The organism is Sporomusa sp. GT1, from assembly GCF_014634905.1.
Taxonomy (GTDB): domain Bacteria; phylum Bacillota; class Negativicutes; order Sporomusales; family Sporomusaceae; genus Sporomusa; species Sporomusa sphaeroides.
Map to the genome: position 1 here is coordinate 1 of NZ_BMBX01000011.1, position 57,671 is coordinate 57,671.

Sequence of the window (57,671 nt, forward strand, 5' to 3'; positions counted from 1 at the left end):
CCAGTGGGACCGGTCGCACCGTCAGCGCCAGTAGCCCCAGTCGGTCCGGTTGCTCCGTCGGCTCCAGTGGGACCAGTGGGACCGGTCGCACCGTCAGCGCCAGTAGCCCCAGTCGGTCCGGTTGCTCCGTCGGCTCCAGTGGGACCAGTCGGACCGGTTACTCCATCAGCGCCAGTAGCCCCAGTCGGTCCGGTTTCACCGTCAGCACCTGTCAGGCCGGTTACTCCCGTTGCTCCTGTAGCGCCTGTCGGGCCAGTTGGTCCTGTTGCTCCCGCGGGGCCGGTGGGACCTGTCGACAAGTTGGAACCCAAACAGTTGTTAATTATAACCGTAGGTTCACAACAGCATTCTTTCTCGTGAGGATAATGGCAGCATTCCTTTTGGGGAGGCTTGTGGCAGTACTCTTCTTCATGTTGACCGCAACTACCATGTGGCAAGGGACCTGGCGTTTCAAATTGCACGCAATGGTGATGGTGGTGCTGATAAACTTTTCTTACCATTCGATGGCTGAGATCTTCTGCTTTATCTCTATGATACTTTCTGTCCATACGCTAACCTCCAATATAGGTACTACATACAAAAAATCACTTTATGCCATTATATGCGGTATTACATAAATATGCTTTGGTAGTGAACGATAAAAACAAAAAGGGGGTGTCGTAAAACGCTTTATGAAAAAGCGTAAAGCGACCCCTCTTTTTTGTGGTGTCCCCATCTTTCCAGTCCTGCAAAACCGCTTGCTTATACCGTGTAATTTTAGCAAGCTCTTTTTCTTTCTGCTCTAAGGCACTTTGCAATTTTGCAGATTGGCTTTTGATAAAAGGAGCTTTATTGATAAAGGAAATTGTATTAGAGTAATGAACGGCCATATATACCTGTTGTTGAACCGCATAGAGTATAGTCGCCTCCAGTCGGTTATGCTTGATAGCGTGCTTTGTACAAGCTGTTTTTGACTGGTCTTTATAGGTACGGCAGAAATAGTACACTGTACTCTTGACTTTTTGCAAACCCCGAAGCGGTAATATCATCGATTCGGGGTTTAATAACTGTTCAACATCTTAAAAGAAAGCTGCTGTTATCTTGCTTTGGGTCCGTCAAGTAAAATAAGCACTTTGTTGGAATCCAACCGTTCCAATACACGGTAGCCTTGCGAGCTGGCAGTGGCGATTCCCTCAGCGTTGGGCCTACAGAATCCGTTGGGCCTACAGGTGCCGTCGTCACGGACACGCAGCTTGCCCATCATGCCGATCGCAGCCCATTCGCTTCGCGCTGTACGAGGCGTGTAGCCCAGGCTTGGATTGTAAGCGGGATTCAGCTTTGGTTGTTTTACTCGTACAGTCTTGGTTTGTACCTGCTTTTGGTGAGTTGCAGGGTCGACGACGATGAACTCTCTCTGCTCATCGACCCATTCGTAGATGACTTCGCCCCATTCGTCCTTCAAATATATGCCCTGCCAGACCATGCTCTGGGAATCCCCCGACATAGACGGCGTGGAAGAGACTGCCCCCAGGATATATTGATCTGCTGCGGTCGCCTTGCGGATATATTTGCCATCCAGCGTGACAAAGTAACCCCTGCGGTCCTCATTTTGGGGGTTACCGTCCTGCCATTCAAACATCTCCGCATAGTCTGCACCACTGACATAAATGCCGGAAGCGCTGTGGACATCACCATTAAACTGCACGCGGAAAGCGTTGCTTCTGGCCAAAATCGTACCGTTGCCGATGATAAAGGCGTCGTCCATCTCATCAGAACTGTGTGGAGTCCCCGATGCGATGTTATTTCTACCGATTGCTGTCTGGTCTAGACCTTGTGCGATCGTTTCATCTCCCCCGGCATGTGAATTAATTCCGCTGGCTAATGTTCTGCTTCCCTCGGCATGGGCAGCGAATTCGCTGGCTATTGTGAGGAATCCCTCGGCATGGGAGACAACACCGGTAGCGGTAGTTGAGAAGCCTTCAGCATGGGAGACATCGCCTTCTGCCGTACTTTCGGCGCCTTCCACATGCGAGCAAGTCCCGGAAGCAGTAGTCAAGCAGCCTTCTGCATGAGAGCCGTCGCCTTCCGCCGTGGTTTCGCTGCCTTCTGCGTGCGAGTTGTCTCCGGCGGCAGTTGTAGAGAATCCCTCGGCATGGGATACAGTCCCAGAAGCGGTAGTAAGACTTCCTTCGGCGTGAGAGCCATCGCCTGACGCCAATGTTTCGCTTCCCTCGGCATGAGAGACGAGGCCTGATGCCAATGTTTCACTGCCCTCCGCATGAGAGGCAAACTCGGAGGCCTCAGTTAAGATGCCTTCGGCATGAGAGCCTTCACCTCCTGCCGTGCTTTCTCTACCTTCCGCATGAGAATTGTCTCCTGATGCTATCGTATTGTAGCCTTCCGCCACAGCATTTGCTCCGCTGGCTATAGTACACTCTCCTTGAGAAAATGCAGCAGTACCGCTGGCAATGGTTCCTATCCCGATAGCAAGCGAAGAATTCCCACTGGCAACTGTGTTTGTGTTTAAGGCGACAGCATCAGTCCCCAGAGCGGAACCCGCTGTGCCATCGCATCCACCACCTGTGTGGATTCCCTTCACCGATCCATTGGCCTCTCCATCAACTAAGTTGAGCAGATTGCTTGGACCGGTTGCTCCTGTTGGACCCGTCTCGCCAGTAGTCCCCGGCTCACCAGTAGCTCCAGTCTCGCCAGTTGGTCCAGTTGCGCCATCAGCCCCGGTGGGCCCAGTCGAACCAGTTGTACCGTCAGCTCCGGTTGCACCAGTTGGTCCAGTTGCGCCATCAGCCCCGGTGGGCCCAGTCGGACCAGTTGCACCGTCAGCTCCGGTTGCACCAGTTGGTCCAGTTGCGCCGTCGGCCCCGGTGGGCCCAGTCGGACCAGTTGCACCGTCAGCTCCGGTTGCACCAGTTGGTCCAGTTGCACCGTCAGTTCCGGTGGGCCCAGTCGGACCGGTTGCACCGTCAGCTCCGGTTGCACCAGTTGGTCCAGTTGCGCCGTCGGCCCCAGTGAGCCCGGTGGGCCCAGTCGGACCGGTTGCACCGTCAGCTCCGGTTGCACCTGTTGCCCCAGTATCTCCGGTGGCTCCCGTAGCACCTGTTGGACCGGTAGGAGTAATATCTTCAATTGTCACAATTGCAGAGCCTTCAGTCACAGTAATATCCAGTGTCGTGGATTGGAAGATTAAATTCTCGCCAAACCCTACAGTGGCTATCCCTACAGGGCCAATTACGTTAAAGAGAGTTTCTCCTGTATCAAAGATTCCTGTAGGTCCAGTCGGACCGGTTACTCCGTCAGCGCCAGTGGGACCAGTCGGCCCGGTCGCACCGTCGGCTCCGGTGGGCCCAGTCGGACCGGTTGCTCCGTCAGCACCTGTAGCACCAGGCGGGCCAGTTGGTCCTGTTGCTCCCGTGGGGCCGGTAGGACCTGTCGACAAGTTGGAACCCAAACAGTTGTTAATTATAACCGTAGGTTCGCAACAGCATTCTTTCTCGTGGGGATAATGGCCACATTCCTTTTGGGGAGGCATGTGGCAGTACTCTTCTTCATGTTGACCGCAGCTACCATGTGGCAAGAGACCTGGCGTTTCAAATTGCACGCAATGGTGATGGTGGTGCTGATAAACTTTTCTTACCATTCGGTGGCTGAGATCTTCTGCTTTATCTCTATGATACTTTCTGTCCATACGCTAACCTCCAATATAATACTACATACAAAAAAAACACTGTATGCCATTATATGCGGTCTGACCTTACCGCGATTTTATGGACACACGGAACGTGTGATAAAATAAATCATGGAGGTGTTCTAAATGAAGATGTTTGATAAAGAAAAGATGATGGCGGTTAATCGCATAAAAGAAAGCGGTAAGCCTGTTGCAAAAGTGGCACGGGAGCTCGATATAAGCCCTAATACACTCCACGGGTGGATGAACAAATTTGGTAAGCACGGCGATAAAGCATTTTCTGGTAGCGGGCACTTACACGAAACTGATGATGAAGTATGCAGACTGCGCAGGGAAATAGGGAAATCATGAATTTGAAAGAGGAAAACGCTATCCTAAAAAAAGGCGGCAGCTTACTTCGCGAAAAACCAGAAATAGAGCATTTTCGATTTATGGAGACGCACCGATCCCAATTTCCGGTTGCGAAGATGGCGGAAGTCCTTACTGTTTCAAGGAGCGGGTTATAAGCGTTACCCGGGGGAAAAGGAAAATACCGCCTTTAGGCGGTATATCGTCATTTTTCTCTATTTTCCTTCGGTAACTGAGGTTTATTGATCGAATTTACTTCTTTGGCACTTTCCTTGTTGGAAACATATTTAGGATCACCAAGGGTAACGCGGGGAGAATTTCCGGTTTGCTTGCTTTGATATAGATCGCTCATATTGCACCTCTTTGGAGTAATGGTTGATATTAGCGTTTCCCTGGATAAGGCAAGCCATACTCTCAGTAATAATTGATTGGGAGAGTAGGCGATGAGAAGCGTTTTCAAAGCAAATGAGAACGAAGTTAGAATAAGATGCGGTTATTCATCGGGATTGTCATCACGGAGTGACTTCGCCGCTGCTGGTTGTAATTTTGTTCTGTAGATGTTTTTTTCAGACCTAACCAATATTCCCTCTTGCCACATTTGATAACCGTATATTAATACACCATCAAGCGTAGTAATTACAGCGTTTACAAAAGGGGTAATGCCTATTTCCTGAAACAGTCCTCTACTGCCAAGAAAATAAACATGAAATAAATAGATAAATCCAAAATTTAGTATTATATCGATTGCCAGATAGAACCAGAATCTACCATAGGCAAAGTGGAATAGCCATATAGTAGTCACAATATTTAATCCAAAAATAACATACGAATGTGTTCTTAGTGGCAAAGCGACTTCTGCATAAGTAAACCAACCTAGATTTTCTCCTGCCTCTACAACCAGTATACTTGTAAGTGCAGAGAATAGAGCGACAGGCATAAAATATTTGATATTTTCTTTAGGTATGAAGAATAGTGTTAACCAAGGAACGATCAGCATTGACCATAATATAGCTTGATTACTCATCGGGCTCACTCCTTATTTAATGTATTGCTTAGTATCTGTCTTTTCAGATTTTTAATGCCCGCATAACTATATTTGAGTAAAGACAAAGGCCGGATGCTGCCAGCATCCGGTCAAAATCTTAAGGGACAAGGGGAAAGGTTTATTTCTCATATCTAAAGTAAGAAATTATCGTTTTACTTTATAGTAAACCCGTTGTATAGTACAATAGGTAAATGACAAGGTACAGGTGACAGGGGGTCATTGTATGCAATATGGATATTCCGGCAAGTGAAAGTTGCGCTAGCTGACTTTATTGGGTATTTTTAACAAGTCCGAACTACTACTTCATGAAAAAGGGGATTATGTCGTTGAATACACGCACCAGGAACAATGCTACTTTTATTGGATTGATTGCTATTATACTTTGGAGCACAATGGTTGGTTTAATTCACAGTGTAAGTGAACTGCTTGGCCCGATTGGAGGTATTGCTATGATCTATACCTCCGCGTCTGTGATTCTTATTATTACGTTTGGAGTACCCAAAATAAAAACTTTTCCTTGGAAATATTTGTTACTGGGAGGTTTTTTATTTGTGGCTTATGAAATATCTTTTGCTATGGCGATTGGCTTTGCCAACAATGGGAATCAGGCAATTGAAATCAATATTATAAACTATCTGTGGCCTTGTCTTACCATTGTATTTGCTATTATTTTTAATAAACAAAAATCCACACTCCTGATAATTCCGGGGCTTATCCTTTGCCTTCTTGGTGTTTGCTGGGTATTAGGCGGCGAGAAAGGTCTGGATATGAGTGGGATGATTAGCAATATAAAAAGCAATACATTTAGTTATGCGTTAGCATTTGCAGGCGCTTTCATTTGGGCTGCATACTGCACTATCACAAATAGGTTAGCGGCAGGGAAAAACGGAATTACCCTATTCTTTATCCTCACGGCTATAGTTCTTTGGGTTAAGTTTTTCATTAGCGGAGCTGCTGTGCCCAATCTTAGTGTGCGGGCCATAATGTATGTATTGGTGGCAGGCTGTGCGATAGGGTTTGGGTATGCTTCCTGGAATTATGGTATTTTGCATGGCAATGTTTCAGTACTTGCCAGTGCCTCCTATTTCACGCCGATATTATCATCGTTGTTAGGCTCGTTGCTTTTAAATGCCCCGCTTTCAGTTCCCTTCTGGCAGGGTGTATGTATGGTATGTTTGGGATCAATATTGTGTTGGCAGGCAACTAAGAACCAGTCAGAGAAAAATAAGGTTTGCGCTTCATAATTATTTTTTTGAGCACTTTCTGTACCTGTGCGGGCAGTTCAAACTGTCTGACACAGGTATAATAATATTGTGATATCATCTTTGAGCCGCTAACATTGTTAGCGGCTTTAGGTATTGGGAGAACACTTAGTGTCCGGCTATTGCGCTTGCAGGAATTTAATGGAATTTGTCGAATAATTTATTTGTATAAGCTACAGAGCTTATTACTTCAGCTCCATGGATTTTTTTTGCTGAAGCAGTTTTACAGATAATTAGTGATTGACAAGTTTTAATTTATTGAATAAAATAAAAATATAATCATTACAAACTTATAATGATTATTGTTAACGAGAGAGAAATGCAGGGATTATGATGCAGAGAAACAATCCGTTTGTACAGGAACTGCTAAAAAGAAATATTACTCCATCACATCAGCGTGTCATGATTTTACAGTATCTGGTTGAAAACCGATGCCACCCTACGGTGGAGCAGATTTTCAGCGCGCTGCGCAGTTCGATCCCTACTTTGTCCAAAGCTACCGTATACAACACATTGAATATCTTCCTTGAGGCCCACTTAGTTCGCATTTTGTCGGTTGAGGAGAATGAAACGAGATATGACATCGTGATGGAAAACCATGGGCATTTCAAATGCTCTTCCTGTGGCAGCATCTATAATTTTGCAGTGAATATCGACCAGTTTGTGACAGAAGAACTGCGTGGTTTTCAAATTGCGGAAAAGAATGTCTATTTCCATGGTATATGCCCCAATTGCATTGTCAAAATAGAAAAATAAAAAAGGAGTTGGTCACATGAGTAATGAAAGCAAGTGCCCGGTAACAGGCATGACCAGAAAAGCCGTTGCCGGTGGTGGCACCTCAAACCGGGATTGGTGGCCTAATCAATTGAACCTGAATATTCTGCATCAGCACCCTGCCAAATCCAATCCGATGGGCGAGGATTTCGACTATGCAGAAGAGTTCAAAAGTCTGGACCTTGACGCTGTGAAAAAGGACCTATATGCGCTGATGACCGATTCCCAGGATTGGTGGCCTGCAGATTACGGTCATTATGGACCGCTTTTTATCCGGATGGCGTGGCATAGTGCCGGTACCTATCGTCTGGGGGATGGTCGTGGCGGCGCGGGTTCCGGCTCACAGCGCTTTGCCCCCCTCAACAGTTGGCCTGACAATGTAAATCTCGATAAAGCCCGCCGGCTGCTTTGGCCGATTAAACAGAAATATGGCAGGAAGATTTCCTGGGCAGACCTGATGATTCTTGCCGGAAACTGCGCTCTGGAATCTATGGGGCTCAAAACCTTCGGTTTTGCCGGTGGACGCGTTGATATTTGGGAACCGGAAGAGGATATTTATTGGGGCTCTGAAGGCGAATGGCTGGGCGATAAGCGTTATTCCGGCCAGCGGGATCTTGAAAATCCGCTTGCCGCCGTGCAGATGGGCCTGATTTACGTGAATCCGGAAGGTCCGAATGGACAGCCAAGTGTACTTGCTTCCGGCCGTGATGTTCGCGATACTTTCGCCCGTATGGCTATGAATGATGAAGAAACAGTCGCACTTGTTGCCGGCGGTCATACGTTTGGCAAATGCCATGGCGCCGGCCCCGCGACCCATGTAGGGCCTGAACCTGAAGCCGCCGGCCTTGAAGAGCAGGGCCTCGGCTGGAAAAACAGCTTTGGGAGCGGCAAAGGCGGTTATACCATCGGCAGCGGTATTGAGGGCGCCTGGAAGCCAAACCCGACAACCTGGGATATGGGCTATTTAGAGACCTTATTCAAATATGACTGGGATTTGGTTAAAAGTCCTGCCGGCGCCTGGCAGTGGATACCGACCGACCCGGCTGCGGCAACTACGGTGGAGGATGCGCACGACCCGTCCAAACGTCATGCGCCGATGATGACCACTGCGGATCTGTCCCTAAGAATGGATCCCATCTATGGTCCGATTGCCAAGCGGTACCGTGATAACCCTGAGGAGTTCGCAGATGCTTTTGCCCGGGCCTGGTTCAAGCTGACACATCGTGATATGGGACCCCGTTGCCGTTATCTCGGACCGGAAGTTCCGGCAGAGGAGCTAATCTGGCAGGACCCGGTGCCGGCGGTCGATCACGAATTGATTGACGAACAGGATATTGCAGAACTCAAGGCTAAGCTGCTTGCTTCCGGCCTGTCGATTCCCGAACTGGTTTCAACAGCATGGGCATCGGCCTCCACCTTCCGCGGCTCTGACAAGCGCGGTGGGGCCAATGGGGCGCGCATTCGTCTCGCTCCGCAAAAAGACTGGGAGGTTAACCAGCCGGAACAGCTTGCGAAGGTGCTTGCAGCTCTGGAAAAAATTCAGGCAGAGTTCAACGAGGCACAACAAGGCTCTAAGAAGGTTTCCCTGGCCGATCTGATTGTTCTGGGCGGTTGCGCGGCTGTCGAGAAAGCGGCAAAGAATGCCGGTTATGAAGTGACTGTTCCCTTTACGCCGGGTCGCACGGATGCCACCCAGGAACAAACTGAAATTTATTCTTTTGCCGTGATGGAACCAAAGGCGGACGGCTTCCGCAATTATATGAAGGCCAAATATGCCGTATCAGCCGAGGAAATGCTGGTAGACCGGGCACAGTTACTGACTTTGTCCGCTCCGGAGATGACCGTTTTGGTTGGCGGTATGCGTGCCTTGAATGCCAACTTCGGGCAGTCTCAGCACGGCGTGTTCACCAAGCGCCCGGAAGCGCTTACCAATGATTTCTTTGTGAATTTGCTGGATATGGGCACGGTGTGGAAGGCCGTTTCCGAGGAAGCCGAGGTTTTTGAAGGCCGCGACCGCGCCACCGGTGAACTTAAGTGGACCGGCACCCGTATTGATCTCATTTTCGGCTCCAATTCACAGCTCCGGGCAGTTGCGGAAGTCTATGGCTGCCAGGATTCTCAGGAGAAATTCCTGCAAGATTTTGTAGCGGTGTGGACTAAGGTTATGAACCTTGACCGTTTCGAGCTTGCCTAAGTCTGGTTAGGTGCTAAACAGCCGGACAACGGAGCTTCCCATTACCAGCGGCTGCTGCCGGGGAAGCAGGCGACAGAAAATAATTTAGCAGGAAACAGCCTGGGATGATCCGCTTTGGATTGCCTCAGGCTGTTTTAGTTTTAGTTGCTTACCTCATTAATGAACTTCACCTTTAGGGTTTAGCAATTTACAAGATTTTCTTGCAAAACTCGGGGGATTGTGGTACAAAAAAAGTAAGGAAGGCGTGTCCAAACACAGCAGAAGGCGAATCAGGGATGAACGTCCGGGTACAAAGGAGTGAGCAGCGTGTTTAGGAGCGGTTCTGTTGCTAACCAATATACCTCGTGGGGACGATATGGCATTTATGCGTCAATGCTGCACAGGCAGGATTTTGCCAATAACGGTCAGACAGGCCGCACAGGCAGCCTTTTGTCCGGCGGGTCTGATGTGCTTTATGATTATGCGTCAGACAGCAGGAATCAATTGGCCGGTATCCTGGCTGACCGGCAGAAAAAACTTGCTATGGCCACAGAGATTGTCGAGAATTACAATAGCCTGGCGTCAAGCTTTTACAACGGCTTTGATTCGTCGATGAAAGCATTGAAGGATGCAGCTTATGATCTGAAAAATACCAGCCTGAACAGTGCCGTCAACCAAATAGGCTATGGCAGTGATAACAGCAAGGTCGTCACGGTGACATCCAAGTTTGCACCAGGCCGTGATAGTTTTAATGTCGAGGTAAGCCAGCTTGCCGGCGGACAGAAAACGACCTATGCCGCTCTGGCTACGGAAAGTGCGGGGGCTTTTGCCGGTAAGAGCAGTCTTACCTTAAACAGCGGTGATAAAACCTATAAGTTTGACTTTAATTTTACTGCCGGCACGACCAACAAGCAGGCCTTGCACTCAATTGCAGAGAAGGTCAATGAATCAGGCGGCAGCCTGAAAGCCAGCGTCACGGAAAAGGACGGCAAAAGTCAGTTGCAGCTTTACACCGGCGGAACGGGAACCGCAGCCGCCTTTAGCGTGACCATGACCGGAGTGCTGGAGCAGCAGTTGCAGACAGAGCGCCAGGAGGCGGCGCAGGATGCTGTTTACCGGGTGAACGGTGTCAGCCATACTTCCGGGAAAAACGAGATTGAACTGGCCGAGGGCGTTTCCGCCACCCTGACCGGAACCGGCGAGGCTAAGGTAAGTCCGAATCAGATGGATGCCGGTAAACTGGTGAACGCGGTTAAACAATTTGCCAGCGCCTATAATGCTGTGGTGGAACATCTGAAAGCCAATGCCGGTTCGTCAAAAGCCATTTCCAATCTGGCCGGTTCGTTTGCGAACATTCGCTTTTCCGCTGGTTCATTGTCCCAGCTGGGTATTGACGTGGGTGCCGGCGGCAAGCTCAGCGTCAACGAAAATCGGCTGACAGAAGCGGCAACGAACAATCAGGATTCCTTGCAGCGGCTGGTAGGCAGTTCGGACGGCATTGCCGGTGTAACTTATAACAAAGCTTTCAGCGCGCTTATCCATAAGGATAACCTGCTGCCGCTGCCCAGTCTTACCAATGGTTACTACGGCGTTGCTAAGGGATTGTTTTTTGATATAATGGCATGACATTGTTAAAGAAGCCGCCAGCTGCGAGCTCCACTCGCGTCTGGCGGCTTTTGTTACAGAGTATATGAGTCAGGGGACAGTCCCCTGACTCACAGCAAAAAAAGGTTACTTTTTGGGGCTATTGTGCGTTACTTTTTCTGTGTATAGTTGTTGTAATAAGGGAAGTTTCACTAAGACTTCCGCCTCTGGCTTTTATTGTTGAAGAGTGGGGGAAATCATGAAAAGGGAGAGGATGGAATTTGAAGAAAAGCAGTGGTTGGTTATTAGCCTGCTTCGGGTTGTTTGTCGTTTTGGCGTGCTTGCTGCCGGCTCAGGCTGAAGCTGCGGATTTGGAGTGGTATACTCACAATATGTATTATGAAGAAACTGAGGATGGCACGCCGGAGAATATACTGATCATTGAAGGCCATTTCCAAAACAACACTGGAAGATATATCAATTATATTTATGAATTCAATCTCACTGCAACCATTACCGCCGCCACAGGCTATGGTTATACCAACACCGTAAAGGGTACCTTCCGGAACTTCGAAAAAATGATTGAGCCTTATGACACATCTTATCACAAATTCAGAATCAGAAACGCCAAAATCATCTGGCCTGTTGCCGATTATGAGGTAAAAGCCGGTTATATGAGATGGAAGCATAGCGGCGCCGCAGGCTAAGCGTTTTACCTTGCGTATATACGATTTTTTCTTAAAACACCGTTACCTTTGTCAGGTAACGGTGTTTTAATTTTCTTAACAGGTTACGGCAGGAAGCGGCGCGGATATATAACGCTTAAGGCATGGGGGAATCCGTTGTCTCGCCGACAGACTGGGCTTTATACAAAACTGCTTTAATTCCATGCCGGCGGAGGTGATAATGCAAATTTTGCCTGGTAATTCCCAGTTGAATAGCGCACTGGCTTACGTTCCCATTATTTAGTATCAGCGCGTTTTCAATGGTTTCTTTCTCGTATTGACGCAGCAGTTCGGCCAGCGGCTTATTGGCACCTGCTTCATCAGTACTTGAGCCGGCCTTTGTTTGATCACTCATCAGTCGCTTCTTTAAAAGCCTGGGCAGATGGTCCCTGGATAATATGGTTTCTGTATTTTCGGCCAGGCTCATCGCGCTTTCAATGATATGCTCCAGCTCGCGAACATTTCCCGGCCAACGGTAATATAAGAATAGCTGCATCAAATCCTGTGATATAAGCCGGATATTTACCGATAGTGCATCATTGAAGCGGTCTACAAATTCTCTTGCCAGCAGCGGTATGTCCTCTAACCGCTCACGTAAGGGCGGAATATCCACAATAACGGGAGTCAAACGGTATAACAGATCTTCACGGAAAAGGCCGCCCCGGGCAAGCGCAAATAAGTCCTGATTGGTTGCACTGATTATCCGGCACGAAATCTTGCGTTCTTTATTATCGCCCAGACGTCGTATTTTTTTATCCTGCAGCAATCTTAGCAGTTTTGCTTGCAAGGAAATAGACAGCGAGTTTATTTCATCTAAGAATAAAGTTCCATTTTCGGCCTGCTCAAAAAAACCAGGCGTATCTATTGCTCCGGAAAATGCGCCCTTTACAGTTCCCATCATCAGGCTTTCCATCAGTGTTTCCGGGATTGCAGCACAGTTTACGGCAATAAAGGGGCGGGATTTGTAAGGACTGGCGTTATGTATGCCTTGGGCAAACAACTCTTTACCTGTGCCTGTTTCCCCTACGAGCATGATGGTAGACTGGCTTTGCGCCATTTTGCGGGCTTGTTTCAGGGTTTGCCGGATGGCGGTGCTGCTGCCGATAATATCTTCGAACGTGTAGATGGTGCCGTTGGTGACTCTGTTAGATTTTTTACTGTTAAATGAATTTAGTACCATGGTAACTAATTCGTTTATGGAGGGCTTGTCTCTGCCAATGGAAATAACGGCAGATAATTTTCCATCTTGAAAAAACGGGTAGGAATTATATACAATATCGACTTTTTTGCCGCTTATCGACATATAGGTCATATGCTGATCCCGCAATGGTTCGGGATTTTTGCATACAACATGCCGCTGGAAGTTTTCAAATCCCGGATATACGTCAAAATCTTTTTTTCCCACCATCTGGCTGCGGGTTGTCCCCTCCATTTTTTCAAAAGCCTTGTTGTAGAAGAGAACAGTGCCATCCACGCTTACCGCATAGGCCCCGTCGGATACTACATCAAACATGGCATGCAATAAGCGATTTTCAGACTCCAGCTCTTCATACGTTTTCTTTACCATTAAGCGGCCTCCCTGTCAATAAAAAGATCGGCACATGTTCTTATCAACTGAAGGGATTTTTTCAGTTATTATAACATCTTTTGCGATAATTAGTAAACTGCATTTGTTTTAATATTCGAAAAGGTAAAGAAGGTGTTGCATACAGTTTTGCAAGGTCAGGGGGACGGTGGTATTGTCTTGGCTTGAACTAATAAGACAATACCACCGTCCCCCTGACCTGCTGTTTTCTTAAAAAATATTATGTTATTTTTGCCACATAATCAATAAGTGGCACGAATTGTGCAATAGTTATGGCAGTGGCACAAAGCACGTTTTTACCGGTGTCATCATGCGGATAATCAATACCAAATGTTTAGGAGGTCGGTACTGTATGAGCAATTTTGAAAAGCTGGCAGAAGCGGTGTATCAGGGTGATGATTTAGAGGTAAAGACAATTACCCAGGGTATGGTAGCAGCCGGGGTGAGTCCGATGGAGATTGTCAGCAAGGGCTTGCTGGCCGGCATGGACATCGTAGCGCCCAAGTTCAAGGCAGGAGAGATGTTTATTCCGGAAGTTATGATGTCGGCTAAAGCCTTGTCCGAAGGACTGAGCATTGTCAAGCCGCTGTTGTCTGCGGAGGATTCGGCCAATGTATCCACTTTTGTCATGGGCACGGTAAAGGGCGATTTACATGATATCGGCAAAAATCTGGTAGTTATGTTGCTCGAAAGCGGCGGCTTCAATGTAGTGGACCTGGGTGTGGACGTTACGCCTGAGGCTTTTGTTGCGGCCATTAAGGAGCATAAGCCCCGGATTGTCGGTATGTGCGCACTGCTCACCACTACCATGATGGCTATGCAGGATACCCTTGATGCCATCACCGAAGCCGGCCTGAGAGATAAGGTGAAGGTACTGGTTGGCGGCGCTCCCTTATATCCGGAATTTGCCGACAAAATCGGGGCTGACGGCTATTGTGTCGATGCTGTGGCCTGCAAGGAAATGGCTGCTAAGATAGTGGTCGGTAACTAACAGAACAGGGATAAGAATAGGGGGATGGACATGAGTGTAGCGACTATGACGGAAGACTTAAAGCAGATACATGTGGCAACAATGAAAATTCTTGAAAAAACCGGCATGAAGTTTCTTCATCCGGACGTAATTGAGCTTTTACAGAAAAACGGAATCAAGGTTAACGGGCAAACGGCTTATTTTACCGAAGAACAACTGCTGGAGTGGATTGGCAAGGCTCCGTCATCCTTTATGATGTATGCGCGTAACCCCAGGTATGATATTGCCGTTGGCGGCGATAATGTCGAGTGTTTTCCCGCCTATGGTCCGCCGCTCGTACTGGAGCTTGACGGCAGCAAGCGGCCGGCGCAAATGGAGGATTATGTTCGATTTTTGAAGCTTTATCAGCAATGCAGCCACTTTAATGCCAATGGGGGTATGATTGTCCAACCTGCTGACCATGGTATCGGTGCCTTGTTATACGCTACGCTGCTGCATTCGGATAAATGCATTGTTACCGGATCAGGCAAGGCCGATGAGGTAGAGGCGCTTATGGACATGTTAGGCATTGTTTTTGGTAAAGACGACTTGGCAAATAAGCCCAGAGCGACGACCATTGTCAATACTAATACACCGTTGCAGTTAGACCGTACGATGTTAGAGACCTTATTAGTGTTTACTAAGTATTCTCAGCCGGCAGTTATTGCGGCCTGCGCTATGGCGGGGACGACTGCGCCTATAACCCTGGCAGGCACGATGGCCTTGCATAATGCAGAAGTTTTGGCCGGTATTGCCGTCGCTCAGATGATGAATCCAGGCACACCTGTGGTATACGGAACCCAAACCACCACCTCTGACATGAAGAGCGGCAGTATTGCCAGTGGTTCGCCGGAAGGAGCGTTATGTTATCAGTACGGGGCGCGTCTGGCAAAGGCCTATGGACTTCCTTGCCGGGGCGGCGGCGCTGTAACCGATGCAAAGTCGCTATCAATACAGGCTGGTTATGAGAGTATGCTCACACTATTGGCCGCACATGGGGCAAAAACCAATATCATTATCCATGCTGCCGGTATTGTTGACAGTTATGGCTGCATAAGTTATGAAAAGCTGATTGCAGATTTTGAGATCATCGGTATGGTCAGACGTTTCTTAAAAGGAATAGAGGTTAACGAGGAGACTCTTGCCATTGATGTAATTAATAACGTAGGTATTGCCGGTCATTTCTTAACTCAGACTCATACTATGCGGCACTGCCGTAAAGAATCTTTCTTACCGGAAATAAGCCTTAAAGGGGCTGTTACTGGTGATCCAAACCAGGAAATACTGCAGAATATCCATAAAAAGATGGATAAAATGCTGGCAGCGTACACAAGACCGGAGCTGCCTGAGGCTATTGCCCAGGAACTTAAAAAATATCTCGCAGATAAAGGGATTGACCAGGCAGAGCTTGATAAACTGGGCTAGATAGACCAAAAGGCCGCGTTGGACTGACGTTTAACGCGGCTTTTTTTGCTGATTAACAGGATGTAAGGTTGTGTGTGTTTAAAAGGGCAACATCGGCTTCTACCGTCGCCAAAGGTTCGGTGCAAGCCGCATTTTCTTTACCGCCTGCAAATATTCCTATCAACTGAAAGGAAAACTTTCACTGCCTTGCACTACTTTTCACAATAGTCAGCAAGGCGCTATTTTGTTGAAATATTCTAAAAATAATGACAGTATTAGCTGTGATTTTTCTGTGTTTGAGTGAAAGGAATCCTTTCGGTAGTGAAGGAAGCCGGCGCTTGTTACGTGGTTTTCAGGGAAAGCGGTTAACCCAGGAACCCGTATTTGCCGGCTAAAGTGCTCCAAAATGCTTTTATTGCGGATAGTTTATTGAATAAAATGAGTAATTTAAAAAATATTTTTATTCTTTACACTGTTTTTATCGCCTGCAAAAAAGGTGGCACGAATTGTGCAATAGTTAGAAGCGACGGCACAATAACGCTGAGGGAAAGAAGAAATCAAATTTTAGGAGGCAGATATTGTATGAGCAATTTCGAAAAGTTAGCAGAAGCGGTATATCAGGGTGACGATTTAGAGGTAAAGACGATTACCCAGGGGATGATAGCAGCCGGTGTGAAGCCGATGGAGATCGTCAGCAAGGGCTTGCTGGCCGGTATGGACATAGTCGCGCCCAAGTTCAAGGCAGGAGAAATGTTTATTCCTGAAGTTATGATGTCGGCCAAAGCTTTGTCTGAAGGGCTGAGCATTGTCAAGCCGCTGTTGTCGGCGGAGGATTCGGCCAATGTATCCACCTTTGTCATGGGCACGGTAAAAGGCGATTTACATGATATCGGTAAAAATCTGGTGGTTATGCTGCTGGAAAGCGGTGGCTTCAATGTAGTGGATCTGGGTGTGGATGTTACGCCAGAGGCCTTTGTTGAGGCTATCAAGGAGCATAAGCCCCGGATTGTCGGCATGTGTGCATTGCTCACCACTACCATGATGGCCATGCAGGATACCATTGATGCCATTACCGAAGCCGGCCTGAGAGATAAGGTGAAGGTGCTGGTCGGCGGCGCTCCCTTATATCCGGAATTTGCCGAAAAAATCGGGGCTGACGGCTATTGCGTCGATGCGGTTAGCTGCAAGGAAATGTCTGCTAAGATAGTGGCTAATAACTAAAATGGAGGTTACGTTGTGCTAATTGTAGGAGAACTGATTAATACCAGCCGGAAGGCCGTCAGCGAAGCCGTTGAGGGGAAAGATGCCCAATATATTCAGCAAGTGGCCCGGGAACAGTTAGAGGCAGGCGCTAACTATATTGACGTCAACTGCGGCAATAAGGTGTTTAATGAAGTGGAGTATATGCAGTGGCTGGTAACTACCATTCAGGAAGCCGTGCAGGCGCCGCTTTGTATCGACAGTCCCAACCCGCAGGCACTGGAAGCCGGACTGGCTCTGGCCAAATACGGTACACCGATGATTAATTCCATTACCGACGAGGGGCCAAGATTTGAGGCAATCCTGCCCTTGGTACTGAAGTATAAAGCCAAGGTAGTTGCCCTGTGCATGGACGATCATGGGATGCCGGAGACGGCGGCAGACCGCATGCGGGTGGTAGACAGCCTGTATCGCAAATTGACTGCGGCAGGGGTTAAGGATGACGATATCTATTTTGACCCGTTGGTAAAACCTGTAAGCAGTGTGCAGACAGCAGGGGTCGAAGTGCTGGAGACCATCAAGCTGATAAAGCAGAACTATCCTGACGTTCATTTTATGTGCGGCCTGAGTAATGTGTCCTACGGGCTGCCTAACAGGAAGGTGCTGAACCGGTTGTTTGTGGCTCAGACCATGACGCTGGGGATGGACGGCTATATCTTGAATCCTACCGATAAGAGCATGATGGGAGTCATTTATGCCGGCGCGACGCTGTTAGGTAAAGATGATTACTGCATGGGCTATTTAAAAGCTCATCGTAAAGGACTTTACGAAGAATAAACAAGTTATAGCTTCTGGTTTCAAGGGGAGCTAGTAATAAGGAGGAAATAAAACACATGCAGAGATATCAGACAGTTCGCACGGAGGATATCGAAAGAATCCATCAAACCTCGCTTAAAATCATGGAGGAAGTCGGTGTCATCTTTAGTTATGCGCCGGCCCGGGAGATTTTGGCCAAAGGCGGCGCTAAAGTTGAGGGAGAAACAGTCTATTTCCCTAAAGGTATGATAGAACGGGAACTGAAGCATGTTCCCTCCTCGTTTACCCTGCATGGCCGCAACCCGGAAAAGAACGTTGAGTTTAATACGGAAGAGACGAGATTTGTGGGTCCTTATGGTGCGCCGTTCGTCATGGATCTGGACAATGGCCGGCGGCCAGGCACCTTGGATGATTTTATCAAGCTGGTAAAATTATGCCATATGATGAACAATATCGACGTTCAAAGTCATATTTCCTGCGAACCTGGTGATACGGATGCCGATACCCGCCATCTGGACATGGTTTACAACACCCTTAAATACAGTGACAAACCGCTTATGGGCAGTGTTTTGGGCTATGAAGCCGCAAAAGAAAACATTGAAATGGCAGCAATTGCTCATGGCGGGCTGGATGCCATCAAAGATAAGCCTGTAATTATTTCTATTCCTTGCACCTTGACGCCACTTAGCTATGACGACAAAATGGCCGGCGCCATCATCGCTTATGCCGAATACCGCCAGCCGCAGCTGGTTAACTCGCTCTGCCTTGCCGGAGCCACCTCGCCGGCAACTATTGCCGGAAGCATCGCCGTGCAAAATGCGGAAATTTTGGCAGGGATTGTTTTGGCTCAGTTAGTAAGTCCCGGCACTCCTATTGTCTATTCTGCTTCCGGTTCCAGTACCGATATGCGTTATGGCAACCTGTCCATCGGCGCCCCCGAAAGCGCTCTCTTCTCGCTGGTCAATGGACACCTGGCAAAATATTATAAGATTCCCTGCCGGATAAGCGGTACTCTCTCCGACAGTAAACAGGTCGACGCCCAGGCAGGCTATGAGTCCATGATGACCCTGCTGATGGCGCAAATGGCCGGCGGCAACTTCATTCTCCACTCTGCCGGTATTTTGGATACTTATAATTGTGTATCTTTCGAGAAATTAATGATCGACGATGAAATTATCGGGATGGTAAAACGGATTGGCCGGGGCGTTACCGTAAACGACGAGACTTTGGCATTCGATGTTGCTAAACAGGTCGGTCCCCGCGGCGAATATATCACCAACAAACATACCTTCGCTCATTTCCGTAAAGAGTTTTATCAGGCTCAGTTGAGTGACAGAGCCAGAGTTAACCAAGACGGTCTGACGATAGAAGAGCGGGCTAATGCACGCTGGAAAAAGATGCTGGAGGAATACGTACAACCAGCATTGCCTGAGGATGTAGACGCTGAGCTGCAGCGCTATATCGCCAGCAAAAGATAATTAAAAACAAGTCAGCAGCCAGATAATAAAACCCCATTTCCTTCTGTGAAGGGGTGTCCGGAGGGCGGGGTGGTTTCCACTTGCCGAAAAGACCACGCCGTCTAAAGCGACACCTCTCCACTGGGGGAGATGGGGATATTTTTTATGGGTTTGAGGCATTGAAATATAGGGGGAATGGCGCATGAAAAAAGATAGTGGTGCAATTGATAAACTGTTGTTTTGGCCGCCCTTAGTATTGGTTGGGATTATTAGTGCAGCAATTATCGCTAATCCCGAGGCGAGCTCAGCCACCGCAAATAAAGTGTTTGCGTTTTTAAGCGGCCCGCTGGGATGGACATATCAGCTCTTTGTTTTGATTAATTTTGCCGTGGTGCTTTATTTTGTGTTTGGCAAGTTTGCCAATAAACGTTTTGGCGGCGATAAACCCGAATTCAGCACTTTGAGCTGGCTGGGGATGCTGTTTTCCGCAGGCACGACGGCAGCCATTGTGTATTGGGCTCCCATTGAGTTCTACATGTATCTGTCAGAACCGCCTTTTGGCCTGGAACCGTTCTCACCTCAGGCCGCGGCAATGGCTTCTGCGTATCCGTTGCTTAACTGGGGGCCGAGCAGCTATGCTCTCTATGTGGGGATTGGCGTAGTATTTGGCTACATATTCTTTGTGCAGGGTACAGATGTATTCAGGCCCAGTGCGGCTTGCCAGGAATTCATGGGCGAGTACGGCGGCAGATATGTCGGTAAGGCCATTGATGTTTTTTATATGGTTGGTATTATCGCCGGCATTGGTACCTCCATCGGTCTGGGGACACCGCTTTTAAGCGAGGTTATTACCAGGATCACGGGTATACCGCACACGCTGGGCATGGATGCGGCGCTGCTGGTTAGCTGGACAATTCTTGTGGCCATTTGCGTCTATGGCGGACTGGATAAGGGGATTAGATTCCTGAGTGATTTCAGGAACTATCTGGGCTTTGGTTTGCTGGCCTTTGTGTTGGTGGCTGGACCGACTTCGTTTATCTTTAACAATTTCTTTGACAGCCTGGGCGTAATGCTTACGAATTTTTTCCGTATCAGCTTATATACTGATCCGATTCAGCAATCGGGAATTCCGCAGAACTGGACGATCTTCTACTTTGCCTGGTTCCTTTCCTTTGCGATCAGCACAGGGATGTATCTTGCCAGAATATCCCGAGGCAGAACAGTGCGGGAGTTTACGCTGGGTGCGACACTTTCGGGTGTAACCTGTGTATACACCTATTTTGCGATATTTGGCAACTACACGCTTGACTTACAAACCAGGGGAGTAATCAATCTGGGGGAAATTATTAAAACCCAGGGTGTACCGGGAGCCATTGTCGAGATATTTTCCACCTTGCCTATTAGCTTTATTATCTTACCCATAGTTTTGGTACTGCTGTTTATCTCCAATGCAACCGTTATTAACGGTATCGCCTATACACTTGCTATGGTAACAACAGCAAAGCTGGGGGCTGGCGAAGAACCGGCAAAATGGAATCGCGTATTTTGGGCGGTGGTTTTAGGCGGTTTTTCGCTCACGCTGATATTCCTGGGAGGTATGAAGCCGCTGCAGACCTCAGTAGTTGCCAGTTCCTTCCCGGCCATGTTTATCATTGGGATTATAGTATATGGCTTTATCAAGAAGGCCGGTAAGGACTGGAATGACACACAGCCGGAACCCTGTGAAACGCCCCAAAATTTTACCTCAGGTACAGGTACTGAAGTACCGGTTGAGCCGCGCAAGGGTAATGAGTCCTGCTGATATTGAATGTAATTAATCAGTTGCTTGACTGACCGGAATTATTGTGCCGGTTGCAAACACTATGAGAGAAAAATACAAGGTTACTACGGAAGCTAATTTCGGCATACCTTGTATTTTTCACTCTATGGCTAAGCTTTAGCCGGTGTATTTATATCAGGAAAAGAGGGCTAACCCATGACGAATATTTTTGGCAAGATTGATAGAGCGATGTTTTGGACAGCCATTATTATTTCCGGTATTTTTGTTGGCTGGGCTGTTATCACGCCGCAAGGTATGACTGAGGATCTGGGGAAGATTTTAAAGTTTTTCACAGAATATTTTGGTTGGCTCTTTATCAGCGGGGTAACCATATTTTTGGCGTTTTGTCTTATTCTCGCCTTCAGTAAATATGGAGATATCAAACTTGGAAAAGATGAGGATGAACCGGAATACAGTACCTATGTGTGGATTGCCATGCTATTTAGTGCCGGTATGGGGATCGGGCTTGTTTTCTGGGGGATTGCCGAACCAATGACGTATTTTGGCAACCCGCCTTTTGGGGAGGCTAATAGCCCGGAAGCAGCAGCTATAGCTATGCGTTATTCCTTTTTTCACTGGGGTCTGCACCCATGGTGCATGTACGCAGTAGTTGCAATGTCTTTAGGCTATTTCCAATACCGGAAAGGATTGCCGGGTTTGGTCAGTTCCTGCCTGTATCCTATTTTGGGTGAAAAAGGTATCAAGGGTCCTATTGGCAGAGGCATTGATTCTTTTGTTGTAGTAACTACTCTGTTCGGTCTTGCCAATATTTTGGGAATGGGCAGCATGCAGATTAACAGCGGTTTGAACTTTGTTTATGGTCTGCCTAATAATACGGCAGTAACCTTGGGGATTATCGCAGTTCTTACTGCGATGTTTTGTGTTTCCTCGGCTGTTGGCATTGAAAAAGGCATGAAATTTTTGAGCAAATCTAATATGGTGCTTTTCTTTTCGATGATGGCGTTTATGCTGGTTTTTGGTCCTACAAGATATATTATTAACATGTTTTTTGAAACGCTGGGACAATATTTTCATAATATTGTATGGATGAGTCTCTACCTGGATGCCACCGGAACTGTTGCCAAAAAAGTGGGATATAACTGGGTTGGCAGCTGGACCATATTTTACTGGACATGGTGGATCGGCTGGGCGCCATTTGTAGGCGGATTTATTGCCAAAATATCCAAGGGCCGCACCATTAGGGAATTTGTCCTGGCGGTTTTATTTGCTCCTTCTTTGCTTAGCTTTGTTTGGTTTGCAATTACCGGAGGATTAGGTATGGATATCGACTTAAACGGAGCCGGGGGAATAGCGGCAGCCGTGGCTAAAGATGTTACCAGTGCATTGTTTGTGGCTTTGAGTCATCTGCCTATACCGGCAATAACCAGCACAATTTGTATAGGGCTGATTTTAACTTTCTTTCTTACTTCTGCTGATTCGGCAACCTCTGTATTGGGGCAAATGACCTCCGGCGGAGATTTGAATCCCTCCAAGGCTTCAAAAGTGCTTTGGGGAGTTATCGAAGGAGCTGTTGGGGCAATTATTGTAGTAACCGGAGGAGTTAATGCCGTAAAATCTGTTTCTGTTGCTTTTGGCTTTCCCATAATGATTATCATGTTGGTTATGTTATATCCATTTGTTAAGGCAATGAATGAGGATTTGATAAAAAATCAATCTGACAAGAAATCTCAGTAGGAATCCTCATCAATAGAAGAAGTTCTTATAGAACAATGGATACGTCCGGTTCGGGATTACAAGCGTGATTGCGGAAGGGAGATGCGGCAAATGGCGTTTAGACTTGGCATAGACACTGGTGGCACCTATACTGACGGAGTAATATGGGATGATTCCGAACAAAAAATAGTTACCAAAGCCAAAGCACTAACCACACCTGGCAATTTGGTGGAAGGAATAACTAACTGTCTGCAGGCATTGCAGTTTGATGATTTGACCAGAATTCAAGGGGTGGCATTGTCAACGACCCTGGCGACCAACGCCATTGTTGAAGGGCGGGGGTGTGAGGCTGGCCTTCTGTTAATCGGTCATCAGCCGATAGCTGCAATACCGACTCCCTATGTTGAGGTTGTTACCGGCGGACATGATGTGCGGGGCAATCCATTAGCTGAGCTTGATACTAATGGCATTCATTTAGCTCTGGACAGGTTTAACGGCAAAGTGGACGCGGTGGCAATTTCCGGTTATTTCAGTGTCCGCAATCCCGAGCATGAAGCGATCGCCCGCGAGCTTGTCAGCAGTAAGCTGGGAATTCCGGTGGTATGCGGCCATCAATTGACAACAGCACTGGGGTTCCATGAACGGACAGTAACGGCGGTATTAAACGCAAAACTCATTCCGGTTATCGCGGAGCTAATCACTTCTGTAAAAGCGGTCATAAGCAGCATGGGTATTACGGCACCCTTAATGCTGGTAAAAGGCAATGGCACCCTGATGAACGAGGAAACCGCCAGGAAAAAGCCTATTGACACCATTCTTTCCGGACCGGCTGCCAGTGTTATTGGCAGCACTACGCTTGCCGGCTGTCCGGAAGCTATTGTCCTGGATATGGGTGGAACAACTACTGATATTGCGATATTAAAAAATCATAAGCCGCGCATCAGTCCGGAAGGAGCCATGATTGGCAACTGGCTGACACGGGTTGAAGCCGCCGAAATCTATACATATGGCCTAGGCGGTGACAGCTATATTTATCTGAATAATAAAGAACTGATGGTTGGTCCCCAAAAAGTGTGGCCGTTGTCCCTGGTAGTTAGGCAATACCCGTATCTGCAGGCAGAAATACAAGAGCAGGCGCAAACGAAAAGCTGCTGGATGGATTTTCAGCCTACAGATGCTTTCATTCTGGTAAAAGACAAATATGCAAAATGCACGGCGGCGGAGGCAAGCATCATAACATTGCTGGCAGACGGCCCGCATACCTTTACCTATTTGGCAATGCGGCTGCAGGAGGATGGGCTGGAAGAATTTCAACTGTTAGCCAACCTGAGGCGCCTGACAGGCAATGGTGTTGTGGCTAAAACCTCCTTGACACCAACCGATTTGCTGCATGTCATGGGGCAATATACTTCCTGGGATACCAGTGCCGCGAAACTGGGTGTTGCCATTATGGCTAAAGAATTGGGCGTGGATACTGAGCAATTCTTAACAAGGGCATGGGCTGCCATTATGGAGAATCTCTATTTTGCGGTTATTCAAAGCTTGCTCAACTATGAAGGCAGTTCGATTTTGCTGCATAAGAATAAAGACATTAAATACTTATTCCAACAGGCGCTCTATGCAGGCGGAGAAACTTTGGGCTTAAGCGCTCACGTTACTTATCCCATCATCGCCATCGGCGCACCGGCTCATGCCTATTTGCCGCAAATCGCCAAGCAGTTGAATTGCGAATTGATTACACCTGAGAATGCGGATGTTGCCAATGCTATTGGTGCGGTAGCCGGACAGGTGGTCGAGAAGCTGAAGATACTTGTTAAAGCCCTGCCGGGATATGGAGCAGTCGTACATTTGCCCTGGGAAAGAAAAACGGTTTCCGACTATCCGGCGGCTAAGCAGTTGGGAATCGAACAGGGACAATTGCAGGCCAAAGCAATGGCTGAACAGTCAGGCGCAGCCGATATTGAGATTGTAATGGAAGTGGAAGAGGTCTATGGCGACTCAAATAGAAGCTTAGGTGACAAAACCCTGCTGGAAACGAGAATTACGATAATAGTACTTGGTCGTCCAAAATGGTGAGTCTAGAGTCAGGGAACAGTCCCTTGACTTGCGCAGCTAAAATTGCCGGGGAGTGGTAGTATGGTAATCAGGCCTTTATTAAACGCTATCGTATGTGTAGGGATTAATATACTGTGCTATTTCTCGTTAAACTTCTACGAAAAAATTAGCGTTTGGTCATTTCTGGCTATGCAAGTAATTGTTGTACTTTTCATCTTTATTTTTGACAAGGTTTCTATGGCAATAGACAATAAGGATAATGTTGCTCATCAGATTGCGGAGGATTTAATAGCCGGTAATTATTACACCATCGACTATAGCGACGAGGAAACCATGCTGCAGGCGGTGGAACAAGCGATTAAGAATAACGAATGGGTGATTATGACCGGCTGGCAGCCTCATTATAAATTTTTGGTATATGACTTGAAATTCTTAGAAGACCCTAAAGGGTGTTTGGCAAGGAAGAGCATCTTACAACACTGGTTAGAAAAGACCTGAGAGCGGAGAATAAAGAGCTGTATGAGATCATCAGGAATTTCAGACTAAACATGGTTAATTCAGTTTCCCGAACTATTCCAAAGGCATGAAGGCAGCCGGCAAATTGCAGCAGCGGTAAAAGAAGTGGCAAGTCAAACAAGATATCAGGTGGTGGAATGAGTGTCACAATTACAAAACATTCAGGATAGCAGGCAAAGAACTTGTAACCATGAAATTATAGAAGAAGATACAGCGGAAACTATTACTAAAATTGTGGACATTGCAAAAGAAGTTCTATTAATAACTGAACGTGGATTGCCCATGGACGGCAATAAAAAGGAAGAACAGGATACAACACAATAAACCTGTTAAAAAAAGGCAAAAATATCTGGCACATATTGAATATCATAGGTAATTGAGCTATAGTAAACTTAACTATTATAGGGTGAGTTGAGGGTTCCCTGCTCATTACGTTAGGCACCTTAAAAATACGGACGAGTCAGGACCTGGTCTCTGACTCGCGGAAGGGTAGTGATATTATGATTACCAAGCTTGTATATGAAGGTGATTCCATTACTATCGATATGGAGCAGCTATGTAAGGTTCTGCGTGTGAAGCCCGAAAGCCCGCATTTTGCGGGGATTCAGGAATTAGCTCTTGCAGCCCGGAAAATTGCAACCGTCAAAGCTGTATATAAAGTTGCTTTTGTAGAAGCAAAAAGTGAGAGTTCTGTTACTATCGACGGCATAACATTTACCAGCCGGGTGCTGAGCGTGAATCTTGCCGATACTTACCGGGTATTCCCTTATGTAATAACCTGCGGGGAAGAGCTCGCCGCCTGGGCTAAAAATCAGCCGGATATGCTTGAAAACTACTATGCTGACACGATCACCGAGATGATACTGAAAAATACACGCCAGACTTTCTTTGAGCAGCTTGATGAACATTGGGGTCTGGAGAGTACTGCCAATATGAATCCGGGTTCATTGGCTGACTGGCCCATTACCGAACAGAGACCTCTCTTTAACTTAATCGGGGATGTAGAAGCTCTGATTGGGGTTAAGCTTACCGAAAGCTGTCTCATGGTGCCCATAAAAAGTGTTTCCGGTATTCATTTTCCCAAGCAGGGCTCCTGGGAAAACTGCCAGCTATGCCCGCGGGAAAACTGTCCGGGGCGAAAGGCACCCTATGATGAGCATCTTTTTGAAGAAAAATTCAAACTGTGATGCAGTACCGGACGCTACGCTTCACTTCTGCCGGCAGATAGGCTGGCTCCAGTTCACATGAGAATAACCGCTCCTAAAAAAAACGTGAGTCAAGGAATAGTTCCTTGACTCACAATTATTTGTAGTTTGCTTCCGGGAGGTGCAAGTATAATCAGGGGTTATTTCACTTGATTGATATCAATGAACGGGGTGGCTCCCCCTGTTACCGAAGGCATTTTGCCATCCCATTTTTCAATGGCCCTCATTTGCGCTTCAATGCGTCTTAAGTCAATCAATTCCTGCGTGACCTCTTGCTTTTGCAGGCGCAGGGATTCAGCTTCCGCTTTGGCCCGCTCAACTTTTTGCTGGGCTTCAACGGCGATACGCTGGAGGTCAAGCTTGGCTTTTAAGGCATTTTGTTCAGCAATTTGTTTTTGTTCAATGGCATTATTGTATTCTGTGCTGAATTTGAATTCAGTAATATTGATTTCATCAAGTGCCATATGGTAGGTTGACAGTTTGGCGGCCAGGGTTTCTTTGACTTTGGCACTAACCTCTGACCGTTTGGATATCAGTTCTTCCGCCGTGTACTGAGCAGTAACGGCTTTAACGGCTTCGCCTATAGCCGGGGCCACAATGCGGTCTTCATAGGCTAACCCGACATTCTGGTAAAGCGTATTGACCTCGTCAGGTACCAGGTGAAAGTTTACTGCAATCGTAGTGGTCACAATTTGCAGGTCCCTGGAAGCGGCAGTTTGATCTGACTGGGCTTTGCCAACCCGCACATCAACGGGGATGACTTGTTGGACGAACGGAATTTTAAAATGGAGTCCTTCATTCAAGACCAAAGGTTGCACTGCCCCCAGCTGAAGTACGATTCCACGGGTACCGGCTTGTACAATAACAATCGAGTTGAAAGCCAGGAGCAAGAGAATAACTCCTGCTAACACAAACGGAAGTAACACTTTAGTAAATTTTTCACCATTTTTGAGATTCATTTTTATTACATTGTCTTTTTCCATATTAGCCCCCTTAAAAAAATTGTTTCTCCAAGTATAACAGCACTATGCAGAATATGCAAAAAATTCTGCTTGATTTATGCAAAAAAAATGTCAAAAAAGACATTAATAACCCAAACTGGATCATCACTAACCACTTCAGCCAGTGAGGAAGGTATCAGATTGATTGATTCTGTCTATGTAATTAGTGATGTATTACAATGCAAAATTTACCTAATTATGGAATGTTTATAAAAAAGGGTAAGCAGTCTTAGGTCGATGGCGGTTCGAACCAGGACTGCTTATCCTTTTTTGCGGACTCGTCATACCTGCCCTTGTTTCCCGGCCGATATGGCTTGCCGGATGGCTGTTGTAATAGCAGCTTTAAAAGCGGCCAATCCTCCTTGCTCCACTTCAATGGGAATCCGGGTATGTTCAAAAAAATCCAGCAGTTGTTCATCGGTAATTTCGCCTACGCCGGTATCTGTAAACAATATCCTGTCATAACAGGCAAAACTCTGGCGCATGGCAACCTCATCCACACCCCAGCCGGGGTCGAAAATTTCCCGCCATTTGAGCATCCAGCCGGAAGTCAGGCAAAAGGTCCGGGAATCCTGGATATGTTCGCCCAGGATCAACTCAACACAGTTAGCCGGCTCGAACCGGATTACCGGATAATTTTGCAAAAATTCATCAAACCCGGGGTGACATTTGGAACCATAGAGCAGGATGATGCGGTCAGCAACTACTGCATCCAGCGCCTGAAGGACAGCCGTTTTTAATTTTTTTAAATCCACATGCAATTTTGCCGGCAGATAGGTTAGCTCCAGTTTGCATGAGAACAACTTTTCCTGCTTAATTTGCGCTAAAACCTGCTCTAATTCAGGCTGATAAATTTCGCAGGCCAGGAAACATATTTTCATCATTGGCTGGCTCCCTGTTTATATTACGTTCTAAGCTAATCCTATTGGACAGCTCTTGAGACAGTTGAAGCACATATACTGGTTGCCTAAATGCGCCGCCTGCCGCAACCGGGCATATTGTTCATCCATAAGCATCTGCTTTTGTTCCTCCGGCGAGCGCCCTAGTTGTTGTAACTGAAATGTAATATCCGCCATCAGGCCGTAGGGCTGGGAATGCCCCAAACATTTCCTGATATCGGTTTTTCCCGCCTCGTCTAAGGCGCGGGCAGGGCAATTTTCAACACAAAGATTGCATTGGGTGCAAAAATCTTCACATTTGGGTGAAGGCTGCAAAGTGAGGTTGGTAATAATACTGGTGAAAATAACCCGGGTGCCAAACTGGGGATGAATCACCAGATTATGGCGGCCAAACGACCCCAAGCCGGCGGCCACGGCTGCATGCCGCTGGGAAAAATCGGCGAGGGCCTTACGGTCGTTATGAATTTCAAACGGATAAGCAATAGGCATGGTAGCAATTTTGGCCTTGTAGTTACGCTCCAGGAAGCGGGAAATCCGGTAACTGGCAGACCGCGCAAATGAGCCTAAGTCCAGATAGCCGTTCTGAGCCGCGCTCATACTGGGACTTTCACAGCTTGAAAGCGGTTTGAACGCCAGCACAATGATGGACTTGGCCTCAGGCAGGAGTTTGGTGATTTCGTAGGACTTGGGGCTGTGATAGTCCTGAGCGCAGGCAAAGCCAACGTCATCCACACCCAGATCCAAAATATAATTGCGAATTTGTTCTTCCAATCTGAACACTCCTTGTAACTTTATTTATGTGTATATACACTTGTTATAAGAAAAAAATTAGGGCACCAGCGCTTCCAGCTTGGCAACCAGACGGTTAAATTGCGCTGTCTCTGTTTCACCCAGATATTCCTGCAAGGATGCCTGGGCCTGGTCCCATAGCGCCAAAGCACTGCCCAGCGCCGACTTGCCGGCCGCAGTAAGCTCAACCTGCCGGGACCGGGGATCTTCGCCCGCACGAACGGCAATAAGTCCGGCACTCAGCAGCGGCTTCATATTCCGGTTCAAGGTAGTCCGGTCAATCCGCATGATGTGCGCCAGCCTGGTAATGGTAACCGGCTCGGTTTGTTCGAGGTGCCGCAGCAGGGAATATTGGGCAATTTTAAGTCCGCTGGGTTCCAGCATCTTTTCATAAAACGCGCTCACTGCCCGGGAGGCACGGCGGATATTGAGACACAGACAGGGGCTGGACCGCTTCGGGAAATAACCGGCATCAGATTGCATCATGTTGATCACCTTTTCTGTAGTTAGCTGTATTAATGTGCATATACACGTATGTGATGTCTTTATATTATATCCTAAAACTCGTCATGTCAAGCAAAAATTCCACTACTGTGGCTGCCGTCTGATTGTCTTTTAAACGGTCGGTCCACACCTTGACAGCATCCCTTTTTAGTGACATAATAAGACAAAATAAAAGGCACCTTTAAAGGCAGTCCAGAGAGGCTGATAAGGTGAGCGGATTGCGATTAGCTACGCAATGTATTAGCTATCGTGGAAGGCTCTCTGTCAGCAATGGCAGAGAGCCTTTCCGTGTCTACAGGGTGCCTGACCTGAGGAGGAAAAATATGAAAGAAAATGTTCAGCTTGTTGATCGCGATTTTTCATTATCCGAGGTGCCGCAAACGGAAAGACGCGGGTTTTGGTCCATGTTTGTGCTGATGGTTGGTTTTACCTTTTTTAGTGCCAGCATGTGGGCCGGTGGCACACTGGGTGCCGGCTTGACTGCCTGGGAATTTATTTTTGCAGTCCTGGGCGGCAATATTCTTTTAGGTATTTATACCGGGGCCTTGAGTTATATTGCGGCCAGTACCGGGTTGTCGACCCATCTGCTGGCAAGATACGCATTTGGCGAGAAGGGCTCGCAGCTCGCATCACTGATGCTGTCAGTGACGCAAGTCGGCTGGTTTGGCGTTGGGGTAGTTATGTTTGCCCTGCCGGTGCAAAAGGTTACCGGTCTGAACCTGTATCTATTGATTGTCATCGGCGGACTGCTCATGTCGACAACCGCCTACTGGGGAATTAAGGCCTTAACTATCCTGAGTGTGATTGCTGTGCCCTCCATTGCCCTGCTGGGAGCTTATTCTGTGGGTAATGCCGTGGAATCCATCGGTGGCTTGCAAGCGTTAATGCTCCTGGAGCCGGCCGAAAAGCTATCCTTTGCTACGGCGCTGACAATCTGTATCGGTTCTTTCATCAGCGGCGGCACGCTGTCGCCTGATTTTACCCGGTTTGCCAAAACCAAGACCATCGGTGTGTCCACAACGGTCATCGCTTTCTTTCTTGGTAATTCGCTGATGTTTTTGTTTGGTGCGATGGGGGCTGCTGCTACCGGTCAGGCTGATATCTCTGAGGTCATGTTTCTGCAAGGGCTGATTGTTCCGGCAATTATTATTCTTGGCCTGAATATCTGGACAACCAATGACAATGCCTTATATGCTTCCGGTCTCGGGTTTTCGAATATTACCGGCATACCGAAACAGAAGCTTGTCCTGTTCAACGGCTTCATCGGGACACTGCTTGCTTTTTGGTTATATACTAATTTTATCGGTTTTCTGACCTTCCTGGGGTCAACACTGCCCCCCATCGGCGGCATCATTATTGCCGACTACTTCCTGGTACAGCGCAGATGTTATCCGCCCATTGCCGACATGCAGTTTGAAGCCGTAAGATGGCATGCGCTTGCCGCCTGGGCCGGCGGTGTAGCATTAGCCCACTTCGCGCCGGGAATTCCGCCGGTTAACGCCATTCTTGGCTCCGGGGTCGTATATGTAACGCTGTCAGCTTTACGGGGGACAGCGAAAGAGTCTGCAATGCAGCCGCGAAAGGCAGGGTAAGCCAATGTATATCCGGAATGCGCGTTTATGCGGAAAAGCAGGTTTGTGGGAAATTGCTATTAAGGCCGGTCAGATCGTGAGTATTACCGCACAAGCAGACGGTCTTGCCGAAAACCGGGAAGACATGATCGATGCTGAGGGGGGGCTTGTGCTGCCGCCGTTCGTTGAACCGCATGTGCATCTTGACGCGGTGTTAACCGCCGGCGAACCAAGATGGAATGCCAGTGGCACACTGTTTGAAGGCATAGCCTGCTGGTCGGAAAGAAAGCAGCTGCTGTCGCGTGCCGACATCAAGGCCCGGGCGACGGAGGCGTTAAAATGGCAGCTGGCCCAGGGTATCCAGCATGTAAGAACCCATGTTGACGTAACTGACCCGCAACTGGTTGCTTTGCAGGCCATGCTGGAAGTAAAAGCCGAAATGGCGCCCTGGATGGATTTGCAGATTGTAGCTTTCCCTCAGGAGGGTATCTGCTCCTTTCCGCGGGGCTTTGAATTGCTGGAAGAGTCGCTGGTTATGGGCGCCGATGTTGTCGGTGCCATTCCACACTTCGAATTTACCCGGGAATATGGTGTACAATCGGTCAAACAAGCCTTTGACCTGGCGGAAAAGTATAACCGCCTGGTTGATATTCACTGTGATGAAATTGACGATGAGCAATCTCGCTTTATCGAAGTTGTAGCAACCGAGGCGTACGAGAGAGGCATGGGCGAACGAGTGACGGCCAGCCATACAACGGCCATGCATTCCTATAACAATGCTTATGCCTACAAGTTGTTCCGCCTGCTGAAACTGGCTGATATTAATTTTGTCGCCAACCCGTTAGTCAATATCCATTTGCAGGGGCGGTTTGACACCTATCCTAAACGCCGCGGTATTACCCGGGTGAAAGAACTGCTTGAAGCCGGCCTGAATGTTTGTTTTGGCCATGATGACATTGTCGATCCCTGGTATCCGCTCGGGACCGGCAATATGCTGCAGGTGCTGCATATGGGGCTGCATGTATGCCAGTTGATGGGGTATGACCAAATTGCTGCCGCCTTGCAACTGATAACCCATAATAGTGCCAGAACCCTGCATATTCTTGACAACTACGGCATTGAGGCCGGGAAACCGGCCAATCTGATTATCTTGCCGGCCACCGACGGCTATGATGCCATCCGCCGTCAGGTTCCTGTGCGTTACTCGCTGCGGCAGGGCCGGGTAGTCGCCCAAACCCAGCCGGCCCAATCACAACTGTTTTTGCAGGCAGAACCGGAAACGGTGACTTTTGCCAGAAAATAATTGCAGTACATCCTTTGCAACAGCTCCAGCTCTCGGCCAGTGGCCGGAAGCGGGGGCTGTTTATATTTTGGCGTATACGCAAAAAAAAGAACCCACCCGGTAGGCAGGTTCATTTTGACTCACTTTCCAAGAATGGAAAGGGCTAATATATAAAAAACCAATGCTGCAATCGCAAAACAAATTCCTAGAATGAATGGAGCGGCGCGATAGAAGAAGTGCAAAGTATCTAGTGATTTTTCAACAGAACTGAGAAAAGATGCTCTCATTTCAATCCCTCCCTAGATATAATGCTTGTACCTATATTTTATCAAATTTTTGTTGGCATGGATAGTCTTTTCCTATTTATCTTTTCCCATCCGGCTTGCTAATTTTTTGCCGGCCCAGTAACAAAACTCCCCCCTGGTTCATAGCATGTAATATCTCCCCTATCACACAAAAAGGAGGTTTATACTTATGGGATTCGGTTTTGGCGGTGGCTGCGGCAATGGCAGTAATAGCTGGATTATAATCATCATTATAATCATTCTCTTATTCTGCTCGTTCAATAATGATTGCAATTCAACCTGCTAACATTATCCTGTGACTAAACTGCTCCGCACTTGCAATTCAAGCAGGAGTTAAAGACAGCTAAGTCCCTGGATGAGGGCGGCTGACGTTCAGCTGGGTTATATCCAACTGGAGCTGAGTTTGCTTTATCCTGTCATTATTATGCACAACGAATCTATGAGTATCGCCCGCTTAGATTACCGGTTTGTGCCATAGCCCCAAAATACAAGCCGTCTGCCTTCGGGTCGGCGGCCTGTTTATTTTTGTCTGGAATGCATAAGTTTGGCGCCTCAATAATGTCAGCAGTTGTCAGGACCGGCGTCAGCGGGTTTTAGCGGAGGGCATATGGGCCTGTATTGCGCTGTCTGCATAGTTAGCTTAGTCCATACACATTATGTTATAATGTAGAAAAGTAGATAAGCCAGGTGATGTAAATGGGGAAAATTGCCTTCATAGCACCCTCGCCCGAGATGCTGGTGGTAGGCCGGGAAGTAATTGCAGAATTAGGAATGGGGGAGAAGGTTGAGTCTTTTCTGGGGGGCTTGCAAGAGGGAGTTGAGATAGCCAGACAGGCAGAGGCCGCTGGCTTTGACGTTATTGTTACCCGGGGCGGTACGGCCAAGCTCATCCTTGATTCGGAGATAAAGATACCGCTTATCGAAATACCCATCACTATTCAGGATTTAGCGGAAGCCTTGCTTGCCGCACAGGTTATTACCGGGAAAAGCAACCCCAAAATCGGGGTATTGGCTTTTAGTAATATGATTTACAGTATTGAGGTCTTTAGTAAAGTAACAGATATTGATTTAACGATTTATCCTGTGTGCTCGGCCCTGGATTTTGCCAAAGAGGTTCACCGCGCGCTTAGCGTGCAAACAGATGTTATCATTGGCGGAATCGAGATCAACAGACTGGCGGCCAGCCTGGGGTCTAAAACCGTTCTGCTGGTTTCCGGCAAAGATTCCTTCCGGACAGCCTTTCTTCAGGCCAATAGCGTGTCCTATGCCCGGAAGCTTGAAAAAGAGCGGCTGCAAAAATTCCGGGTTTTGATTGATTATTCCGTTCAGGGGATCATTGGCATTGATTGTGAAAAAAGTGTTGAGGTATTTAATAATGCCGCCGAGCGGCTGTTGGGGTGTAAGGCAGTCGCTGCCGTCGGCAGGAATATCGAGGCAATATGTCCGTCTTTGCCTGTGGACAGGACTTTGCAGAGCGGCCAGGCCGGGCTTGGCGAGCTTATTGAGTTCAACGGACGCAAGCTGGTGGCCAACATTATCCCGATCACGATTGACGCCCATGTCACCGGTGTCATGATTACGATTGAAGATGTAGGACAAATTGTGGCAATGGAAGCTACGATCCGCAAAGAAATTTATAGCAAAGGACTCACCGCTCAATACCGTCTGAGCGACATTCTGGGGTCATCGGCCAAGATGACGGAAGTAAAACGAATTGCCGAGGAGTACGCTGCTACAGACGCCACTGTATTAATTATGGGCGCGTCAGGAACAGGCAAGGAAATGTTTGCGCAAAGTATTCATAATGCCAGCAGCCGGCGGCAGCGGCCTTTTGTTGCGGTAAATTGCGGGGCCATTCCCTCCAGCATATTGGAAAGTGAATTATTTGGCCATGTGGAGGGCGCGTTTACCGGAGCCAACAGGAAGGGCAAAGCCGGATTTTTTGAACTGGCCCATGGAGGCACCCTTTTTTTAGATGAAATTGGCGAGATGGGGAAATTAGCGCAGACAAGCCTGCTGCGCGTGATTCAGGAGCGGCGGGTAATGCGGCTGGGGGATGATAAATATCTGCCGGTTGATGTCAGGATTATTGCGGCTACCAATAAGAATCTGGCGCAATTGGTGAAAGACGGCCAGTTCAGAGAAGATCTGTATTACCGGATCAATGTATTGCCCTTGGAGCTGCCGGTCTTAAAAGAGCGTGCCGGCGATGCCGTCAGTATTGCCGAATATTTCATTACTACCTATAACCGCAGATTCTTCCGGTCGGTAACTTTGAGCCCGGAAGCTAAGGAATATATTCGTGTTTATGATTGGCCGGGCAATATCCGGCAGCTTCGCAATGTTATGGAACGCATCGTAGTTGTGGCCAAGGAGAATGTTATCTCCGGTGAACTGATGCGCAGCATGCTGGATATACCGGAAGAAGTTATCATCCCCCGCACCGAAACCGTGCTTGAGGATATTTCGGAAAAGGCCCGGATTCTGCGGGTGCTTGCCGAAAATGGATATAACCAGAAGGAAACGGCTAAATGCCTTGGCATTGACAGAAGTACGCTGTACCGGAAATTAAAGGCCCTGCGTATCGAGGTGAAAAAAATCTGCAACACGTGATGTGGTGTTTGCAACACGTGAGGAAGTCTGCAACAAATGTTGCGGGCTTTTTTTTATATTTCAGAAATTACCGTTTCGATTGAAAAAACTAACAATTGAGACTTTATCGGTGTTGTTCCCTATGATTCGACAAAATAATGAAACATACACGGCTTTGGCATGCTACTTGCATTATCATAGAAACATACAGAGCAATTCTGAAAATCGCATAACTGAATGGAGTGAAATTATGGACTGCCAAAAAAAGCCGGCCGGTACACCGGTTATTACCGAGATGCTGGTTATCCCTGTTGCCGGTCATGATAGCATGCTGCTTAATCTTAGTGGTGCCCATGGGCCCTACTTTACCCGGAATATAGTCATCCTCAAGGACAATGCCGGTCATTCTGGGGTTGGCGAAGTGCCGGGCGGCGAAGGGATCCGCAAGACCCTGGAAGACGCAAAAGCCTTGGTAGTGGGACAATCTGTCGGGAATTATAACAATATTCTTAACAAGGCCCGCAAGAATTTTGCTGACAGGGATGCCGGCGGCCGTGGCTTGCAAACCTTCGATTTGCGTATTGCCATCCATGCCGTTACCGCTCTGGAAGCAGCACTGCTGGACCTATTGGGCCAATTCCTGAATGTCCCGGTTGCCGCCTTGCTGGGTGAAGGACAACAGCGGGATAAAGTGGAGATGCTGGGCTATCTCTTTTATGTTGGCGACCGCAGCAAAACCGATCTGCCTTATCTGAGCGCTCCTGAGGAACAAGATGCCTGGCTGCGTTTGCGCCATGAAGAAGCGTTGACGCCGGAGGCCATCGTCCGGCTGGCAGAAGCGGCCCATGCGCGTTACGGGTTCAATGATTTCAAGCTAAAGGGCGGCGTGCTGCGCGGTGAAGAGGAAATCGAGGCGGTGACTGCGCTGGCCAAGCGTTTTCCCAACGCCCGGATTACTCTGGACCCTAACGGCGGCTGGCTGCTGGCAGATGCTATTAGGCTTTGCCGCGATATGCACGGAATTCTGGCTTATGCCGAAGATCCCTGCGGGGCTGAAAACGGCTATTCCGGCCGTGAGGTTATGGCTGAGTTCCGCAGAGCCACAGGCTTGCCGACCGCAACCAATATGATTGCCACCGACTGGCGGCAAATGGGGCATACCATTCAATTGCACTCGGTGGACATTCCGCTGGCCGATCCGCATTTCTGGACAATGCAAGGCTCGGTACGGGTTGCGCAGATGTGTCATGAATGGGGACTTACCTGGGGCTCTCATTCCAATAACCACTTCGATATATCTTTAGCCATGTTCACCCATGTAGGTGCCGCCGCACCGGGAAAAATTGCGGCCCTGGATACTCACTGGATTTGGCAGGATGGTCAGCGTCTGACCAAAGAACCGCTTAAAATTGTAGAAGGCATGATTGCTGTTCCGGAAAAACCGGGTCTTGGTATCGAGATTGACATGGAGCAGGTGGCAAAGGCCCATGAACTGTACCGGCAGATGGGACTGGGTGCCCGTGATGATTCGGCAGCTATGCAATATTTAATTCCCGGCTGGAAATTTGACAACAAACGTCCTTGCCTGGTTCGCTGATTTGCCAAACACAGAAGTGGTCTCCCGGAGGAAAGGATTTTGACCGCTTCTCAAGAATAAAACATAAAAACTGGAGGTTATGTTAACATGAAAATTGGATTTATTGGATTAGGAATTATGGGTAAACCCATGAGCAAAAACTTGATCAAAGCTGGTTATGATCTGGTAGTGCTTGATATGAACCAAAGCTCGGTGGATGAGGTTGTTGCCGCCGGCGCGGCGGCCGCCGCTACGCCCAAGGCGGTAGCGGAACAGACAGATATTATTATTACCATGCTGCCCAATTCCCCGCAGGTAAAAACGGTAGTGCTGGGAGAAAACGGTGTCATTGAAGGCGCTAAGCCAGGGGCTGTTGTGGTGGACATGAGTTCGATCGCACCGCTGGTCAGCCGTGAAGTGGCCGGGAAACTTGCTGCCAAGGGTGTGGAGATGCTGGATGCGCCGGTAAGCGGCGGTGAGCCTAAAGCCATTGACGGCACGCTCTCGGTAATGGTTGGCGGCAAGAAGGAAGTATTTGAAAAATGCTATGATGTTATGAAAGCCATGGCAGGTTCGGTTGTACTTACCGGTGAGATAGGTGCAGGCAATGTAACCAAACTGGCCAACCAGATTATTGTAGCCATCAATATCGCCGCTATGTCGGAAGCGCTTGTTTTGGCAAGTAAGGCCGGCGTTGAACCGGAACTGGTGTATCAGGCTATCCGGGGTGGTTTGGCAGGCAGCACTGTGCTTGACGCCAAAGCACCACTGGTACTGGACCGCAAATTTGACCCGGGCTTCCGCATTAATCTGCATGTCAAAGACCTGGCGAATGTGCTGGAAACCTCGCATGAAGTCGGAGTGCCGCTGCCGCTTACCGCCGCCGTTATGGAAATGATGCAGGCGCTCAAAGTGGATGGTATGGGCGATAACGATCATGGCAGTCTGGTAAGATATTATGAAAAGCTGGCACAAGTGGAAGTGAAGCGCTAAAGTATCAATAAGTTCAGCAAAAGGCGGAAGGATAATGACAAAACAAGAACGTATGGCAGGCCTGTTGTTAGTTTTGCTTGGTATGGCAGTGGTGTACTATGGCTTTTCCGTTTTGACGGTCGGTACGATACAAGAACCCGGTCCCGGCTTCTTCCCCGCCATCTGCGGGACAGGTATCGTTATTCTCAGTGTAATCTGGTTTATCACCAGTCTTAAAACAGAAGCCTGCGCCGCGCCGCTCTGGGAAAAAGGGGCATGGTTATCTCCTTTGATAGCCGTTATTCTCATAGCCGTTTATGCCTCCATTATGGAAATATTGGGCTATATATTGGCCACAATCGTGTTTTTGATTGCCTGGCAGCAGGCGATTGAACGGGAGAAATGGTTAAAGACAGGGATAATAGCCATTGTCGGTACCACGGTTATGTATGTGCTGTTTGCCTATTTGCTGGGAGTGCCGTTACCGGAGGGAATACTAATAGCTGATTAAAAAGGTGGCTTAAAATGGAAATATTTCAAGGATTAGTTGACGGCTTTGGTATAGCGTTGACTGGAAACAACCTGCTTCTCTGTTTCCTGGGGGCGCTTTTAGGCACTGCGGTAGGCGTATTGCCCGGATTGGGGCCATCTGCCACAATATCTCTGCTGTTGCCGATTGTCTACTCGCTGGGTTCACCGGCTTCGGCGTTAATCTTTTTAGCCGGAATATTTTATGGTGCCATGTATGGCGGTTCAACAACCTCGATACTGCTTAAGATACCCGGCGAGGCGGCATCGGTAGTTACTGCCATTGATGGTTATGAAATGGCCAAAAAAGGACGGGCGGGGGCGGCGCTTGCTATCGCGGCCATCGGCTCCTTTGTCGCCGGTACGGTAGGGGTTATCGGGCTGACCTTTGTCGCGCCGCCGCTGGCGGAATTCGCTCTCCGGTTTGGTCCGCCCGAATATTTTGCCCTGATGCTGATCGGTCTTTTATTGGCGGTGTTTTTGACCGGCGGCTCGGCGTTAAAAGGAACCATCATGCTGTTCGTAGGGATATTGCTGGCCAATGTAGGCGTTGACCCAATATCCGGCAAAGAGCGATTCACGTTTGGTGTTCTGGCATTGCAGAACGGATTTGATTTCGTAACCTTAGCCATGGGCTTGTTCGGCTTAAGTGAAGTTTTTGTTACCCTGGAAAGCAAGGGCGGAGCCGAATTTGTTACCAGAAAAATTGGCAAGCTTTTCCCCAACGCGCAGGAGTGGGCCGAGAGTAAGTGGGCCATCTTCCGCGGCTCGATCATCGGCTTTTTCACCGGCGTTATTCCTGGCGGCGGCGCTATCGTAGCCTCGTTGACCTCCTATGCGGTGGAGAAAAAAATAGCTAAAAATCCGGGCGAATTTGGCAAGGGGGCCATTGCCGGGGTCGCAGGTCCCGAATCGGCGAACAATGCGGCCTCCAGTTCTTCCTTTATTCCCTTGCTGACGCTGGGAATTCCCTGTAATGCGGCTATTGCCATGATTTTTGCCGCCTTGCTGGTTCAGGGCATTACACCAGGTCCTTTCCTGATTGTAGAACATCCCGATGTTTTCTGGGGTGTAATTGCGTCAATGTATATTGGTAATGTCATTCTGCTCATCCTGAATCTGCCGTTAGTGGGGTTATGGGTGCAGTTAATCAGGGTGCCGTTTGGAATATTAGGACCAATTATCGTCATGTTTACGGTGGTAGGCTGCTATAGCCTGGAAAATGACATGTTTAATGTGTTTATGTTTCTTGTCTTCGGTATTGTGGGGTATATTCTGAGAAAACTGTGCTTTGATCCGGGCCCCATGTTGATGGCGTTTATCCTTGCTCCGCTAATAGAGAACGCGTTGCGCCAGTCGCTGTTGATGTCTGCCGGTGATTTTTCGATTTTTGTTTCACGGCCGATATCTGGCACACTGATGGCTGTTTTTGCACTTATCATCATTGGCCAGCTGGTTGTGGCCTTTAAGAACAGGAACAAAAAGGCTGAGTGTGTAGTAGACGAGTAGAACGGTGGGTTTTCTGAGAGGGGTAAAAATAAAAAGAGGGGGAGACACAATGATTGGTAAGATGAATAAGAGCAAGTGGAAAGTGGTCGTAGGCGGATTGCTGGCAGTTTCTATGCTGGGACTTGTCACCGGATGTGGCAAATCAGCCGACACGAAGAAAGAGGGGGAAAAGGCTGCCTTTAAACCGGATAAACCGATTACTCTGGTAGTACCCATGGCAGCCGGCGGCTCTACCGATATGCTTGGCCGCACCATTGAAAAAGTCTGGACAAAATATAGTTCACAGCCGATCCAGATTCTGAACAAGCCGGGCGGCGGCGGGGTTGAAGGCTCCAAATATGTATCCCGTGCCAAGCCTGACGGCTATACCTTGCTGATGGGTACCGGTTCCGGCCATGACATCGTTATGCCGCATATTCAAAAAGTTGAGTATGATCCGTTCAAAGATCTTACCTTTGTTTCGCGCCTGTCCATCCACACGGTAGTTGTGCTGGCGCCGGCCGATTCGCCGTTTAACTCCATCAAAGATGTGGTTGAGTGGGCTAAGAAAGAGAATAAACCTGTTACAGCCGCTGTATCCACCAAGGCTGGTGCCGTTGACCTGGTAATGCGTGGTTTGGGCAAATCGACAGGCATTAACATTACTCCCATTCCGCATGCCGGCGGTGCACAGGCATTGACCTCGCTGATGGGCAACCAAACAACTATCGGTGGTGCTCATCCTACCGAAGCCATGTCCCAGATTAAGGCCGGCCGGGTGAAACCGCTTGGTATTGCCACCCTGGAAAGAGACCCTGCTATGCCCAATGTTCCTACATTAAAAGAACAAGGAATTGATTTCTATACCTGGGGTTCCATTAAAGGCATAGCTTTACCGAAAGATACTCCGAAAGAAATCGTCGACTACTATGCCGATATCTTCAAAAAGATCAGCGAAGACCCTGAATACAAGAAAACTATGGATGATATGATGCAGCCGGTCATGTATCTTGGACCGGACGAGTTTGCCAAGAACCTGAAACAAGCGAGTGACGACTATGCCAAACTGATCAAAGAAACCGGTTTGGATAAATAGTAAGACCGCCGAACAGGGTGCCGGCAGTGCAGCAGGCGACGGTAAGTGCCTGCTGCCCCGTCCCCCCGGTTGACATACTGGAAAAAGGATGAAATTGCCATGTTCATGGTTGTTTCTTCAAACGTCCACTGCTTATGGTGATTTGATCTTTTTTTATAGAAGGTATATATGTTGTGCGCGCCAACACAAAATCCGTGCAGACGCGCCGTTATACAACGCTGCGCCGCTGGCGCTTAACCTCCGTTTATGGATAACGGCCGCCTGCGCCTCAATTGTTTTGTTTACCTGCAAGACAGCAATAGCTATCAATAAATGAACTAAATGGGGGAGAAAGCAATGATGACTTACCGGGAGAGAATGCTGGCAACGCTGGAGGGACGGCCAACCGATTGTATTCCCTTCGTGCCGCGTCTTGATTTGTGGTATCGGGCAAACAAATATAAAGGTACGCTGCCTGACAAGTATAAGAATGCCACCTTGATGCAGATTGTGGAAGATTTGGACATCGGGGTTCATACCGTTTCGGCTGACCGCAGTCTATATGACGATTCGCTGGATATCGTCGACAGGGCGCTTGGCATTTGGCGGGTCCATCACAAGCCGCACCGTCCGGCGCTGAAGAATATCAAGCGGAATATCACCTATCAGGGCGATACCACCATTGTTGAGTACCTTACACCGCATGGCAATATCCGGACAAAAACAGTTTATGACGAATCTATGCGTAAAGCCGGGATTTCGTTATCCCATGTCAGCGAGCACGCCATTAAAAGTGTGGATGATTTTGAGGCTGTGGGTTATATCTTTGAAAATATGGATGTTTATGCCGATTATGAGGGAATGGAGCGGCAGAAAGAGGAAATTGGCGACCGGGCGCTGCTAGTGGGTACGGCCAATATGGGAGCTTCGGCTATGCACTATATCATTCACGAACTTATGCCCTATGACTTATTTTTCTGCGAGTATTATGACAACTATGATGAGTTGGTACGTCTGGCTGAACGCATCACTCCTTATTTCAACAAAGTTGTTGACATTGCAGCCAATAGCCCGGCTGATATCATCCAGTCAGGCACCAACTATGATGCCTCGATTACCTGGCCGCCTTTCTTCGAAAAGCATATATTGCCCAATATGATTGAGACTGCCGACAAGCTTCATGCTAAAGGCAAGTTTATGCTGAACCATACTGACGGTGAAAACAAGGGGCTCTTGCAGTACTATGTACAAGGCAAGCTTGATATTGCCGACTCCATTTGTCCTGCACCGATGACTTCGCAAACCCTGCGGGAGATCAGAGAAGCCTTTGACAGCAAGATTACTATCTGGGGCGGTATCCCCTCGGTTTCCGTTCTGGAAAATTCGATGAGCGACTATGAATTTGAAAGCTATTTGGACGACTTGTTCCTGCAGATGGGCAAGGGTGATCATCTTATCCTGAGCATCGCTGATACAGCACCGCCGGAAATGAAATTTTCACGCTTAGAGCGGATTGCCAGACTTGCCAAAGAGTTCGGGCCTGTTAATTCTTAATACAGGCAAAAGTGATAAATAATGGGGGAAGAAATTATGGAACAATTAATGAGTGCCATTCGCGAAGCCGTTTGGAACCACGATTCTAAAAAGGTTAAAGCCTTGGTAGAGCAAGCTGTGGCCGAGCAGGTTGATATTAATACAATTGTTAATGATGGTCTTGTCAGCGGCATGAATGCCTTGGGAGCAAAATTCAAATCAGGTGAGGTATTTATGCCGGAAATATTGGTCTCCGCCCGGGCCATGGGAGCCGGCATGGCGGTCATCAAACCGCTCCTGGCACAAGCCGGGGTTAAGGAGAAAGGCATTTTCCTCATCGGTACAGTCAAAGAAGACCTGCATGATATCGGCAAGAACATTGTCAATGCTATTTTTGAAGGCTCCGGTTACAAGGTTGTTGATTTGGGCATTAATGTGCCGTCAGAAAAATTTATCGAAGCCATTGAAGAACACAAGCCGGATATTGTGGGGTTGTGTGCCTTGCTTACTACTACTATGGTAAATATGAAGGAAACGACAGCTGCTATCAAAAACAAGTTTCCTGGCACAAAAATTATTGTCGGCGGCGCTCCGATAACCCAAAACTTTGCTGATGAAATCGGCGCCGATGCCTATGCCCAGGATGCAGCCGTTGCTGTCGAAAAGGCTAATATGCTGATTGGCGCATAAGCTTCAACCATTGTTATGAAAGGGGATTTCTCGCCATGATCATTGTCGGGGAAAGAATTAATACCAGCCGCAAAGGTCTGGAACCGGCTGTTAAGAGCCGGGATGCCGCATTCATTCAGGCAGAGGCCGAAAGCCAGCTGAAGGCAGGCAGCACTTATATTGATGTAAATTGCGGCACACTGATTGGCGATGAGCCGGAAGCCTTAAGCTGGCTTGTTCGGACAGTACAGGAAAAAACAGACGCTGCCTTATGCATCGACAGCCCTAATCCGGCAGCGTTGGCAGCGGCGCTGAAATTCCATAAAGGCAAAGCACTGATAAACTCTATCAGCGGCGAAAGCGGCCGCTATGAGCCGGTTGTGTCTTTAATCCAGGAGTATAAGGCCTCGGTTGTGGCTTTGGCTATGGATGATGCCGGGATGCCGTCAACAGTGAAAGACCGTCTGGCGGCAGCCGACAGGCTGATTACCCGCCTGACCAAAGACGGGGTTGCGGTGGAAGATATCTATATTGATCCGTTGATTCAGCCTATTTCAACAGACGGAACACAGGCAATGGCAGTTTTTGAAACCATTTCCACCATCATGAAAGCCTATCCCGGAATCCACACCATCTGCGGCTTGTCCAATGTTTCTTTTGGCTTGCCGGGACGGGGTCTCTTAAATCGTTCTTTCGTAATTATGTGTATTACCGCCGGCTTGGATGCGGTTATCTGCGACCCTTTGAATACCGAAATGATTAAAGCCATCTACGCTGCCGAAGCCTTAAGCGGCAGAGACGAGTTCTGCATGGAATATATTGATGCCTTCCGGGCCGGACGTCTGGCTTAGAGGGATACAGGGAGGATATAGCATGAGTAGCAAAACCAGCTTCAAACCCCAGGGAATTATTCCGGCGGTGGTTACACCGCTTACACCGGCAGGTAAATTTAATGAACAGGCAATGCGCCAGTTAATCAAGTACCTGATTGACGGCGGTGTACACGGCCTCTTCATTACCGGCACAACCGGAGAATTTTACGGGTTGACGCCGGAAGAAAAACGTGAGATTTTCCAGGTTACCTTAGATGAAACCAACGGCCGGATTCCTGTTTATGCCGGAACTAACGGGATTACCACCCGCGAGAGTGTCATGCTGACCCAACTGGCCGAAGAATGCAAGATCGATGCGGTTTCTGTTTTGACGCCGATGTTTATTACCCCCAGCCAGGACCAGTTATATACCCATTACCAAACCATTGCCGCTAATACCTCGCTGCCGGTATTGCTGTATAATAATCCACCCAAAACCGGCGTTAATCTCACGGCGGCTACTGTGGCTAAGCTGGCTGACATTCCGAATATTGTCAGTATCAAAGACTCCAGCGGCGACCTTACGCTCACTGCCGAGTACATCCGCCTGACTCAGGGCCGTGAGGATTTTAACGTGCTTATGGGCCGCGACACATTGATATATGGAGCACTCTGCTATGGTGCGGCAGGTTCAATTGCCTCCTGCGCCAACGTGGCACCAAGGCTTTGCGCCGATATTTATGACAAATTCATGGCCGGTGACCTTAAAGGATCGCTTGAAGCTCAGTTTAGGTTAGCGCCGCTGCGCATTGCTTTTACTATTGGCACCTTCCCGGCGGTTATCAAGGAATCGCTGGCATTACTCGGTATCGATGCCGGACCTTGCATGGAACCGGTAGGCCCGATGACAACAGAGGAACGGGAAAAACTTCGCCAGGTGCTTATTGGCATGGGGCTGCTCAAGTAAATTAATTAGGAAAGGTCGCTGAGTTCACGCGGCGGTAATGCCGCGTGAGAGGCGGCCTTTGTTTGTCCTGGCAGAAAGTAGAGCTTTCTATAAAACCATAGCAAAAGGCGGTGGAGAAATGTCAATTATTACAGAAATGCTGGAACAGGTAACTTTGCCCAAAATGGTTAAAATCAGGCAGAAGTTTCCGGCTGCCGAGCTTCAGGATGTGGCCCAAACGGTGAGGGAACAGCTTGCCAAACCGGAGATTGCCGGCCGCGTCAAAACCGGAATGCGGGTGGCCGTGGCTGTGGGCAGCCGTGGGATGACCGATATTTCATTAATTGCCCGGGTTGTTGTTGCAGAACTTAAAAGACTGGGGGCACAGCCCTTTATTGTTCCTGCCATGGGCAGCCACGGGGGCGCTACGGCTGAGGGACAAAGCGCAGTGCTGGCCGGGCTGGGTGTTACCGCAGAGAGCGCCGGCTGTCCGGTACTGTCGTCAATGGAGACGGTGGAATTAGGTGTAATAGAGAGCAGCGGCCTGCCGGTGTTAATGGATAAGCATGCCTTTGAAGCCGATGGTATTGTCGTCATTAACCGCATCAAGGGGCACAATGCCTTCAGCGGGGCGGTGGAAAGCGGTCTGAGTAAGATGATTTCCATTGGCCTGGGCAAACAAAAAGGCGCCGACGCCTGCCATGCCTTTGGCTTTAAGCATATGGCCGAGCAGATTATTGCCATGGCTGAGATTAAATTAGCCAAAGCCAATTTCCTGTTTGGCGTTGGCACCGTGGAAAATGCCTATGACCGGATTACCAGGCTGGTGGCTGTACTGCCGGCAGACATTATTGCCACCGATAAAAAGCTGTTGCCGGAAGCAAAGGCCAATCTGCCGAAGATTCTGTTTGAGCATATTGATGTGCTGGTAGTCGATCAGTTGGGCAAAGAGTTTTCCGGCGGCGGGATGGACGTGCATACCATCGGGCGGTCTTCTACCGATTATGCCTGTTCGGCGGTTGCTTCGCCGGAGCGGCTGGTGGTCCTGGATGTTACCGATTACAGTCATGGGAACTGCTGTGGCATGGGTTTGGCAGATTTAGTGACAAGGCGGTTGTTTAACAAGATAGATTTTGAAGTTACTTATGCCAATGTCTTAACCTCAACAGGCACCCGTTCGGGGCGGATACCTTTAATCATGGACTCAGACCGCCTGGCGATTCAGGGGGCGGTGAAGACCTGCGGCGTTCCTGACAGCAAACGGCTGCGGCTGGTGCGTATCCCCAATTCGCTGCACCTGGAAGAGATTTATATATCAGAAGCCATGCTGCCGGAAGCCAAGGCCTGTGCCGATATCGACATTCTTACCCAACCCCGGGAGTGGACGTTTGACGCCGCCGGCAACCTTAACGACATCGGTTTTGCTAAAAAGGAGGGTTAATGTTATGGAAAAACACATGGAACGCCTGCCATTTCCTGCGAAAGTTTTTCGGGGACCGGGCGCGTTAAAGCATGTAGGCGATTTTTGCAGGACACAAGGTAAGAATGCCTTTATTTTGGGTGGAAAAACCGCATTGCTGAAAACAGAGGAACAGCTGGCAGCCTCGCTGACTGAAGCAGGTGTCAAAGTTGTTGCCACTGAATGGTATGGCGGCGAATGTACTATGGAAAATATCGAACATCTGGCAGGGGCGGCGGCAGCGCAAAAGGCCGATTTTATTATTGCAGTTGGCGGTGGCAAGGCACTTGACACCGGCAAAGCGGTTGCCGCTAAAAGCAAGCTGCCGGTAATTACGGTACCGACGATCGCGGCTACCTGCGCGGCTGCAACACCCCTTACGGTACTTTATAACAACAAAGGTGAATTTACCAGTAACCTGTTTTTAGCAGACTGTCCGGCTGCCATCGTTATTGATACAGCTATTATCCTGGCTACTCCGGTATCCTGGCTGATTGCCGGCATGGGGGATACGCTGGCGAAAATGTATGAACTGCGTGCCGCAGCCGCCTGCATGGCACCCACAAGTTTAACAATATCGGCTGTGATGAATGGTCAAATCTGCTATGATATTATTAAGCGGTTTGGCGCTGAAGCCAGACAAGCGGTTGAAAGCCAAACCCTGTGCGACGCTTTTGACTCCATTGTGGATGCCATTATTCTGGCTGCAGGTATTTCTTCCATCTTTGGCGGGGACAAGCTGCGTAATGCTGCGGCGCATGCCATTTATAACGGCTTTACTAAAATACCTGCGACCCATGCTGTTGCTCATGGCTCAATTGTCGGTTATGGCAATTTATGCTTGCTGGCCTTGGAAGGCCGTGCAGATGCTGAAATTATAGAAGAAATTACCCTGGCGCAAAATTGCGGGATTCCCACAACCTTAAAACAAATTGCCGATTTGTCGGACGATGAAATGCGGCTTGGTGCCGAGGCTTCCTGCAAGGCGGCGGCCATGTCCTGCATGCCTTTTCCTGTAACGGCAGAGATGGTGCTTGACGCTATCCGGCGGGTGGACGCTCTGGCCGCGCGTTAGACGGGAAATGAAACTACTTTGTAAAATTGTGTTGTTGGCTTTGGCAGGTCTGCATCTTATCAAACCTTTTGTCACTATTGATCTATCGGCGGCAATCTGTATTGCAGCCGTCGTTGTTCTGCTTTCAGGTATGACCATGATGGGCAAAGGTTTTTTTAAAGCAACGCTGACTTTTCTGTTTATTGGCCTCGCGCTGCTAGTTTATTTTGGACAGCCGCTGTCAATTTGGACAGCGGCTGTTACTTCCATGACCAATGTTATTGCCATACTGGTAATTATGCAGACCTTTTCCATACCCATAAAAATTGGTCAATATAATACCGCGCTGCAATATTGGCTCAATAAATCTGTCAGGGGGGAAGGTCCGCTCTTCCTGCTGACCACTGCCGCTACCCATGTTTTTACCAGCTTTTTAATGTTTGGCGCTATTCCTGTGATGATCTCGCTCATGGAACATACGCTGAAAAAATCGGTGGGCAATTATCAGCGCTTTATGGCGGCAGCCGTGTCGCGCGGCTATGCGCTGGCCTCCTTATGGGCGCCTGGGGCCATTAATCTTTTTCTGGTGATTCAGGCAACCGGCGTAAGCTGGTCTGCCGTATTCGTACCTGGTGTAATATTAAGTTTTATTGGAATGGCTATATCGTATGGTATTGAGAGTAAGCTGCAGCTGAAAGCTGACGCTGTCCGGCCTGCTGTGTCAGGGGCGCAAGCCCTGCCGGCTGAAAAACCGGCAGGGCGCAGAGTGCTCCATATATTTTTGGCAGTCGCCGGCCTGATAATGCTTACCCTGCTGTTTGACAGGCTGCATATTGGCGCCACTTATAACCGGATTATTTTAGCCGGCTTTGTGGTTATTTTCGCCTGGTTGTCCTGGCTTAGCCGTGAATTCAGCATCACAGCGGCAGTTAAAAGTTACTGGCAGGAAGGTGTTCTCAAAACAGCCGACCTTGCGCCCTTTTTTATCGCGATGGGGATTTTTTCCACCGCCCTGGAGCATTCCAGCTTTATGGTAATGCTGCAGGCCGCTTTGCAACAGGCTGCCGGCGTCTTAGGTGTTTTCTCCATTGTCCTGGTGCCGCTGCTCATCATCCTGGCCGCAGTATTTGGGCTCCACCCGTTTATGACGATTGTCATGTTTGGCAAAATCCTCACCCTACTTTCCCTGCCGGTTACTTCGCTTACCCTGGCGCTGTGTCTTGCCGTGGGTGGGTCAATTTCCTATATGGTCTCGCCGTTTGCGGGGTTAATTCTGACACTGGCAAAAATGATTAATGCCAAGGCGGAAGAGGTAGCACTGCGTTGGAATTGGCAATTTTGTCTGGTATACTTTTTTGTAGGGATAGTATTTGCCTATTATTGGGGACAGAACATGTAAAGGGGGACGGGTATGATTAAGCAGGAGCTTCACGTAATATATGGCACCAATTACCGCCAGATGGTTAAAGACCTGCTGGCGAAAATGCAGCTGGCCGCCGGGCTTGACAGTCAGATGCAGGTGGCCATTAAGCCGAACTTAGTGGTCGCCAGGGAAGCCAGCCAGGGGGCAACCACCACCCCAGCTGTTATTGAAGGAATTATCGAGTACCTGCAGGCGAATGGCATATATAATATCAGCATTATGGAAGGCTCCTGGGTAGGCGATGATACCAAGCGGGCCTTCAGGGTCTGTGGGTATACCGCTATTGCCCAAAAGTACGGCGTGCCTTTGTATGATTTGAAAGACGATGACTTTCAGGTGAAAAGAGTAGGGGAGCTGGAGCTAAAAGTCTGCAAGAAGCCGTTAACGGCGGATTTTCTGATCAATGTGCCGGTGCTTAAGGCGCATTGCCAGACTCTGCTTACCTGTGCCCTGAAAAATTTAAAAGGCTGTATTCCGGACAGTGAAAAACGCCGGTTTCATCAAATGGGCCTGATGAAGCCCATTGCCTATTTGGGCAAAGCACTACCCCCGGGAATAACCATTGTTGATGCGATAGCCGGTGATCTCACTTTTGAGGAAGGCGGCAACCCGGTGCGGATGGATAGAATTATTGCCGGACGCGATCCGGTGTTGCTTGATGCCTATGCCGCCTGGCTGCTGGGGTATTCGCCGGCAGATATTGAATATATTGGCATTGCTGAGCGTATCGGTGCCGGTTCTGCTGATTTGGCCGGAGCCCAAATCATAGAGCACAACACCGGGCATAAGCAGGCAAGCCGGTTTCAGCCGGGCAACCGGGCCAAACAGCTGGCGCGGCATGTAATCGCGAAAGAAGCCTGTTCTGCCTGTTATGGCAGTTTGATCCATGCGCTGCAGCGGCTGGAGGATAACGGCACTCTCCGGTTGCTCAGGCAGCCTGTTTGTATTGGGCAAGGTTACCAGGGGCAGGCTACAGCCGGCTTGGGCATCGGTCAGTGCTTGCGGCAGTGCGGCAGCTATGTACCCGGCTGTCCGCCGACCGCCAAGAGCATTGTTGACTTTCTTGAAAAACAGCTGCGTTAACTAAATAGAAAAAAACGGGTCAGCCTGGTTGTGTCAGGCCGACCCGTTTGGCTTTATCCGAGGTGTTATCGTGACTACCGGCTGTTCATTTTGCTGCCGGTAACCAGCAGGCGGCACAGCCTGCCTGTTGCGGCTTGCACCAGCGCGGCAGCCGAGCTTAGGCATTCATCAAGTGTCATGGGATGGGGAACAATGCTCATTATGCCATCAATACCGTGCGCTAAGACCTGCTCATGATCTTTGCCCAAACCGCCTGACAGGCAGACTGTGGGGACATTGTGACGCTGGGCAATTTTGGCTACCCCGACAGGGGCTTTACCGAAGGCTGTCTGAAAATCGGTATTACCTTCGCCGGTAATAACCAAGGCGGCCTCTTTGACTATGTTTTCAAAACCGGTGGTTTCCAGCACAATTTCCACCCCGGGTTTAAGCTGGGCATTGGTAAAGAATAGCAGTCCGGCGCCTAATCCCCCGGCGGCGCCTGCTCCCGGCAGCTCGGCTATGTCCTTGCCGGTAGCGGTTTTGGCGATAATGGCAAACTGGTGAAGCGCGGCGTCCAACTCGGCTACCATGGCCGGAGTAGCCCCTTTTTGCGGTCCGTATACGGCAGAAGCGCCTTTGGGCCCGCACAAGGGATTGTCCACATCGCACGCCACCATAATCGAGGCCTCGCTCAATCTGGCATCCAGACCGGAGAGGTCGATAGCCGCCAAACCGGCAAGAGTGCTGCCGCCATACGGCAGTTCCTGCCCGGCGGCATCCCGGAATTTGGCGCCCAGGGCCTGGGCCATGCCGACACCGCCGTCATTGGTTGCGCTGCCGCCAATACCAATAATAAACTTTCTGATGCCTTGTTCCAGGGCGGCCTTAATCAGCTGGCCTGTACCAAACGTAGTGGTGATGCGTGGGTCCCGCTTTGCTTTAGGTACCAGCGGCAGGCCTGAGGCAGCCGCCATTTCAATGACTGCCGTTTCACCGTCGCCTAACAGGCCCCAAAAAGCGGTTACCGCTTCACCTAAAGGCCCGGCTACCGTTTGCTGAATTATGCGGCCGTTAGTGGCTGTTACCAAGGCTTCTACGGTGCCTTCGCCACCGTCGGCGATAGGAACCTTATACACCTCGGCCTGCGGGAAGACAGAGAGGATTCCCTGTTCCATAGCTGTAGCCACAGCTACGGCCGAGAGGCTGCCTTTATAGGAATCGGGAGCTACGACAATACGCATTGATTAATCACTCCTTAGTAAAATAACTATGTATCTTTATTGTACTGATTATTCCGACCTTTTTCAATTATCGGCATTTACTAACATTAGTGTCTTTTACCTGACGTAAATTAGTGATTTTGTACAATGTAAGTGCAGAATAATCCCTATTATTGCCGGTATTTATGTATAATATAAACAGTAGGCTGGCGCCTGTCTGCGCTTTCGGGCAGAGACGGGACACCAGGTGGGAGGCAAAGCTATGATTATCACGGCAGAATTAGCTCAGCACATTGTGGATAATATTATGCCGCTGGTCCAGCAAAATATCAATATTATGGATAGTGCCGGCGTGATTGTCGGGTCCGGCCAAAAGAGCCGGCTCAATACCTATCATCAGGGTGCGATGGAGGTTATCCGCAGCGGGCAGGTTGTAGAAATATTTCCTGAGGATATGGAGCGTTATCCCGGGGCGCTGCCTGGTTTAAACTGGCCCATTGTTCTCGGCAGCCAGGTGGTTGGTGTGGTGGGGGTTTCCGGCCATCCCGACAAGGTGCGAAATACTACTAAGCTGGTAAAAATGGTCACAGAACTCATTTTGGAGCGGGAAAACCTGGTAGAGGAATTCAGAGCCAATCTTCAGCTCAGGGAACAATTTATGCAGCATGTTTTGTCAGACCGCTATCAGGACAATTCTATAGCAAAAACAGCAAAATTGTTGCGCTTTAATCTAAACCTGCCGCGGCTGGTGGCGGTGGTTTCTGTTGGCCTTATCATCCGGGATGCGTGTAATCAGTATGGGGTGCATGATTTGGTAGCGCTTAGGACAAGGGAAACACTCGCCCAACTGCTGGAGCATTCCTCGCTGCTTGATTCCCAGGACCTGTTTGTTTTTTTTGAAGATGAATTGGTTATTCTCAAACAATTCCCGGCAGCTGCCGGCGAGGCTGAGTTTTATCAATGGGGCTCAGCCATACTTTCACTGCTTGGCGGCCCGCAGCAGCAAGGGTTGCGTATGGGGCTGGGGAGTTTTACCGGCTCGCCGGCAGAACTTCATGAGTCATACAAGGAGGCCATATTCTCGCAAAATAATAAAATAGCCGGTACTGCTGTTGCTTCCATTTATGATTTTGATATACTTGTCGATTATCTCATCAAGGAGCCGGGCGCTATTCATTCTTGTCTGGCGTTGAAGAAATTGAAAGACCTCATACTGGCACAGCTTGACCGCAAATATGATATGCGCAATACCGTCAATGCCCTGTTGGATAATAACCTGAACGTGTCAAGCGCGGCTAAGGCATTATTTGTCCATCGCAACACCCTGGTTTTCCGTTTGGAAAAACTAAAAGAACTGACAGGGTTGTGTCCCAGTCAGTCCTTAAATCATGCGATGCTTTGCCGGATACTATTCAGTTATTAATCCTGATGGGCCGGGCAGCGTTCGCCGGTGAGCCTGTCCAGCCAGGTAAGCCCGGAATAGTTTATTGCTTCACGCGGGTCGAGGGTGAGAATGCTGTTTAAGCAGGTTTCACAAATTTTTTTGCCGGCGCTGGCAATGAGTTTTTCGGAAACCCCTAATTTTTGCAGCCGCAGCCGGCGGTCGTCGACAGCAATATCCTGCAGGTCTACTGCCTCGCTGCCTGCTACAACAAGGCCTGCCGCCCGGGTACAATCAGCATCGGCAACCATGGTGTAGGCTTTATTCTTTTCTCTGGCCAGCGTTTGGTATTTGTTGGTATAATAAGCAGCCAGGCTGCTGTTAATAATCAGTTTTTGAAATTTCCCATGCTCCAGGGCTTCGGCAATTTCCGGATAAAGGGCAGCTTCTTTCACCTGGTCCTGGGTGAGGAATGCAATGACCTGTTCTCTGAATACCCCTAAATAAGCCTGCTTTTCTTCCTTCTTTATTTCCGGTCCGCCATGCAGGCCTGCGAGGAGGGTTTGCTCCAATGCGTCTTTCTGGTTCCAGACTTGACAGATTTTGTTGGTATCATTCAGCATGCTGCGCACCTCACTCTTTGTATATGTAGTACAGGTTATATTATGCCCTAATTGGTCGAAAAAAGGAAGTCAATATTTGTGGGCCGCGGCAGGAGAATAAGATTCAATCGCCAATTAATATATTGAATATTCTAATAAAAAGAAAGGGGTGTTTGTATGCGCAGTGAAATTGCGGAGCGGTTAAAACTTAGATACGCGCCGGTAGCCATTGTTTTTACCAATGAAAAGCCGGAAAAGGCTTTAGAGTTTGCCGAGGGGCGCTGGGGGTGTGCGGCAGCCATGTTAACTGCTGCCGCCAAAGGGCGGCAGGCTGTGTTCAGCCGCAGCACCTTTGGCTGTCCGGGTGGTAGTGTTGGTTTAGGTTTAGGCAATATGTATCCGAATTTCCCGGGCGGTTTTGAATATTTTTTGTCAATCGGCAAAGAGGGGTACCGGGAAGGCGAAGCCTACAAAAAGACGCCGGAGCTGGCAGAAAGTTTTGTCGAAGCCTTGCCCATTCAGGAGATACCTGAACAATATGTCGTTTTTAAGCCGCTTGCCGAGGCAACTGCCGAGGAACCCCGGGTGGTTGTCTTCTACGCCAACCCGGATCAGTTGTCGGCGTTGGTGGTATTGGCCAATTATGGACGCCCGGGCAATGACAATGTAATGATTCCATTTGGAGCAGGCTGTCAGAGCACCTGCCTGATTCCCTGGAATGAGGCTTCGCAGGAACGGCCCAGAGCCGTGGTGGGCATGACCGATATCTCGGCCCGTCCGGTTATTGATGCCGATTTATTGTCCTTCAGCGTTCCTTTCTGTATGTTCAAGGAAATGGAAGCCAACGTAGCAGGCAGCTTCCTCGACAAGCATGCCTGGGAAAAAGTAGTTAAACGTATTCCGGCAAAGTAACTCTATTTTGCAAGTTATGATGCCCTGACCGGGCTATCGCCGGCAGGGCATCAACTATTAAAATTTAACAGATATATTGAAAATTTTTGTCAGTTGGCTAATAATAGGAAGTAAGTCCTATTTAACATATAGGATTACCAAGGAATTAAACTGGAATCAATGTCTCAAGAGGAGCGATTTATATGGCTGAAAGTTATACTATTATAAAATGTTCTGTCCACCAACTCCGTCCGGGCTTCGAACTGGGGGAATCGGTATTTTCACCTGACGGCAGCGGCTTGCTTCATGCGGGCACCATACTTACAGAAAAACAAATTGCCCGGATTCTCAATTATGGGCTTGATTCTGTTCGCATCCGCCAAACGGTTCTGACGCCGGAGGCGGCACCGGAGCTGGCAGCAGAGGCCTATTGTGAACCAGATATGGCTGCCGGTGTATCGGAGCAGGAAAACGAATTTTCCGGCATCTATAGCCGCAGTGTACAGGATATGAAAAAATGCTTTACCCTTATCAGACTGGAAAGGCACCTGGATTACGCTTTGCTGGATACCCTTGTTGACTCGGTGGCTCGTCTGGCCTCCCGCGGCATTGCCGCTACGGCTTTGCTGCACACGCTAACCCGCACGGAGGATTATTTGGTTCATCATTCTGTCAATGTTGGTATCTTAGCTCATATTATCGGTGAGTTAAGCGGTGTTTTTAGTTTAATCCAGCAGCGCAACCTGATTTTGGCAGGTATTCTTCATGATATCGGCAAGCTGGAAGTGTCGTCCAAGGTATTGTATAAAAATGGCGCACTGACAGAGGACGAGTTAGCTGCCGTGCGTCAGCATCCGGCGATAGCCTTTAAATTTTTCAGCCGGTATAAAGAAATTCCGGAAAGTGTTCGTTTTGGGGTCCTGCAGCATCATGAGCGTGATGATGGCTCAGGCTACCCGCTGCATACCAATGCCGCCAAAAATCATCCTATTGCCAAGGTGCTTGGCATTGCCGATGTATATGATGCCATGACTTCAAAAAAAACCTACGGGCAGGAAATATCGCCCTTTGCCGCTATTGACACCATCCAGGCCGATATGTTCGCCGGCAAGTTTTCGCCGGATTATAGCACGCCGTTTTTGCATGAATTGTGTCAGACGCTTATCGGCAGATATGTAACACTCAGCGATGGACGTACCGGGCAGCTGGTTTTTTGGAACCGGAGCGGCAAGGAAAACTGTTTAGTCCGGTTTTCTGACGGGAAAATACTGGATGTCAGTCAGCAGCCCGGCCTGAAAATAGCCAAACTGGTATGCTAATGGTAATATTAATCTGAAAATATCTGCTTGCTTTTTTTCTTATGGAATTCTATAATTTAAGATAAGAACCAATTTGCTTAGGTCTGTGGTTGAAAGTCGATGCCAGTCGCAGGCGAAACGACCCACGTAAGAAGCCCAAAGCGGCTTTGAGCATGGTGCGGCTTAGAGGTAAGTCCTGCCGGTCCGTAAAACAGCAGTTACATATATTTTGATCGAGAGAAGCAGTAGTGAGGGGATTGAGTTCCTAGTAGCGACCCTTCCTGCAGGCGAGTGTGGGGTCAAAGACCAGGTCGGCTAAGCAGTGGTTTTTAAATTCATAAGGTGAGGGGATTTCGTTAATGGCTTTTCAGGACAAAACTCTTAAGTGCAAGGACTGTGAAAAGGACTTTGTTTTTACAGCTGGGGAGCAGGAGTTTTATGCAGAAAAAGGTTTTGAAAATGAACCTGCTCGTTGTCGTGAATGTCGGGGTAACAGAAGACGCAGCCGTGATGGCGGTGAAGGACAGACAGCTCCCCGAGAAATGCATGAAGCGGTATGTGCCGAATGCGGTGTAACCACCCAAGTTCCATTTAAACCTCGCAATGATCGTCCGATTTATTGCCGTGACTGCTTTATTGCGCAAAAAGGGCAATAATCCTTATACATATACATGCAGTAACAGCCCGGGATTTGATTCCGGGCTTCTTGCGTTTACCCTGATGCTACACTACGCGCGCCGGAGCTGAACGGCTTTGTTCCTGATTTTGTATACAGTTTGACTTCCTGTTTGCCCTGTTAGGACAACGAACAGCTGCGCATGTATACATTATCAAACTACTTGTGTAATTATGCATTGGATTGTATAATTACTAGTAATCTGCCAAGTCTGATGCAGGTCTGGCGGACTATTGCGTGAAGTGTACATTATAGAGGGGGTTATTGGTGTGCCGAAAAAAGTTGGTATTTTATCTATTTTCCTTATGTTCCTTCTGGCCGCAGGTCTAACCGGCTGCGGGCAGCAAACGGCAAAACCGGCCGAAACGCCGAAAGCTAAGGTGCTTAAGGTTGGTTCCGAGACTACATTTGCACCGTTTGAGTTCCAGGATGAAAAGAGCAAAGAATATGTGGGCTTTGATATGGATCTGATCCGTGCTATCGGCAGGGAAATGGGCGTAGAAGTGCAAATTCAGAGCATGGGCTTTGACGGCCTGATTCCGGCGCTTGAAGCCGGCAATATTGATGTTGCGATTTCGGGGATGACGATTACTGCCGAGCGGGCGAAGAAAGTCGATTTTTCCACTCCCTATTACAAGTCCGGTCTGTCTATGGTTGTTAAAGTCGATAATGATACATTAAAGACGTTTAAGGATCTTGAAGGCAAACGCATTGCCGTGCAAATCGGCACTACCGGCGCCATGGAAGCTAAAAAAATTAAAGATGCCACCATCCGTGAGTTTAACAATGCGCCGGAAGCTTTTATGGAGCTGAAGGCAGGCGGTGTAGACGCGGTTGTTAATGATCTGCCTGTTAACGAATACTATATTGCCCAGGCCGGCGGTAAAGATGCCAAGGTTGTAGGCGAGCCACTCACTTCCGAGGAATACGGTATTGCCATCTCCAAGAAAAACACCGAGACAACTGAAAAAGTCAACAAAGCTATCGAAGCATTGAAGAAAAATGGCGAATATGAAAGAATATACATGAAATGGTTTGGCAAAAAGCCTCCCCAATAGTTGAAGACAACATGAGCTTCGGACCTAGGCAAAAGCCGAGGCTGCCTGTAAGCTTTCCTGACCAACTCCAATGGAATGGCGCGAGCTCTCGCGCCATTTTTTTGTATTGACACCCATGGTATGTCCGCATATAATTGACATGTGATTTTTATGCAACCTTGTTAATTTTTATTAAGGGTGAGAATGTTGGACTTTGATTTTAATTTAATTGTTGACTCGTTTCCTTTGCTCCTCATGGGGGCCGGTGTCACAGTGCAGATTACTGCGCTTAGTGTCGGCTTTGGTCTTTTAATCGGTATGTTTGTCGGTATAGCCAGGCTATCAACCCTATGGCCAGTGAAAATGCTGGCTGCCATATATGTGGATTTTATCCGGGGTACACCACTGCTGGTACAGATTTTTCTCATTTATTTTGCACTGCCCCTGCTGGTGGGACAGCGGATTGATCCGTTTATTGCCGCCATTACGGCCTGCAGTGTGAACAGCGGCGCCTATGTTGCCGAAATTTTCCGGTCAGGGATTCAGTCCATTGATAAAGGACAAACAGAAGCCGGGCGGTCGCTAGGTATGACCTGGGCCCAAACTATGCGCTACATAATCCTGCCGCAAGCCTTCAAGCGCATTATTCCCCCTTTGGGCAACGAATTTATTGCCATGCTTAAGGATTCT

The 57,671-nt window shown here is 48.6% G+C and carries 52 protein-coding genes and 2 pseudogenes (1 of these 54 running past the window's edge); 40 read left to right on the forward strand and 14 right to left on the reverse strand.

What is annotated here, in order from left to right; translation table 11 throughout:
• The 4 genes and pseudogenes from GT1_RS13095 to GT1_RS13105 all read right to left on the reverse strand — a co-directional run.
• Positions 1–548, reverse strand: a pseudogene (locus GT1_RS13095) (collagen-like protein); the annotation flags it as partial.
• A 36-nt stretch (positions 549–584) separates the two neighbouring features.
• Positions 585–869, reverse strand: a complete 285-nt coding sequence (locus GT1_RS13100; protein WP_223226250.1) for a hypothetical protein — start codon at positions 867–869, stop codon at positions 585–587.
• Between the two features lie 27 nt (positions 870–896).
• A pseudogene (locus tag GT1_RS22770) lies at positions 897–1,028 on the reverse strand (recombinase zinc beta ribbon domain-containing protein); the annotation flags it as partial.
• A 47-nt stretch (positions 1,029–1,075) separates the two neighbouring features.
• Positions 1,076–3,682 (reverse strand): peptidase G2 autoproteolytic cleavage domain-containing protein, encoded by a 2,607-nt coding sequence (locus GT1_RS13105; protein WP_188399143.1) that lies wholly within the window; start codon positions 3,680–3,682, stop codon positions 1,076–1,078.
• A gap of 126 nt (positions 3,683–3,808) precedes the next feature.
• Between GT1_RS13105 and GT1_RS13110 the strand changes: the two genes are divergently transcribed.
• The gene (locus GT1_RS13110) at positions 3,809–4,033 is read left to right on the forward strand and encodes a transposase (RefSeq protein ID WP_188399144.1); all 225 of its coding nucleotides are present in this window, start codon (positions 3,809–3,811) and stop codon (positions 4,031–4,033) included.
• Between the two features lie 202 nt (positions 4,034–4,235).
• On the opposite strand, the gene GT1_RS13115 is transcribed toward GT1_RS13110, so the two are convergent.
• Positions 4,236–4,382: a hypothetical protein gene (locus GT1_RS13115; protein ID WP_188399145.1), complete on the reverse strand. Its 147-nt coding sequence runs from the start codon at positions 4,380–4,382 to the stop codon at positions 4,236–4,238.
• A 141-nt stretch (positions 4,383–4,523) separates the two neighbouring features.
• A complete protein-coding gene (locus GT1_RS22270; RefSeq protein ID WP_223226251.1) occupies positions 4,524–5,054 on the reverse strand; it encodes a hypothetical protein in 531 nt (176 codons plus the stop codon).
• 326 nt (positions 5,055–5,380) lie between these two features.
• On the opposite strand from GT1_RS22270, the gene yddG reads away from it, so the two are divergent.
• The 5 genes from yddG to GT1_RS13145 all read left to right on the forward strand — a co-directional run bounded on the left by yddG (position 5,381) and on the right by GT1_RS13145 (position 11,575).
• Positions 5,381–6,319, forward strand: a complete 939-nt coding sequence (gene yddG / locus GT1_RS13125; RefSeq protein WP_223226252.1) for an aromatic amino acid DMT transporter YddG — start codon at positions 5,381–5,383, stop codon at positions 6,317–6,319.
• A 348-nt stretch (positions 6,320–6,667) separates the two neighbouring features.
• Positions 6,668–7,093, forward strand: coding sequence for a Fur family transcriptional regulator (locus tag GT1_RS13130; RefSeq protein ID WP_188399146.1), 426 nt, complete (start codon positions 6,668–6,670; stop codon positions 7,091–7,093).
• A gap of 16 nt (positions 7,094–7,109) precedes the next feature.
• The gene (gene katG, locus GT1_RS13135; RefSeq protein ID WP_188399147.1) at positions 7,110–9,305 is read left to right on the forward strand and encodes a catalase/peroxidase HPI; all 2,196 of its coding nucleotides are present in this window, start codon (positions 7,110–7,112) and stop codon (positions 9,303–9,305) included.
• 306 nt (positions 9,306–9,611) lie between these two features.
• Complete coding sequence (gene fliD, locus GT1_RS13140; RefSeq protein WP_188399148.1) at positions 9,612–10,910, forward strand: flagellar filament capping protein FliD; 1,299 nt, start codon at positions 9,612–9,614, stop codon at positions 10,908–10,910.
• Between the two features lie 239 nt (positions 10,911–11,149).
• Positions 11,150–11,575: a hypothetical protein gene (locus tag GT1_RS13145; protein WP_188399149.1), complete on the forward strand. Its 426-nt coding sequence runs from the start codon at positions 11,150–11,152 to the stop codon at positions 11,573–11,575.
• A 115-nt stretch (positions 11,576–11,690) separates the two neighbouring features.
• Here GT1_RS13145 and GT1_RS13150 read toward each other — a convergent pair whose 3' ends face one another.
• The gene (locus GT1_RS13150) at positions 11,691–13,160 is read right to left on the reverse strand and encodes a sigma-54-dependent Fis family transcriptional regulator (RefSeq protein WP_188399150.1); all 1,470 of its coding nucleotides are present in this window, start codon (positions 13,158–13,160) and stop codon (positions 11,691–11,693) included.
• Positions 13,161–13,530: 370 nt separating this feature from the next.
• Between GT1_RS13150 and GT1_RS13155 the strand changes: the two genes are divergently transcribed.
• The 11 genes from GT1_RS13155 to GT1_RS13205 all read left to right on the forward strand — a co-directional run bounded on the left by GT1_RS13155 (position 13,531) and on the right by GT1_RS13205 (position 26,315).
• A complete protein-coding gene (locus tag GT1_RS13155; RefSeq protein WP_188399151.1) occupies positions 13,531–14,169 on the forward strand; it encodes a B12-binding domain-containing protein in 639 nt (212 codons plus the stop codon).
• Between the two features lie 30 nt (positions 14,170–14,199).
• Complete coding sequence (locus tag GT1_RS13160; protein WP_188399152.1) at positions 14,200–15,612, forward strand: trimethylamine methyltransferase family protein; 1,413 nt, start codon at positions 14,200–14,202, stop codon at positions 15,610–15,612.
• Between the two features lie 561 nt (positions 15,613–16,173).
• On the forward strand, positions 16,174–16,812 hold the full coding sequence (locus GT1_RS13165) for a corrinoid protein (RefSeq protein ID WP_188399153.1): 639 nt from the start codon (positions 16,174–16,176) through the stop codon (positions 16,810–16,812).
• A gap of 15 nt (positions 16,813–16,827) precedes the next feature.
• Positions 16,828–17,628 (forward strand): methyltetrahydrofolate cobalamin methyltransferase, encoded by an 801-nt coding sequence (locus tag GT1_RS13170; RefSeq protein ID WP_188399154.1) that lies wholly within the window; start codon positions 16,828–16,830, stop codon positions 17,626–17,628.
• Between the two features lie 56 nt (positions 17,629–17,684).
• Positions 17,685–19,085 (forward strand): trimethylamine methyltransferase family protein, encoded by a 1,401-nt coding sequence (locus GT1_RS13175; RefSeq protein ID WP_188399155.1) that lies wholly within the window; start codon positions 17,685–17,687, stop codon positions 19,083–19,085.
• Between the two features lie 181 nt (positions 19,086–19,266).
• Complete coding sequence (gene caiT / locus GT1_RS13180) at positions 19,267–20,865, forward strand: L-carnitine/gamma-butyrobetaine antiporter (protein ID WP_188399156.1); 1,599 nt, start codon at positions 19,267–19,269, stop codon at positions 20,863–20,865.
• A 174-nt stretch (positions 20,866–21,039) separates the two neighbouring features.
• Positions 21,040–22,578, forward strand: coding sequence for a BCCT family transporter (locus GT1_RS13185; RefSeq protein ID WP_188399157.1), 1,539 nt, complete (start codon positions 21,040–21,042; stop codon positions 22,576–22,578).
• Between the two features lie 90 nt (positions 22,579–22,668).
• Positions 22,669–24,633, forward strand: coding sequence for a hydantoinase/oxoprolinase N-terminal domain-containing protein (locus tag GT1_RS13190; protein WP_223226253.1), 1,965 nt, complete (start codon positions 22,669–22,671; stop codon positions 24,631–24,633).
• Between the two features lie 60 nt (positions 24,634–24,693).
• A complete protein-coding gene (locus tag GT1_RS13195; RefSeq protein ID WP_188399159.1) occupies positions 24,694–25,110 on the forward strand; it encodes a glycine betaine ABC transporter substrate-binding protein in 417 nt (138 codons plus the stop codon).
• A 159-nt stretch (positions 25,111–25,269) separates the two neighbouring features.
• Positions 25,270–25,452: a hypothetical protein gene (locus GT1_RS13200; RefSeq protein ID WP_188399160.1), complete on the forward strand. Its 183-nt coding sequence runs from the start codon at positions 25,270–25,272 to the stop codon at positions 25,450–25,452.
• 176 nt (positions 25,453–25,628) lie between these two features.
• The gene (locus GT1_RS13205; protein WP_188399161.1) at positions 25,629–26,315 is read left to right on the forward strand and encodes a vitamin B12 dependent-methionine synthase activation domain-containing protein; all 687 of its coding nucleotides are present in this window, start codon (positions 25,629–25,631) and stop codon (positions 26,313–26,315) included.
• A 158-nt stretch (positions 26,316–26,473) separates the two neighbouring features.
• On the opposite strand, the gene GT1_RS13210 is transcribed toward GT1_RS13205, so the two are convergent.
• The 4 genes from GT1_RS13210 to GT1_RS13225 all read right to left on the reverse strand — a co-directional run bounded on the left by GT1_RS13210 (position 26,474) and on the right by GT1_RS13225 (position 29,508).
• Positions 26,474–27,316: a prohibitin family protein gene (locus GT1_RS13210; protein WP_188399162.1), complete on the reverse strand. Its 843-nt coding sequence runs from the start codon at positions 27,314–27,316 to the stop codon at positions 26,474–26,476.
• A 299-nt stretch (positions 27,317–27,615) separates the two neighbouring features.
• Complete coding sequence (locus GT1_RS13215; protein ID WP_188399163.1) at positions 27,616–28,218, reverse strand: DUF1638 domain-containing protein; 603 nt, start codon at positions 28,216–28,218, stop codon at positions 27,616–27,618.
• A gap of 27 nt (positions 28,219–28,245) precedes the next feature.
• Positions 28,246–29,004, reverse strand: a complete 759-nt coding sequence (locus GT1_RS13220; protein ID WP_188399164.1) for a 4Fe-4S binding protein — start codon at positions 29,002–29,004, stop codon at positions 28,246–28,248.
• Between the two features lie 57 nt (positions 29,005–29,061).
• Positions 29,062–29,508 carry a MarR family winged helix-turn-helix transcriptional regulator gene (locus tag GT1_RS13225; RefSeq protein WP_109298186.1) on the reverse strand — a complete coding sequence of 149 codons (447 nt, stop codon included), beginning with the start codon at positions 29,506–29,508 and terminating at the stop codon, positions 29,062–29,064.
• 341 nt (positions 29,509–29,849) lie between these two features.
• Between GT1_RS13225 and codB the strand changes: the two genes are divergently transcribed.
• On the forward strand, positions 29,850–31,118 hold the full coding sequence (codB, locus tag GT1_RS13230) for a cytosine permease (protein ID WP_188399165.1): 1,269 nt from the start codon (positions 29,850–29,852) through the stop codon (positions 31,116–31,118).
• Between the two features lie 4 nt (positions 31,119–31,122).
• Entirely contained in the window at positions 31,123–32,400 is a 1,278-nt protein-coding gene (locus GT1_RS13235) for a cytosine deaminase (protein WP_188399166.1), read from the forward strand.
• 119 nt (positions 32,401–32,519) lie between these two features.
• On the opposite strand, the gene GT1_RS13240 is transcribed toward GT1_RS13235, so the two are convergent.
• Entirely contained in the window at positions 32,520–32,666 is a 147-nt protein-coding gene (locus GT1_RS13240; protein ID WP_158027106.1) for a hypothetical protein, read from the reverse strand.
• A gap of 373 nt (positions 32,667–33,039) precedes the next feature.
• Between GT1_RS13240 and GT1_RS22545 the strand changes: the two genes are divergently transcribed.
• The 15 genes from GT1_RS22545 (at position 33,040) to GT1_RS13310 (ending at position 49,894) form a co-directional block, all read left to right on the forward strand.
• Positions 33,040–33,162 (forward strand): hypothetical protein, encoded by a 123-nt coding sequence (locus tag GT1_RS22545; RefSeq protein ID WP_255430442.1) that lies wholly within the window; start codon positions 33,040–33,042, stop codon positions 33,160–33,162.
• Positions 33,163–33,380: 218 nt separating this feature from the next.
• Positions 33,381–35,297: a sigma 54-interacting transcriptional regulator gene (locus GT1_RS13245; protein WP_188399167.1), complete on the forward strand. Its 1,917-nt coding sequence runs from the start codon at positions 33,381–33,383 to the stop codon at positions 35,295–35,297.
• 229 nt (positions 35,298–35,526) lie between these two features.
• Positions 35,527–36,873, forward strand: a complete 1,347-nt coding sequence (gene gudD, locus GT1_RS13250; RefSeq protein WP_188399168.1) for a glucarate dehydratase — start codon at positions 35,527–35,529, stop codon at positions 36,871–36,873.
• 87 nt (positions 36,874–36,960) lie between these two features.
• Positions 36,961–37,845, forward strand: a complete 885-nt coding sequence (gene garR, locus GT1_RS13255; protein WP_188399169.1) for a 2-hydroxy-3-oxopropionate reductase — start codon at positions 36,961–36,963, stop codon at positions 37,843–37,845.
• A gap of 34 nt (positions 37,846–37,879) precedes the next feature.
• Positions 37,880–38,335, forward strand: coding sequence for a tripartite tricarboxylate transporter TctB family protein (locus GT1_RS13260; RefSeq protein ID WP_075757344.1), 456 nt, complete (start codon positions 37,880–37,882; stop codon positions 38,333–38,335).
• 14 nt (positions 38,336–38,349) lie between these two features.
• Positions 38,350–39,861: a tripartite tricarboxylate transporter permease gene (locus tag GT1_RS13265; RefSeq protein WP_075757345.1), complete on the forward strand. Its 1,512-nt coding sequence runs from the start codon at positions 38,350–38,352 to the stop codon at positions 39,859–39,861.
• 49 nt (positions 39,862–39,910) lie between these two features.
• Complete coding sequence (locus GT1_RS13270; protein WP_188399170.1) at positions 39,911–40,936, forward strand: tripartite tricarboxylate transporter substrate binding protein; 1,026 nt, start codon at positions 39,911–39,913, stop codon at positions 40,934–40,936.
• Between the two features lie 321 nt (positions 40,937–41,257).
• Positions 41,258–42,469, forward strand: a complete 1,212-nt coding sequence (locus tag GT1_RS13275; protein ID WP_188399171.1) for a uroporphyrinogen decarboxylase family protein — start codon at positions 41,258–41,260, stop codon at positions 42,467–42,469.
• Between the two features lie 36 nt (positions 42,470–42,505).
• Complete coding sequence (locus tag GT1_RS13280; protein ID WP_188399172.1) at positions 42,506–43,138, forward strand: B12-binding domain-containing protein; 633 nt, start codon at positions 42,506–42,508, stop codon at positions 43,136–43,138.
• Between the two features lie 35 nt (positions 43,139–43,173).
• Entirely contained in the window at positions 43,174–43,968 is a 795-nt protein-coding gene (locus GT1_RS13285) for a methyltetrahydrofolate cobalamin methyltransferase (protein WP_188399173.1), read from the forward strand.
• Positions 43,969–43,990: 22 nt separating this feature from the next.
• On the forward strand, positions 43,991–44,896 hold the full coding sequence (gene dapA / locus GT1_RS13290; RefSeq protein ID WP_075757350.1) for a 4-hydroxy-tetrahydrodipicolinate synthase: 906 nt from the start codon (positions 43,991–43,993) through the stop codon (positions 44,894–44,896).
• A gap of 118 nt (positions 44,897–45,014) precedes the next feature.
• Positions 45,015–46,316: a lactate racemase domain-containing protein gene (locus tag GT1_RS13295; protein WP_188399174.1), complete on the forward strand. Its 1,302-nt coding sequence runs from the start codon at positions 45,015–45,017 to the stop codon at positions 46,314–46,316.
• Between the two features lie 4 nt (positions 46,317–46,320).
• The gene (locus GT1_RS13300) at positions 46,321–47,409 is read left to right on the forward strand and encodes an iron-containing alcohol dehydrogenase family protein (protein ID WP_188399175.1); all 1,089 of its coding nucleotides are present in this window, start codon (positions 46,321–46,323) and stop codon (positions 47,407–47,409) included.
• Positions 47,410–47,416: 7 nt separating this feature from the next.
• Positions 47,417–48,787, forward strand: coding sequence for a hypothetical protein (locus GT1_RS13305; protein ID WP_188399176.1), 1,371 nt, complete (start codon positions 47,417–47,419; stop codon positions 48,785–48,787).
• 12 nt (positions 48,788–48,799) lie between these two features.
• A complete protein-coding gene (locus tag GT1_RS13310; protein WP_188399177.1) occupies positions 48,800–49,894 on the forward strand; it encodes a DUF362 domain-containing protein in 1,095 nt (364 codons plus the stop codon).
• Between the two features lie 74 nt (positions 49,895–49,968).
• On the opposite strand, the gene GT1_RS13315 is transcribed toward GT1_RS13310, so the two are convergent.
• A complete protein-coding gene (locus tag GT1_RS13315) occupies positions 49,969–51,117 on the reverse strand; it encodes a glycerate kinase (protein ID WP_188399178.1) in 1,149 nt (382 codons plus the stop codon).
• 241 nt (positions 51,118–51,358) lie between these two features.
• Here GT1_RS13315 and GT1_RS13320 point away from each other — a divergent pair, with 241 nt between their 5' ends.
• On the forward strand, positions 51,359–52,519 hold the full coding sequence (locus GT1_RS13320) for a sugar diacid recognition domain-containing protein (protein WP_188399179.1): 1,161 nt from the start codon (positions 51,359–51,361) through the stop codon (positions 52,517–52,519).
• Here the strand turns inward: GT1_RS13320 and GT1_RS13325 are convergent.
• Positions 52,516–53,100 carry a YueI family protein gene (locus GT1_RS13325; protein WP_188399180.1) on the reverse strand — a complete coding sequence of 195 codons (585 nt, stop codon included), beginning with the start codon at positions 53,098–53,100 and terminating at the stop codon, positions 52,516–52,518. The genes GT1_RS13320 and GT1_RS13325 overlap by 4 nt on opposite strands.
• A 156-nt stretch (positions 53,101–53,256) precedes the next feature.
• Here GT1_RS13325 and GT1_RS13330 point away from each other — a divergent pair, with 156 nt between their 5' ends.
• From GT1_RS13330 to GT1_RS13350, 5 genes are all read left to right on the forward strand, one after another.
• The gene (locus GT1_RS13330; protein ID WP_188399181.1) at positions 53,257–53,991 is read left to right on the forward strand and encodes a DUF169 domain-containing protein; all 735 of its coding nucleotides are present in this window, start codon (positions 53,257–53,259) and stop codon (positions 53,989–53,991) included.
• A 182-nt stretch (positions 53,992–54,173) separates the two neighbouring features.
• The gene (locus GT1_RS13335) at positions 54,174–55,289 is read left to right on the forward strand and encodes an HD-GYP domain-containing protein (RefSeq protein WP_188399182.1); all 1,116 of its coding nucleotides are present in this window, start codon (positions 54,174–54,176) and stop codon (positions 55,287–55,289) included.
• Between the two features lie 338 nt (positions 55,290–55,627).
• On the forward strand, positions 55,628–55,924 hold the full coding sequence (locus GT1_RS13340; protein ID WP_075757359.1) for a zinc-ribbon domain containing protein: 297 nt from the start codon (positions 55,628–55,630) through the stop codon (positions 55,922–55,924).
• Between the two features lie 289 nt (positions 55,925–56,213).
• Positions 56,214–57,002, forward strand: coding sequence for a basic amino acid ABC transporter substrate-binding protein (locus GT1_RS13345; protein ID WP_188399183.1), 789 nt, complete (start codon positions 56,214–56,216; stop codon positions 57,000–57,002).
• A gap of 186 nt (positions 57,003–57,188) precedes the next feature.
• Positions 57,189–57,671, forward strand: partial view of an amino acid ABC transporter permease gene (locus GT1_RS13350; protein ID WP_188399240.1) — the 5' portion only. It continues 183 nt past the right edge of the window; only the first 483 of its 666 coding nucleotides appear in the window; it begins with the start codon at positions 57,189–57,191; its stop codon lies beyond the right edge, outside the window.

What these genes read in the sequence shown, in the direction of transcription:
- katG (WP_188399147.1), top strand. Translation starts at nt 7,110, where the DNA reads ATGAGTAATGAAAGCAAGTGCCCGGTAACAGGCATGACCAGAAAAGCC.
- gudD (WP_188399168.1), top strand. Translation starts at nt 35,527, where the DNA reads ATGGACTGCCAAAAAAAGCCGGCCGGTACACCGGTTATTACCGAGATG.
- garR (WP_188399169.1), top strand. Translation starts at nt 36,961, where the DNA reads ATGAAAATTGGATTTATTGGATTAGGAATTATGGGTAAACCCATGAGC.
- yddG (WP_223226252.1), top strand. Translation starts at nt 5,381, where the DNA reads ATGAAAAAGGGGATTATGTCGTTGAATACACGCACCAGGAACAATGCT.
- GT1_RS13265 (WP_075757345.1), top strand. Translation starts at nt 38,350, where the DNA reads ATGGAAATATTTCAAGGATTAGTTGACGGCTTTGGTATAGCGTTGACT.
- GT1_RS22270 (WP_223226251.1), bottom strand. Translation starts at nt 5,054, where the DNA reads ATGAGTAATCAAGCTATATTATGGTCAATGCTGATCGTTCCTTGGTTA.
- caiT (WP_188399156.1), top strand. Translation starts at nt 19,267, where the DNA reads ATGAAAAAAGATAGTGGTGCAATTGATAAACTGTTGTTTTGGCCGCCC.
- GT1_RS13195 (WP_188399159.1), top strand. Translation starts at nt 24,694, where the DNA reads ATGGTAATCAGGCCTTTATTAAACGCTATCGTATGTGTAGGGATTAAT.
- GT1_RS13150 (WP_188399150.1), bottom strand. Translation starts at nt 13,160, where the DNA reads ATGGTAAAGAAAACGTATGAAGAGCTGGAGTCTGAAAATCGCTTATTG.
- GT1_RS13190 (WP_223226253.1), top strand. Translation starts at nt 22,669, where the DNA reads ATGGCGTTTAGACTTGGCATAGACACTGGTGGCACCTATACTGACGGA.
- GT1_RS13225 (WP_109298186.1), bottom strand. Translation starts at nt 29,508, where the DNA reads ATGATGCAATCTGATGCCGGTTATTTCCCGAAGCGGTCCAGCCCCTGT.
- GT1_RS13270 (WP_188399170.1), top strand. Translation starts at nt 39,911, where the DNA reads ATGATTGGTAAGATGAATAAGAGCAAGTGGAAAGTGGTCGTAGGCGGA.
- GT1_RS13245 (WP_188399167.1), top strand. Translation starts at nt 33,381, where the DNA reads ATGGGGAAAATTGCCTTCATAGCACCCTCGCCCGAGATGCTGGTGGTA.
- GT1_RS13330 (WP_188399181.1), top strand. Translation starts at nt 53,257, where the DNA reads ATGCGCAGTGAAATTGCGGAGCGGTTAAAACTTAGATACGCGCCGGTA.
- GT1_RS13160 (WP_188399152.1), top strand. Translation starts at nt 14,200, where the DNA reads ATGAGTGTAGCGACTATGACGGAAGACTTAAAGCAGATACATGTGGCA.
- GT1_RS13110 (WP_188399144.1), top strand. Translation starts at nt 3,809, where the DNA reads ATGAAGATGTTTGATAAAGAAAAGATGATGGCGGTTAATCGCATAAAA.
- GT1_RS13315 (WP_188399178.1), bottom strand. Translation starts at nt 51,117, where the DNA reads ATGCGTATTGTCGTAGCTCCCGATTCCTATAAAGGCAGCCTCTCGGCC.
- dapA (WP_075757350.1), top strand. Translation starts at nt 43,991, where the DNA reads ATGAGTAGCAAAACCAGCTTCAAACCCCAGGGAATTATTCCGGCGGTG.
- GT1_RS13115 (WP_188399145.1), bottom strand. Translation starts at nt 4,382, where the DNA reads ATGAGCGATCTATATCAAAGCAAGCAAACCGGAAATTCTCCCCGCGTT.
- GT1_RS13295 (WP_188399174.1), top strand. Translation starts at nt 45,015, where the DNA reads ATGTCAATTATTACAGAAATGCTGGAACAGGTAACTTTGCCCAAAATG.
- GT1_RS13240 (WP_158027106.1), bottom strand. Translation starts at nt 32,666, where the DNA reads ATGAGAGCATCTTTTCTCAGTTCTGTTGAAAAATCACTAGATACTTTG.
- GT1_RS13175 (WP_188399155.1), top strand. Translation starts at nt 17,685, where the DNA reads ATGCAGAGATATCAGACAGTTCGCACGGAGGATATCGAAAGAATCCAT.
- GT1_RS13155 (WP_188399151.1), top strand. Translation starts at nt 13,531, where the DNA reads ATGAGCAATTTTGAAAAGCTGGCAGAAGCGGTGTATCAGGGTGATGAT.
- GT1_RS13260 (WP_075757344.1), top strand. Translation starts at nt 37,880, where the DNA reads ATGACAAAACAAGAACGTATGGCAGGCCTGTTGTTAGTTTTGCTTGGT.
- GT1_RS13215 (WP_188399163.1), bottom strand. Translation starts at nt 28,218, where the DNA reads ATGATGAAAATATGTTTCCTGGCCTGCGAAATTTATCAGCCTGAATTA.
- GT1_RS13310 (WP_188399177.1), top strand. Translation starts at nt 48,800, where the DNA reads ATGATTAAGCAGGAGCTTCACGTAATATATGGCACCAATTACCGCCAG.
- GT1_RS13185 (WP_188399157.1), top strand. Translation starts at nt 21,040, where the DNA reads ATGACGAATATTTTTGGCAAGATTGATAGAGCGATGTTTTGGACAGCC.
- GT1_RS13275 (WP_188399171.1), top strand. Translation starts at nt 41,258, where the DNA reads ATGGGGGAGAAAGCAATGATGACTTACCGGGAGAGAATGCTGGCAACG.
- GT1_RS13100 (WP_223226250.1), bottom strand. Translation starts at nt 869, where the DNA reads ATGGCCGTTCATTACTCTAATACAATTTCCTTTATCAATAAAGCTCCT.
- GT1_RS13165 (WP_188399153.1), top strand. Translation starts at nt 16,174, where the DNA reads ATGAGCAATTTCGAAAAGTTAGCAGAAGCGGTATATCAGGGTGACGAT.
- GT1_RS13105 (WP_188399143.1), bottom strand. Translation starts at nt 3,682, where the DNA reads ATGGACAGAAAGTATCATAGAGATAAAGCAGAAGATCTCAGCCACCGA.
- GT1_RS13210 (WP_188399162.1), bottom strand. Translation starts at nt 27,316, where the DNA reads ATGGAAAAAGACAATGTAATAAAAATGAATCTCAAAAATGGTGAAAAA.
- GT1_RS13335 (WP_188399182.1), top strand. Translation starts at nt 54,174, where the DNA reads ATGGCTGAAAGTTATACTATTATAAAATGTTCTGTCCACCAACTCCGT.
- GT1_RS13280 (WP_188399172.1), top strand. Translation starts at nt 42,506, where the DNA reads ATGGAACAATTAATGAGTGCCATTCGCGAAGCCGTTTGGAACCACGAT.
- GT1_RS22545 (WP_255430442.1), top strand. Translation starts at nt 33,040, where the DNA reads ATGAGGGCGGCTGACGTTCAGCTGGGTTATATCCAACTGGAGCTGAGT.
- GT1_RS13300 (WP_188399175.1), top strand. Translation starts at nt 46,321, where the DNA reads ATGGAAAAACACATGGAACGCCTGCCATTTCCTGCGAAAGTTTTTCGG.
- GT1_RS13130 (WP_188399146.1), top strand. Translation starts at nt 6,668, where the DNA reads ATGATGCAGAGAAACAATCCGTTTGTACAGGAACTGCTAAAAAGAAAT.
- GT1_RS13285 (WP_188399173.1), top strand. Translation starts at nt 43,174, where the DNA reads ATGATCATTGTCGGGGAAAGAATTAATACCAGCCGCAAAGGTCTGGAA.
- GT1_RS13340 (WP_075757359.1), top strand. Translation starts at nt 55,628, where the DNA reads ATGGCTTTTCAGGACAAAACTCTTAAGTGCAAGGACTGTGAAAAGGAC.
- GT1_RS13205 (WP_188399161.1), top strand. Translation starts at nt 25,629, where the DNA reads ATGATTACCAAGCTTGTATATGAAGGTGATTCCATTACTATCGATATG.
- GT1_RS13320 (WP_188399179.1), top strand. Translation starts at nt 51,359, where the DNA reads ATGATTATCACGGCAGAATTAGCTCAGCACATTGTGGATAATATTATG.
- codB (WP_188399165.1), top strand. Translation starts at nt 29,850, where the DNA reads ATGAAAGAAAATGTTCAGCTTGTTGATCGCGATTTTTCATTATCCGAG.
- GT1_RS13325 (WP_188399180.1), bottom strand. Translation starts at nt 53,100, where the DNA reads ATGCTGAATGATACCAACAAAATCTGTCAAGTCTGGAACCAGAAAGAC.
- GT1_RS13305 (WP_188399176.1), top strand. Translation starts at nt 47,417, where the DNA reads ATGAAACTACTTTGTAAAATTGTGTTGTTGGCTTTGGCAGGTCTGCAT.
- GT1_RS13235 (WP_188399166.1), top strand. Translation starts at nt 31,123, where the DNA reads ATGTATATCCGGAATGCGCGTTTATGCGGAAAAGCAGGTTTGTGGGAA.